General features: G+C 52.2%; 47 protein-coding genes (2 of these 47 running past the window's edge). 27 read left to right on the plus strand and 20 right to left on the minus strand.

Features of this window, described 5'->3' with window-relative positions; translation table 11 throughout:
* On the minus strand, positions 1-130 hold the start of the coding sequence (locus tag BLX24_RS02140; RefSeq protein WP_071501413.1) for an RES family NAD+ phosphorylase. 320 nt of this gene lie to the left of the window's left edge; only the first 130 of its 450 coding nucleotides appear in the window; its start codon is at positions 128-130; its stop codon lies off the left edge, out of view.
* The gene (locus tag BLX24_RS02145) at positions 130-513 is read right to left on the minus strand and encodes an Xre family toxin-antitoxin system antitoxin (protein ID WP_071501783.1); all 384 of its coding nucleotides are present in this window, start codon (positions 511-513) and stop codon (positions 130-132) included. Before BLX24_RS02145 ends, BLX24_RS02140 begins: the two co-directional genes overlap by 1 nt.
* A 228-nt stretch (positions 514-741) precedes the next feature.
* Between BLX24_RS02145 and BLX24_RS02150 the strand changes: the two genes are divergently transcribed.
* The 5 genes from BLX24_RS02150 (at position 742) to BLX24_RS02170 (ending at position 6,166) form a co-directional block, all read left to right on the plus strand.
* Positions 742-3,222 carry a PIG-L family deacetylase gene (locus BLX24_RS02150; protein WP_071501784.1) on the plus strand — a complete coding sequence of 827 codons (2,481 nt, stop codon included), beginning with the start codon at positions 742-744 and terminating at the stop codon, positions 3,220-3,222.
* A gap of 173 nt (positions 3,223-3,395) precedes the next feature.
* On the plus strand, positions 3,396-4,268 hold the full coding sequence (locus BLX24_RS02155; protein WP_071501414.1) for an ABC transporter ATP-binding protein: 873 nt from the start codon (positions 3,396-3,398) through the stop codon (positions 4,266-4,268).
* Complete coding sequence (locus tag BLX24_RS02160; protein WP_071501415.1) at positions 4,265-5,086, plus strand: hypothetical protein; 822 nt, start codon at positions 4,265-4,267, stop codon at positions 5,084-5,086. Before BLX24_RS02155 ends, BLX24_RS02160 begins: the two co-directional genes overlap by 4 nt.
* A gap of 2 nt (positions 5,087-5,088) precedes the next feature.
* Entirely contained in the window at positions 5,089-5,490 is a 402-nt protein-coding gene (locus tag BLX24_RS02165) for a GntR family transcriptional regulator (RefSeq protein ID WP_071501416.1), read from the plus strand.
* The gene (locus BLX24_RS02170) at positions 5,477-6,166 is read left to right on the plus strand and encodes a hypothetical protein (RefSeq protein ID WP_071501417.1); all 690 of its coding nucleotides are present in this window, start codon (positions 5,477-5,479) and stop codon (positions 6,164-6,166) included. The genes BLX24_RS02165 and BLX24_RS02170 overlap by 14 nt, the downstream gene beginning before the upstream one ends.
* 95 nt (positions 6,167-6,261) lie before the next feature.
* Here BLX24_RS02170 and proB read toward each other — a convergent pair whose 3' ends face one another.
* Together proB and BLX24_RS02180 are read right to left on the minus strand one after the other, a co-directional pair.
* Positions 6,262-7,296, minus strand: a complete 1,035-nt coding sequence (gene proB, locus BLX24_RS02175) for a glutamate 5-kinase (RefSeq protein ID WP_071501418.1) — start codon at positions 7,294-7,296, stop codon at positions 6,262-6,264.
* A 154-nt stretch (positions 7,297-7,450) separates the two neighbouring features.
* On the minus strand, positions 7,451-9,013 hold the full coding sequence (locus BLX24_RS02180) for an FMN-binding glutamate synthase family protein (RefSeq protein ID WP_071501419.1): 1,563 nt from the start codon (positions 9,011-9,013) through the stop codon (positions 7,451-7,453).
* A gap of 487 nt (positions 9,014-9,500) precedes the next feature.
* Between BLX24_RS02180 and BLX24_RS02185 the strand changes: the two genes are divergently transcribed.
* From BLX24_RS02185 to BLX24_RS02200, 4 genes are all read left to right on the plus strand, one after another.
* The gene (locus tag BLX24_RS02185; protein WP_071501420.1) at positions 9,501-11,093 is read left to right on the plus strand and encodes a peptide chain release factor 3; all 1,593 of its coding nucleotides are present in this window, start codon (positions 9,501-9,503) and stop codon (positions 11,091-11,093) included.
* A gap of 56 nt (positions 11,094-11,149) precedes the next feature.
* Positions 11,150-11,383, plus strand: coding sequence for a hypothetical protein (locus BLX24_RS02190; protein WP_071501421.1), 234 nt, complete (start codon positions 11,150-11,152; stop codon positions 11,381-11,383).
* A 178-nt stretch (positions 11,384-11,561) separates the two neighbouring features.
* Entirely contained in the window at positions 11,562-13,307 is a 1,746-nt protein-coding gene (locus BLX24_RS02195) for an alpha-amylase family glycosyl hydrolase (protein WP_071501422.1), read from the plus strand.
* A 59-nt stretch (positions 13,308-13,366) separates the two neighbouring features.
* A complete protein-coding gene (locus BLX24_RS02200) occupies positions 13,367-14,233 on the plus strand; it encodes an N-acetylmuramoyl-L-alanine amidase-like domain-containing protein (protein WP_071501423.1) in 867 nt (288 codons plus the stop codon).
* Between the two features lie 48 nt (positions 14,234-14,281).
* Here the strand turns inward: BLX24_RS02200 and BLX24_RS02205 are convergent, their stop codons facing one another.
* The 3 genes from BLX24_RS02205 to BLX24_RS02215 all read right to left on the minus strand — a co-directional run bounded on the left by BLX24_RS02205 (position 14,282) and on the right by BLX24_RS02215 (position 18,846).
* Positions 14,282-14,824: an RNA polymerase sigma factor gene (locus BLX24_RS02205; RefSeq protein WP_071501424.1), complete on the minus strand. Its 543-nt coding sequence runs from the start codon at positions 14,822-14,824 to the stop codon at positions 14,282-14,284.
* A 232-nt stretch (positions 14,825-15,056) separates the two neighbouring features.
* Positions 15,057-16,463, minus strand: coding sequence for a capsule assembly Wzi family protein (locus tag BLX24_RS02210; RefSeq protein WP_229201676.1), 1,407 nt, complete (start codon positions 16,461-16,463; stop codon positions 15,057-15,059).
* Positions 16,464-16,992: 529 nt separating this feature from the next.
* Positions 16,993-18,846: a M61 family metallopeptidase gene (locus tag BLX24_RS02215; protein WP_071501785.1), complete on the minus strand. Its 1,854-nt coding sequence runs from the start codon at positions 18,844-18,846 to the stop codon at positions 16,993-16,995.
* A gap of 197 nt (positions 18,847-19,043) precedes the next feature.
* Between BLX24_RS02215 and BLX24_RS02220 the strand changes: the two genes are divergently transcribed.
* The 6 genes from BLX24_RS02220 to trmB all read left to right on the plus strand — a co-directional run bounded on the left by BLX24_RS02220 (position 19,044) and on the right by trmB (position 28,263).
* Complete coding sequence (locus tag BLX24_RS02220) at positions 19,044-22,082, plus strand: tetratricopeptide repeat protein (RefSeq protein ID WP_071501426.1); 3,039 nt, start codon at positions 19,044-19,046, stop codon at positions 22,080-22,082.
* Between the two features lie 36 nt (positions 22,083-22,118).
* Positions 22,119-23,804, plus strand: a complete 1,686-nt coding sequence (locus BLX24_RS02225; RefSeq protein WP_229201677.1) for a TonB-dependent receptor — start codon at positions 22,119-22,121, stop codon at positions 23,802-23,804.
* Between the two features lie 22 nt (positions 23,805-23,826).
* Positions 23,827-25,056 carry an HU domain-containing protein gene (locus BLX24_RS02230; RefSeq protein ID WP_071501427.1) on the plus strand — a complete coding sequence of 410 codons (1,230 nt, stop codon included), beginning with the start codon at positions 23,827-23,829 and terminating at the stop codon, positions 25,054-25,056.
* A gap of 249 nt (positions 25,057-25,305) precedes the next feature.
* A complete protein-coding gene (locus BLX24_RS02235; RefSeq protein ID WP_071501428.1) occupies positions 25,306-26,238 on the plus strand; it encodes an energy transducer TonB in 933 nt (310 codons plus the stop codon).
* Between the two features lie 67 nt (positions 26,239-26,305).
* The gene (locus tag BLX24_RS02240; RefSeq protein WP_071501429.1) at positions 26,306-27,595 is read left to right on the plus strand and encodes a bifunctional folylpolyglutamate synthase/dihydrofolate synthase; all 1,290 of its coding nucleotides are present in this window, start codon (positions 26,306-26,308) and stop codon (positions 27,593-27,595) included.
* Between the two features lie 2 nt (positions 27,596-27,597).
* Entirely contained in the window at positions 27,598-28,263 is a 666-nt protein-coding gene (gene trmB / locus BLX24_RS02245) for a tRNA (guanosine(46)-N7)-methyltransferase TrmB (protein ID WP_071501430.1), read from the plus strand.
* Between the two features lie 41 nt (positions 28,264-28,304).
* On the opposite strand, the gene gap is transcribed toward trmB, so the two are convergent.
* Positions 28,305-29,300, minus strand: a complete 996-nt coding sequence (gap, locus tag BLX24_RS02250; RefSeq protein ID WP_071501431.1) for a type I glyceraldehyde-3-phosphate dehydrogenase — start codon at positions 29,298-29,300, stop codon at positions 28,305-28,307.
* Between the two features lie 902 nt (positions 29,301-30,202).
* Here gap and BLX24_RS02255 point away from each other — a divergent pair.
* Positions 30,203-31,018, plus strand: coding sequence for a 2,3,4,5-tetrahydropyridine-2,6-dicarboxylate N-succinyltransferase (locus BLX24_RS02255; protein WP_071501432.1), 816 nt, complete (start codon positions 30,203-30,205; stop codon positions 31,016-31,018).
* A 166-nt stretch (positions 31,019-31,184) separates the two neighbouring features.
* Positions 31,185-31,655, plus strand: a complete 471-nt coding sequence (locus tag BLX24_RS02260) for a helix-turn-helix transcriptional regulator (protein ID WP_071501433.1) — start codon at positions 31,185-31,187, stop codon at positions 31,653-31,655.
* A 729-nt stretch (positions 31,656-32,384) separates the two neighbouring features.
* Here the strand turns inward: BLX24_RS02260 and BLX24_RS02265 are convergent.
* Positions 32,385-33,815, minus strand: a complete 1,431-nt coding sequence (locus BLX24_RS02265) for a tetratricopeptide repeat protein (RefSeq protein WP_071501434.1) — start codon at positions 33,813-33,815, stop codon at positions 32,385-32,387.
* A 130-nt stretch (positions 33,816-33,945) separates the two neighbouring features.
* Positions 33,946-36,492, minus strand: a complete 2,547-nt coding sequence (gene gyrA, locus BLX24_RS02270; RefSeq protein ID WP_071501435.1) for a DNA gyrase subunit A — start codon at positions 36,490-36,492, stop codon at positions 33,946-33,948.
* Between the two features lie 475 nt (positions 36,493-36,967).
* Between gyrA and BLX24_RS02275 the strand changes: the two genes are divergently transcribed.
* A complete protein-coding gene (locus BLX24_RS02275; RefSeq protein ID WP_071501436.1) occupies positions 36,968-37,882 on the plus strand; it encodes a sugar phosphate isomerase/epimerase family protein in 915 nt (304 codons plus the stop codon).
* Between the two features lie 72 nt (positions 37,883-37,954).
* On the opposite strand, the gene BLX24_RS02280 is transcribed toward BLX24_RS02275, so the two are convergent.
* Positions 37,955-38,203, minus strand: a complete 249-nt coding sequence (locus BLX24_RS02280; RefSeq protein WP_071501437.1) for a hypothetical protein — start codon at positions 38,201-38,203, stop codon at positions 37,955-37,957.
* A gap of 124 nt (positions 38,204-38,327) precedes the next feature.
* Between BLX24_RS02280 and BLX24_RS02285 the strand changes: the two genes are divergently transcribed.
* Together BLX24_RS02285 and BLX24_RS02290 are read left to right on the plus strand one after the other, a co-directional pair.
* The gene (locus tag BLX24_RS02285) at positions 38,328-39,416 is read left to right on the plus strand and encodes a tetratricopeptide repeat protein (RefSeq protein WP_071501438.1); all 1,089 of its coding nucleotides are present in this window, start codon (positions 38,328-38,330) and stop codon (positions 39,414-39,416) included.
* Between the two features lie 101 nt (positions 39,417-39,517).
* A complete protein-coding gene (locus tag BLX24_RS02290) occupies positions 39,518-41,029 on the plus strand; it encodes a malate:quinone oxidoreductase (protein ID WP_071501439.1) in 1,512 nt (503 codons plus the stop codon).
* A 146-nt stretch (positions 41,030-41,175) separates the two neighbouring features.
* On the opposite strand, the gene menD is transcribed toward BLX24_RS02290, so the two are convergent.
* Positions 41,176-42,906 (minus strand): 2-succinyl-5-enolpyruvyl-6-hydroxy-3-cyclohexene-1-carboxylic-acid synthase, encoded by a 1,731-nt coding sequence (gene menD / locus BLX24_RS02295; RefSeq protein WP_071501440.1) that lies wholly within the window; start codon positions 42,904-42,906, stop codon positions 41,176-41,178.
* A 209-nt stretch (positions 42,907-43,115) separates the two neighbouring features.
* On the opposite strand from menD, the gene BLX24_RS02300 reads away from it, so the two are divergent.
* A complete protein-coding gene (locus BLX24_RS02300) occupies positions 43,116-43,778 on the plus strand; it encodes a TetR/AcrR family transcriptional regulator (RefSeq protein WP_071501441.1) in 663 nt (220 codons plus the stop codon).
* Positions 43,775-45,091, plus strand: a complete 1,317-nt coding sequence (locus tag BLX24_RS02305) for an ABC1 kinase family protein (RefSeq protein ID WP_071501442.1) — start codon at positions 43,775-43,777, stop codon at positions 45,089-45,091. The genes BLX24_RS02300 and BLX24_RS02305 overlap by 4 nt, the downstream gene beginning before the upstream one ends.
* Positions 45,092-45,163: 72 nt before the next feature.
* Here the strand turns inward: BLX24_RS02305 and BLX24_RS02310 are convergent, their stop codons facing one another.
* Positions 45,164-45,646, minus strand: coding sequence for a DUF4126 family protein (locus BLX24_RS02310; protein WP_071501443.1), 483 nt, complete (start codon positions 45,644-45,646; stop codon positions 45,164-45,166).
* Between the two features lie 179 nt (positions 45,647-45,825).
* On the opposite strand from BLX24_RS02310, the gene BLX24_RS02315 reads away from it, so the two are divergent.
* The 3 genes from BLX24_RS02315 (at position 45,826) to BLX24_RS02325 (ending at position 47,763) form a co-directional block, all read left to right on the plus strand.
* Entirely contained in the window at positions 45,826-46,410 is a 585-nt protein-coding gene (locus BLX24_RS02315) for a type 1 glutamine amidotransferase domain-containing protein (protein WP_177225755.1), read from the plus strand.
* 204 nt (positions 46,411-46,614) lie between these two features.
* Entirely contained in the window at positions 46,615-47,100 is a 486-nt protein-coding gene (locus BLX24_RS02320; protein WP_071501788.1) for a deoxycytidylate deaminase, read from the plus strand.
* A 66-nt stretch (positions 47,101-47,166) separates the two neighbouring features.
* Positions 47,167-47,763, plus strand: coding sequence for an acyl carrier protein phosphodiesterase (locus BLX24_RS02325; RefSeq protein WP_071501444.1), 597 nt, complete (start codon positions 47,167-47,169; stop codon positions 47,761-47,763).
* Here BLX24_RS02325 and BLX24_RS02330 read toward each other — a convergent pair.
* From BLX24_RS02330 to BLX24_RS02340, 3 genes are read right to left on the minus strand one after another with little or no spacing between them, the layout of a single operon-like run.
* Complete coding sequence (locus tag BLX24_RS02330; protein WP_071501445.1) at positions 47,736-49,100, minus strand: APC family permease; 1,365 nt, start codon at positions 49,098-49,100, stop codon at positions 47,736-47,738. The genes BLX24_RS02325 and BLX24_RS02330 overlap by 28 nt on opposite strands.
* A 12-nt stretch (positions 49,101-49,112) precedes the next feature.
* Complete coding sequence (locus BLX24_RS02335) at positions 49,113-50,186, minus strand: dipeptide epimerase (RefSeq protein ID WP_071501446.1); 1,074 nt, start codon at positions 50,184-50,186, stop codon at positions 49,113-49,115.
* The gene (locus BLX24_RS02340; RefSeq protein WP_071501447.1) at positions 50,173-51,249 is read right to left on the minus strand and encodes an N-acetyltransferase DgcN family protein; all 1,077 of its coding nucleotides are present in this window, start codon (positions 51,247-51,249) and stop codon (positions 50,173-50,175) included. The genes BLX24_RS02335 and BLX24_RS02340 overlap by 14 nt, the downstream gene beginning before the upstream one ends.
* A gap of 96 nt (positions 51,250-51,345) precedes the next feature.
* On the opposite strand from BLX24_RS02340, the gene BLX24_RS02345 reads away from it, so the two are divergent.
* Complete coding sequence (locus tag BLX24_RS02345) at positions 51,346-53,922, plus strand: serine hydrolase (RefSeq protein ID WP_083421783.1); 2,577 nt, start codon at positions 51,346-51,348, stop codon at positions 53,920-53,922.
* A 48-nt stretch (positions 53,923-53,970) separates the two neighbouring features.
* Positions 53,971-54,990 (plus strand): DNA polymerase III subunit delta, encoded by a 1,020-nt coding sequence (gene holA / locus BLX24_RS02350; protein WP_071501449.1) that lies wholly within the window; start codon positions 53,971-53,973, stop codon positions 54,988-54,990.
* Here the strand turns inward: holA and BLX24_RS02355 are convergent.
* From BLX24_RS02355 to BLX24_RS02370, 4 genes are all read right to left on the minus strand, one after another.
* A complete protein-coding gene (locus BLX24_RS02355; protein WP_071501450.1) occupies positions 54,987-55,847 on the minus strand; it encodes a DNA/RNA non-specific endonuclease in 861 nt (286 codons plus the stop codon). The two genes, holA and BLX24_RS02355, sit on opposite strands and share 4 nt — an antisense overlap.
* A gap of 486 nt (positions 55,848-56,333) precedes the next feature.
* Positions 56,334-56,645 carry an ArsR/SmtB family transcription factor gene (locus BLX24_RS02360; protein ID WP_071501451.1) on the minus strand — a complete coding sequence of 104 codons (312 nt, stop codon included), beginning with the start codon at positions 56,643-56,645 and terminating at the stop codon, positions 56,334-56,336.
* Positions 56,646-56,664: 19 nt separating this feature from the next.
* Positions 56,665-56,892 (minus strand): hypothetical protein, encoded by a 228-nt coding sequence (locus tag BLX24_RS02365; RefSeq protein WP_071501452.1) that lies wholly within the window; start codon positions 56,890-56,892, stop codon positions 56,665-56,667.
* A 320-nt stretch (positions 56,893-57,212) separates the two neighbouring features.
* Positions 57,213-57,671, minus strand: partial view of an ROK family protein gene (locus tag BLX24_RS02370; RefSeq protein ID WP_071501453.1) — the end only. The gene runs 462 nt beyond the window's last position; the window shows 459 of its 921 coding nt (coding positions 463-921); its start codon lies beyond the right edge, outside the window; the stop codon is at positions 57,213-57,215.

Genomic DNA, 57,671 nt, shown 5'->3' on the forward strand with positions numbered 1-57,671 from the left:
CGAGGCAGGCGAGCGCCCGTGTGGCGGCCGTGTAGATCACAAACCGGCCGCGCGCATTCCAGCGGGCAGCGCCACCCGACGCAACGAGCCGGTCGGCATATTGCGTTTTCGTAATACGGAAGATCTCCATTATGCCAGATCACCGTATTCGATCCGGATCAGCTCATCCATGATAAGGTCAATGCCGCCGGATGTGTGTAATAAGTCAAATGGTATCTGATTGCCAAGGCCATAGGCAGGTTTATCCATCCACCGCCGGAACGCATCGACCGAGCTGAATACCTGCCCGCCCTTCTGAAACAGTGCCGTTATCTTCAGGACTTTTTCGCTGTCCTGCGGATTCAGCTTTTTCTGTTCCCGCTCGTAGCGCTGAAACGTCTTCAGCGACGTATCGAAAATTTCGGCCAGTTGCTCACGACGATAGCCGGTCAGGTCGGCAATGTCGAAAAACGACCGGGCCGGTACCCCTTTGAGGGCCAATAACACAAGCGTTGTACGATCCTGAATTACCATGTCAGCAAAAATAGGAAATTTGTCCGGATAACAGAGAAAAATGTCTTTTTGTTCACGGCGAAGAACCACGTTTATTACCGGAAAGCGTGTTAAGATTGTTAACGTCCCGATTTTCGCCCTTTCACTCTCTCACTCTTTCGCTATTTTTGTTGAAAAGCATTAACCGCGTTGTCGGTCCAACCACTTCGTTACACTGTGAGAAAACCCGGATTGTACCTTGCCTGGGCCATGAGCGCCCTGTTGTATCAGCCGTTACAGGCACAAGTGCCCTATGGGACGGCCAAAAACCCGTCGTCAGGCGAAATTCTGCTTAACCTCAAAAAACTGAATGTATTGGGGTCTGTCCTGTATGTGGCGGCTCACCCCGACGATGAAAATACGCTCCTGCTGGCGTATATGGCTAAGGAGCGCCTCGCCCGTACGGCCTACATGGCCCTGACCCGCGGCGACGGCGGGCAAAACCTGATCGGTACCGAACAGGGCGAATACATCGGCGTAATCCGGACGCAGGAGCTGCTGGCCGCCCGCCGCGTCGACGGGCCGGAGCAGTATTTTAGCCGGGCCTATGATTTCGGCTTTTCGAAATCAACGGATGAAGCGGTAAAGACCTGGGGGCGTGATCAGGTACTGGCCGATGTGGTCTGGCGGATCCGTAAATTCCAGCCCGATGTGATCATCACCCGTTTCCCGCCCGACCCGCGTGCCGGCCACGGCCACCACAGCGCGTCGGGTTTTCTGGCCGAAGAAGCGTTTAAAATTGCCGCCGACCCAACGAAGTTTCCCGAGCAGCTCCGGTATGTGAAGCCGTGGCAGGCAAAGCGGATTATGTGGAATGTCTTTATTCCCAACGCCTTTGGCAGCAATGCCAAACCAAACGAAGCGGGTAACCTGATCGGGATTGAAACCGGTGTCTACAACCCGCTGATCGGCCGTTCCTATGGTGAAATTGCGGCCGAGAGCCGTAGTCAGCATAAAAGCCAGGGCTTCGGCGTGGCCGCCAGCCGGAATGTGCGGATGGACTACCTGCTGCTGAAAGCCGGTGAACCGGCCGAAAAAGATCCGTTCGACGGGGTAGACATGTCCTGGAAGCGGGTGGCAAAGAGCGAGCGGGTACAGGAACTGGTCAATCAGGCTATTGCCGGCTTTAAGGCCGGTCAGCCGGCGGCCTCAGTCCCGGCGCTGGTGCAGGTATACCGCGCCATGAGCCAGCTGGATACCACCAGCCTGCTGGTGAAAACAAAGCGTCAGGAAGTACAGAGCCTGATTCAGCAGTGTCTGGGCTTGTGGTTCGAAGCCAACCCCGTTGATTATGCCGCGACGGCCGGGGAAACCATCCGCCTGAATACCACGGTGGTTGCCCGAACCGAAACACCGGTCCGGTTGCTGAATGTCCGCTTTTCGACCGGTAAGGATACGACGCTGAATCTGACGCTGAAACCGTATGACCAGGTCACGCTGCCGATGATGATGCGGATTCCGGTCACGCAGAAAATCACTCAGCCGTACTGGCTCGAAAAACCGTTGCAGAAAGGCCTGTTCCAGGTCGACGACCAGCAGCTGATCGGCTTGCCGGAAAATCCGCCGGCCCTGACCGCCGCGTTTACGTTCGACATCGACGGGGAGCCGTTTACGTTTACCCGTCCGTGGATCTACAAAACAACCGATCCGGTGGAGGGCGAGATTTACCGTCCGTTTGTGATTCAGCCGGAGGTCATGGCCAACATTGCCGAAAAAGTATATGTCTACAGCGACAACGTCGCCAAACCGGTGGAGGTTGTCGTAAAAGTCGGCCGGGCCGGTGTGTCGGGTAAACTGGCGCTTTCGGTGCCGTCGGGCTGGAAAGTGCAGCCGGCTGATATTCCGTTTGATCTGAAAGAAAAAGGGCAGGAGCTGCGGGTGACCTTTACCGTAACGCCCGGCAGCGGGGCAGAGGACGGCAAGCTGAAAGCCGTTGCGACAACGGCAGCCGGGGCGTTTTCGACCGGCCTTCGCTTAGTAGAATACAAACACATTCCGACCCAGACCGTTTTTCCGGCGGCGGAGGCAAAGCTGGTAAAACTGGATGTAAAGGTGACGGCGAAGAATATCGGCTACATCATGGGGGCGGGCGATGAGGTAAACATTGCCCTGCGGCAGATGGGCTGCCAGGTTACGATGCTGACGCAGGCCGACCTGAACAAGGACCTGAGCCAGTTCGATGCCATCGTGGTTGGTGTCCGGGCGTATAATACCGAAGACTGGCTGAAATACGAGCAGGAAAAGCTGATGGATTACGTTAAAAACGGCGGGACGATGGTTGTGCAGTACGTAACGGCGGGTGGTCCGGGCAATACCCTGAAAGTAAAGCAGATGGGCCCGTATCCGTTTAACGTCGGCCGTGACCGCGTGACCGAAGAAGACGCAAAAATGACGTTCCTGAAACCACAGCATCCGTTGCTGAATACGCCGAATAAAATCACCGAACGCGATTTCGACGGCTGGATACAGGAACGGGGGATTTATTTCGCCGTGGATGTGGACAAAAACTATGAGCCCATTTTTGCGGCCAACGATACCGGCGAAGCCCCGAAAGACGGCAGTCTGATTTACGCAAAATACGGTAAAGGCCACTTCATGTATACCGGTCTGGTGTTCTTCCGTGAATTACCGGCCGGCGTTGAAGGCGCCTACCGGCTGTTTGCCAACATGATTTCCATCGGCAAACAGTAAGGGCGACCCCATGTGGTCGCCCAATCCGCGAAATCACATCAGTGGTGGCACGACTCTAACAGGTTCGCCTGCCGGTCGTGCCACCACTTTTTTTGCCCTAACCCCTTGCGAATACAAAAATATCCTGTACTATTGTAGTGTACTATTTAACTAATACACTAAAACGGTACAACATGATCCAGATCACCAATCTACACTTTGCGTACGGGAAGCGGCGGGTGCTGTACGACGGACTGACCCTGCGCTTATCGCCCGGTTCGATTTACGGGCTGTTAGGGCCGAACGGCGCCGGTAAATCCACTCTTTTCCGCCTGATGGCGGGGCTTTTGTTTCCCAAACAGGGAGCGATTCAGGTGGCGGGACACGACCCTGCCAAACGACGGCCGGCCTTTTTGCAGGATATCTTTCTGCTACCCGAAGAGGTCTACACCCCGGCCATGCGGATCCGGGAATACGTGACGCTGAATGCACCGTTCTACCCGCGGTTTGATTACCGGCAGTTTGCGGGTTATCTGGCGGAATTCGGGCTGACGGAAGACGAACGCCTGAACGAGATTTCGTACGGACAAAAGAAAAAGGTCCTGATCGGGTTTGGCCTGGCGACGAATACGGCGGTGCTGCTGATGGATGAACCCACCAACGGGCTGGATATTCCGTCGAAAGCGCAGTTTCGCCGGTTAGTAGCCGGAGCCGCAGATGAAAACCGGATTGTGGTGATTTCCACCCATCAGGTCCGCGACCTGGAGACACTGATTGATCCGGTGATTATCCTGACGGAAGGGCATCAGGTCATTCAGGCTCCGATGGAGGTGATCAGTGAACGGCTCTGGTTTGGCCTCGTGCCGCGGCTGGAAGACGTTCAGGGAACCATTTTTTACTCCGAGCGGGCCATCGGCGGCTATGCGGTTGTGGCCCGGCCGGATGCAGTGCGGCTGCGCCAAGCCATGAGCCGGGTCGATCTGGAGTGGTTATTCAATGCCGTACAAGCCCATCCTGACTATATGCACACCCTTTTTTCTGACACCAAAACCCTCACACACGCATGAACCAGTTCTTTTCATTGTCGCGCTTCCGGCTCCTGCTGATCAAGAATGTCAGGGAGCAAAAATCGGCCCTGATCGGGGCTGCTCTGGTAACTACGTTGATACAGGCGGGGTTTGGGCTTACCATTGTCTACAGCGGAATGCCCGGGAATATGGATTCAGTAAGGGCCAATCTATTCGCGGTCATGGGGCTGTTGCTGTGGGGTGTTTTTACCTGGCAGATTACCAGCGAACTCAATGAACGGGACAAAGGGATGATGACCTGGCTGATGCCTGCCTCTGTTTTTGAAAAGGTGCTGTCGCTCTGGGTGATTACAGGAATAGGCTTTGCCCTGTGGTATACCTTAAGCTTTATGCTGATTGACAGCCTGGGTACCTATTATGTAAATCATAAAACATGGTCGCCGGAAGACATGCGCCTTATGAAAGAATTCGGGGAAACGCTTCCTGTCAGAACGTTTGCCTTAGGGGATATTCATAAAGCCGCTTTAGTCGGGTTTTTAGCTATAATCAATCCATTGGCTATGTTCGCAACGCTTTTTTTCCGGCGATACAGTCTGGTATTCGGGGTTTTGCTGGTAGTCGGGGTGATGGTTGAAGTCGTTTGGCTGAATGGTCAGATCTTTCATTGGCTAACCGGATACCATGTTAATTCCCCTTTTGAATCAGTAATAAAAGTGTACAAAAGAGACGTAAGCGGAAGCCGTGATTTAGTCGTACCGGCAGGGTTGAGTAATACCATCCGGGGGATTATCGGCGTGCTTTCCGTAGGGTTGCTGTACGCGGCGGCCTATTTCAGGTTTAAAGAAAGGGAGGTATAAGTATGGAGTTCAGAGATAAGCAGGCGATCTATTTACAGATTGCCGAATACATCAGCGAGCAGATTCTGCTAAACCGGTGGCCGGCCGGTGAGCGTTTACCATCCGTCCGTGACCTGGCCGCCGAACTGGCCGTTAATCCCAATACCATCATGCGAACCATTGACTTCCTGAACCAGAAAGAAATCATTACCAATAAACGCGGCATCGGAAATTTCATCACCGACGACGCCGAAAGCCGGATTAAGGCCTTCCGCCGTGATCAGTTCATGGAGGCCGAACTGCCCCAGCTGTTCAGAAACATGTACCTGCTGGGTATTGATCTGCAGGAAATCGGGAAACGATATACTGCTTTTGTTGAATCGAACTTTAACCACGCCAACCACGAAAAAAATGAAAACCAGTAGTCTGCTGTTTCTGTCTGCCCTTGTCGTGATCGTGGCGGGCATGACGTCGTTTAACCTGTTGTTCAAACGGGAGGCCGAAAAAATTGATTGGTCGAACCCCTATCAGTTCTACAAACCGGTATCCGTACAAACCGTCCGGGCGGTTGTGGTCACCGGCTCGCCGTACATGGAGGTATTCATTCAGCACAGTAAACAAACGGAAGCGCTGGTATATCCGGAGGATACAGCACGGATTACTTGCCGCCAGGTCGCCGATACGTTGTTTATCAACATCGCTCCTGACCGGTATTCCGTTCGCCCAAAGGATATTACGGCCCGGTCGCTTCCGGTACGGGTTCTCGTCCGGACGCCGGAAATCAGGCTGGTTAAAGGCGACCGTGCACACATTTTTGTCCAGGATTTTACCCTTGATTCGCTGACGGTCGATGCGTCGTTTACGCGGATGAGCCTTGACCACACCGATGTGAAGCAGTTGCTGACCGTTGATTTGCGGAAGGAAAGCTTTATGCAGTTCGGGGGCGGGCAATACGGGACGCTGAAGCTCAGCGTGCATGACGCCAGCGGCTTTGATTTACAGCGTGCGGACATAACCCGTTTTGAGCCTGCCATTTCGGATAAAACTGAAGTCCGGCTACAGGGCAACACCCTGAAATGGCTTAACTGGAAACGCCTCTAAGGGCTATGCTGCCTCCTTGCTATGATGGCGTACGGGCGACCCCACGTGGTCGCCCTTTTTGCAGGATTATTGGCACGTGGTCGCCCTTTTTGCCCTTATAACAGGACAATATCACTGGCGTTTGCTACTTCGACATTCGGTTGCTGCAGCTGACCGCCCAGCTCCGCCGACGAAATACGGGCCTTGGCAACCGCCACCGACTGATCTGTCTCATCGACAATTTCGACTACCTCGCCGGCCTCAAAATCGCTTAATACCTCCCGGACACCCACCGCCAGCAGGCTGCTCCGCCGCAGCAGGGCCTTAACCGCGCCCGCATCCACGCGCAGCTGTCCGGCGGCTAAACTGCCGCTGCCCAGCCACCGGTTGCGGGCCGAGAGCGATACCGGCTGCGGATCAAACCGGGTGCCGGTTTCATCCTGCAAGGCGCGCAGAATCCCGTCCGGATGGTTGATGCCGAAGATAACCACTTTAATACCCATGCGGGTCGCCAGCTTGGCAAAGGTCAGTTTCGACGACATCCCGCCGAGTCCCTGTGCCGACTTATCTGTCCGGACCACCCCGAACACGTCTTCCGTCAGGCTGGGAACATGGCGGATAATCTGCCCTTCGTGGTCGAGCAGTCCGCCCACCGACGTACAGAGCAGCATGGCTTCGGCCCCAAACCCGACGGCCATCAGCGTGGCCAGTTCGTCGTTATCGGAAAACTTCAGCTCGCGGTTACTGACCACGTCGTTTTCGTTGGCAATCGGAATAATATCATTTTCCCAGAGCTCTTCGTAGGTCTGTTTGAGTTGCAGGAACTGATCGCGGTTGGCAAAGTGATGGCGCTCACACAGGCTTTGGGCAATAGATACCCCATAGACCGCAAAGAAGCGGCTGTAAATATTCAGGAGCAGCAGATTGCCGACCGCTGCGGCGGCCTTGCGCTGGATAATATCGCCCCGGAAGTCGCGGATAGAAGCCTTCCCGGCACCCACCGCCCCCGACGAAACCAGCACAATCCGGTACTGCCGGTGGAGGATGGCAATCTGACGGGCAATGTCAACAAGAACCGGCTCGTTGGGTTCACCATTCGGTTTGGTGATCGAAGCCGTACCAAATTTAAGTACTAAAACGGGCTTAGCCATGCGGCAAATATACCGGATGTTTTCCGATGAATACCTGCCAAAACCGGATTTTAGGGCTACTTAACAGTGTTAGATAATGTAATACCGGCCAAAAAAAGGCCGTTTGCCCGGCAACACCAGACAAACGGCCTTTGCGTATTAATCACATGCGGGCTTAGGCATTGGCCGGTTTCCGGTCCAGGTGAGGGCTTTTCAGCAGGGCTGCCAACCCATCAAAGGCGACGGGATCTTTGTCGTAGCCGTAGGTAACCGAGAGCGGTTTGGTATGGTTGTTATCGCCCATGGCCACGTCGACGTCGTCCATCGTAAACTGGCAGGGGTGTTCGTAGCCGAGGGCGTGGCAAATGTCGAGTACCTCCTTGGTGAGGGTCTTCATGTAATTTTGAAAACGCTCGCTTTTCAGCGTCGGATCAATACCGGCCTGCAGCCATTTATTCTGGGTCGCCACCCCCGACGGGCAGCGGTTGGTATGGCAGATCTGCGCCTGAATGCAGCCGATCGACAGCATGGCCTCGCGGGCGATATTGACCAGATCAGCCCCCATCGCAAACGCCATCACTGCCGAGTCGGGCAGCCCCAGTTTGCCGGATGCGATAAAGGTCAGGTGTTGGGTCAGGCCCCGTTGTTGAAAGATCTGGTAGACCTTGCTGAACCCATACACAAAGGGCAGTGACACGTGGTCGGCAAACGATGGCGGGGCGGCACCCGTGCCACCTTCACCGCCGTCGATGGCGATAAAGTCAGGGCCTTTGCCGGTGGCCTGCATGTAGTCGGCCAGTTCTTCCCACATCTCCAGTTTCCCGACGGCCGACTTAATGCCGACGGGCAGGCCGGTCTTATCGGCCATCGCCTCGATAAACGCCACCATCTCCGGAATGTTGGCGAATGCCGAATGGGCGGCGGGGGAGATGACGTCCCGGCCCATTGGAATATGCCGGATGTCCGCAATCTCCTGCGTAATCTTGGCGGCAGGCAGCACTCCGCCCTTGCCCGGCTTAGCCCCCTGCGACAGCTTCAGTTCCAGCATCCGGATAAAGGGATACTGTTCGGTCAGCCGGACGAGCTTATCCATCACAAAGTTGCCGTCGTCGTCGCGGATACCGAAGTAGGCCGTCCCGATGTTAAAGACCACGTCGGCGCCGTTTTTATGGTAGTTCGACAGGCCACCCTCGCCGGTGTTGTGGTAACAGCCAAAGGCTTTGGCGCCCATGTTCAGCGCCTGTACGGCGGAGGCCGACAGGGAGCCGAAGCTCATGCCGCTGATGTTGATGACCGAGCCGGGATGATAGGGTTTGCGCCGGTTATGGTATTGTCCGATGATTTTGGCCGACGGGCAGTGATAGGGATCCGCCACGGTCGGATGATCCTTTGGCAGCCGCAGGGGCAGCAGGGCTGGTTTGATAAAGACATAGCCGGCACTGTGGATGTCCTGATCGGTGCCAAAGCCCTGAAAGTTGTTTTCCTTTTTCGACGAAGCGTAGATCCAGGAACGCTGCCGGCGGTTAAACGGCAGTTCCTCGCGGTTATTCGCCACGATATACTGCCGCAGTTCGGGACCGATGGTTTCGATCATGTACCGGAAGTTGCCGATAACCGGAAAGTTATGCCGGATGGTGTGTTTACGTTGCAGTATGTCGCGGAGCGCAACGAGAAACAGGACAAGTACGGCCCATCCCCACCACGGGACTGCCGCAATACGGTCGGTGAATTGATCCATAAATTTAAGCGTATACCGGTCCGGACAGCGTGGGCCGCCGGTCCGGTGAATGGTTTACATGTTAACGTAAAACGTCCGGTAAAGTTGGTAAAATACCTGAAGCATCACCATGCCCGGTGTAAATTTTACCACGTAGGGGCGACCCCACGTGGTCGCCCGATAATATGCATCGTGGTCGCCCGATAATATGCATCGTGGTCGCCCGATAATATGCATCGTGGTCGCCCGATAATATGCATCGTGGTCGCCCGATAATATGCATCATGGTCGCCCAATAATGCGCATCGTGGTCGCCCGATAATGCGCATCGTGGTCGCCCGATAATATGCATCGTGGTCGCCCGATCATGCGGATCATGGTCGCCCTGCCAATGTTTTCATATCGTGGTTGCGCACAAAATAATGTATCTTTGTAGTTTAATTCTGAGAAAAGTACAAACCCCTGCCGGATAAACGTGTATCAGACACGCAGGCAGTATTTGTTTGACATGAATAAAGAACAGGAAATTGCCCGTCGGCGGACGTTCGCGATCATTAGCCACCCGGATGCCGGTAAAACCACGCTCACCGAAAAACTGCTGCTTTTCGGCGGTGCCATTCAGACCGCAGGCGCTGTAAAATCGAACAAGATCAAGAAGTCAGCTACCTCTGACTTTATGGAAATCGAGAAGCAGCGGGGCATCTCGGTGGCCACGTCGGTGATGACGTTTGAGTACAATAATTTAAAAATCAACATCCTGGATACGCCGGGACACAAAGACTTTGCCGAGGATACCTACCGGACGCTGACGGCGGTCGATAGTGTGATTCTGGTCATCGACTGCGTTAAGGGAGTCGAGGAACAAACCGAGCGGCTGATGGAAGTTTGCCGGATGCGCGATACGCCGGTAATTATTTTCATTAACAAGCTTGACCGCGAAGGCCGTAATCCGTTCGATCTGCTCGACGAACTGGAAGAAAAGCTCAGCATCCGCGTGCGCCCGCTGGCCTGGCCGGTCAATATGGGGTCCGACTTCAAAGGCGTATACAGCCTGTACGACAAAAAGCTGAACTTTTTCAAGGTCAACAAAACGCGGGTAGAAGACGACGTGCTGCCGATTGAGATCAACGATCCGGTGCTCGATGCCAAAGTGGGTCAGCGGGACGCCGGACAGCTGCGGGAAGACGTAGAACTGATTGAAGGGGTATACGACGACTTTGACCGGCAGGCCTACCTCGAAGGCAAGCTGGCACCGGTATTCTTTGGCTCGGCCGTGAATAACTTCGGGGTAAAAGAGTTGCTGGACGCCTTCTGCCAGATTTCACCGGAGCCCATCAGCCGGACAACGGATACACGGGTGGTGCAGCCGGACGAAGCAAAATTCAGCGGTTTCATCTTTAAAATCCACGCCAACCTCGACCCCCGCCACCGCGACCGGATTGCATTTCTGCGGGTATGCTCGGGCGTTTTTGAACGGGGTAAGTTCTACCGCCATACGCGGCTGGACAAAAACGTCCGGTTCAGCAGTCCGTTCAGCTTTATGGCCGACAGCAAGAGTGTTCTGGAAGAAGGGTTCCCAGGCGACGTTGTGGGGCTCTACGATACCGGTACGTTTAAAATCGGGGATACGCTGACCGAAGGCGAAGACATGAAGTTCCAGGGGATTCCGAGCTTTTCGCCGGAGATCTTCAAAGAGCTCATCAACCTCGACCCGATGAAAGCCAAGCAGCTCGACAAAGGTATTGAGCAGCTAACCGACGAGGGCGTTGCCCAGCTCTTTACCCTGGTATCGGGTAACCGGAAAATTGTGGGCACGGTGGGGGAACTGCAGTTTGATGTGATTCAGTACCGTCTCGAACACGAATACGGGGCGAAATGCCGCTGGGTACCGCTGAACTACTCCAAAGCCTGCTGGATTACCTCCGATAACGCCCAGAAGCTCGGCGAGTTTATCCGGCTGAAAGGCAATCAGATTGCCTATGACAAGGACCAGCATCCGGTTTTCCTGGCCGAATCTGACTGGATTCTGCGCATGAACCGCGACAATAATCCGGATATCCGGTTCCACCTGACGTCTGAATTCAACGCCGCTGAAGTATAAACCGAAACCATTTTTATCAGGCCGGGTTTGTAGGGTAAACTCATACACTCAACACAATGAAAAAAATCATGCTGGCTGTGGCTGCGGTACTGATGGTATCGGGTGCGGTGTTGGCGCAGGACGTCAACAAAAAGGAAGCAAAGCAAACGGCGAAAATGGCGAAGAAAGAAGCCAAAGCAATGAAAAAAGACGCCGATAAGATGGATAAGGCCGCGGCAAAAGACATGGCAAAGGAAACCAAAAAGGCGGCTAAAAAAGCAAAGAAAATCGCCGGGGATGCGGAGAACTGATAATGCATAAAGCGTGAAAGAGCCAAAGAGCGGAAGAGCGACGGGGATACGGGAGCGCTGCATGAGCCGGCACGCTTTATCGCTTTCATTCTTTCGCTCTTTGTTTTTCTCCCCTAAGCGGGTAGTTTTGTAGATTATAGACAAAACTGCCAAAGCCGTAACGCCTTTTTAACCGGAAATGAATACAACGTCGCCCGTAGCCACGATGGATAAACTCGTTATTTATCAGATATTTACCCGGTTATTCGGGAATAACAATACCACCAACAAAGCCTGGGGAAGCCGCGATGAGAACGGTGTCGGTAAATTTAACGACATTACGGATAAGGCGTTGCAGGAATTAAAACAGTTCGGCGTATCGCATGTCTGGTATACGGGTGTCATTGAGCACGCCATTCAAACTGATTACACCGCAAACGGCATTCCGCCGGACGATCCGGCCGTCGTGAAAGGGAAAGCCGGTTCGCCCTACGCCATTAAGGATTACTACGATATCAACCCGGACCTTGCCGTGGAGGTGCCGAACCGCATGGCGGAGTTTGAGGCGCTGGTCCGTCGGACTAAGGCCAACCGGCTGAAGGTGATTATTGACTTTATCCCCAACCACGTTGCCCGCCAATACCATTCGGATGTCAAGCCCGCCGGCGTCATTGATCTGGGGCAGCAGGATGATCAGACTGTTGGTTTTAAACGGGATAATAACTTTTATTACCTGGTCGGGCAGCAGCTACAGATTCCGGCCGGTGTCGTCACCAGCGACGGGACACCGGTTCATGCCCCCAAACTAAAGGAGTTTCCGGCGAAGGTAACCGGTAATGATGCCGTAACGGCCAGCCCGTCGATCAACGACTGGTACGAGACCGTTAAGCTGAATTACGGGGTGGATATCTTCGATCACGGAAAAACCTATTTTGACCCGGTACCGGCGACCTGGCAGCAAATGCTGGATATTCTGCTTTACTGGGCCGGTAAAGGCGTCGATGGCTTCCGGTGCGATATGGCCCAGATGGTGCCCGTTGAGTTCTGGGAATGGGCCATTCAGCGGGTCAAGGCGGCGCATCCGGGCATTATTTTCATCGCCGAAATCTACGAAGTGGACAAATACCGTCCGTATATTTTTAAAGGCGGGTTTGATTACCTCTACGATAAAGTAGGGTTGTATGACGCCCTCCGCCGGCTGATGGAAGGCCAGGGAACCTGCCGGGACATCACGAAGGTATGGCAGCAGGAGTCCGGCGATTACAGCGGACACATGCTTCGTTTCCTCGAAAACCACGACGAGCAGCGGATTGCCTCCCGTTTTTTTGCCAATGACCCATGGGTAGCCGTGCCGGCAATGACCTTATCGGCGACGCTGCATACGGGGCCGGTCATGCTGTATTTCGGGCAGGAAGTGGGTGTCCGGGCCGAAGGCAGCGAAGGCTTCAGCGGGGACGACGGCCGTACCACCATTTTTGATTATTGGGGTGTAAAGGAATGGCAGGGCTGGATCAACCGGAAAGGCAACGCAGCAGGCCGCTTTGACGGGGCCGGATTAACCGCTGACCAGAAGAAACTACGCGCGTTTTACCAGCAGTTGAATCACCTGGTCAATGGCAGCGACGCCATTCAGCATGGAAAATTCTATGACCTGCAATGGGCAAATGGCCGGACGGCCGGCTATAATCAGGACCGGCAGTATGCTTACCTGCGCCATACCGATAAACAGAAACTGCTGATTGTCTGCAATTTTGACAAAACGCAGCCGTGTCAGACCCGGCTTCACCTACCGGACCATGCGTGGCAAACCATTGGCCTTGAGGCAAAACGCCCCCACCAGTTTACGGATATTTTCCTGACCAACATCCGGCTGGAAACGCAGTCGGGAGAAGATATCGCTCTGGAACTACCACCGCTTGGGGTACTGGTTCTGGAAATACACTGACCGCAGCGTAATAACCAATCCCGTTACCCGATCATTAACCACCACCTGACCGACTATCGATGAAGAGAACCTTTACGACACTATTACTGCTTTTTTCCGGCTGGATCGGGTACGCACAGGAAGCACCGGTACCAGAAACCAGATTTCCTGACCTGCAGGGGGGCAAAACCATCAGTGAGTCCGTTTTGCTGTTCGGCAAGTCATTTATCGGTAAGCCCTATGTAGCCCATACCCTGGAGGGGAATGCGGCCGAGCAACTCGTCGTTAATTTTCAGAAATTTGATTGCACGACGTTTGTGGAATCCGTCATGGGGTTGTCATTTGCCTGGCACGACAGTCAGTTGAAGGCTACGAAAATGAGTCTGGAAGAGACCTATAAACGATACCTGACCAAAATCCGGTACCGGAACGGGCAGCTCGACGGATATGCCAGCCGGTTACACTATTTTTCGGAATGGCTGGCAGATAACGAACGTAAGGGATTGATCCGTGATATAAGCCGGCATTTTCCGGGAAGTATGCAGGTGTCGAAGCCGGTTTCGTACATGACCGCCGCTACCTGGAAATATCCGGCCCTGCAGGACCCGGCGGTCTATAAGCAGATTGTGCAGGCAGAGGCCGCCATCAGCCAGCAGGCCTTTTACTTTATTCCAAAGAAAAACCTGCGTCAGGCCGAGAATCAGCTGCGCGACGGCGATATCATCATGCTGACCGCCGCCCGTACCGGACTGGACATGAAACATTGTGGTTTTGCCGTGTGGCAGAACGGAAAAGTATACCTTTTACACGCCTCGTCGGATTTCGGGATGGTCATGCTGACACGGCAGCCGTTGATCCGGTACGTCATGGACAATAAACGTCTCTCAGGCATCCGCGTGGCCCGTATGAGCCCGAATGCACAGCTGACCGCGTTATTAAATGAATAATGTACAATGCATAATGCAGTCCGGTCATTATTCATTGTACATTAATGACTAGGCCAGATTATAATAGAGTCGTCTGATTTTGTCTCTGGACCGTTTAAGTCTCATTTTGATCGCACTGTCTTTTATATTCAGGGTATGGGCCAGCGCCTTAATATCCTGATCTTCTTCATACTTCAGCCGGAGCAGGGTACGCTCGTCGGCGGGCAGGTATTGTAAAACACGGGACAGGTGGCTGAGCTGGAATTCGATGGTATCGCTTTCCTCATCCGTAAGGGTCTGAATTAATTCTTCTCCGATGCCAACGGTGGTCTGTCGGTTCGCATGGCGGATCTGGTCCATGCAGTAATTGTAGGCAATGGCGTAGAGCCAGGTCGAAAAAGTGGAGCGCTCCTTAAAGTTGGGTAAATTGTGTAAGACCCTCAAAAAGATTTCCTGGGTAAAATCTTCGGCAAGAACAGGGTCTTTAATTAATGAAAAACAACGCCTGTACACTTTCTGGGCATACCGTCTGTAGAGCAATTCGGTATACGTACTCTGACTGGTGACCAAATACTGCGTCACCAGCTCTTCGTCTTTGAGTCGGTTTTTCATGGGTGTTAAGGTATAATTGTGCTTTAGGTATTTCTGCCGGCAGGTGGTGGTTTGGTATTACCTGCGCAGGTAATGATTAAACAATCAACTGTTTATATCATACAAGTATAATCAAAGTGGCAGATATCACCGAAAAAAAAACAGGATAATTCGTGTTTGTCTAGACTATTTCCCTGTGTAGTTACATACAGGTAAGAAAAAAGAGGGCTAAAATTAGCTTTGGCGTGTTTGGTCACTTTATCCTGCTTTCTTTTTTCAGACTGAAAAAGTAACCGGCGTTTCTGCTGAACAGGTTACCAAAGTCAGCGGCAACCGAAGCGGTGGCCGTAACCCCGCCAAACAAGTCAACCGGGGCACTGACGGTAAAGAATCCTGAGAATTGCGGAACAGTGGTAACGAACGGATTTTCGTACGTGCCTTTGTTGAGGCTATACGACAGTTTAGTTTTAAAATAAAAAAAGTCAAGAACCTGTCCGGCGAGGCCGATGTGCCATACGGCTACGCGGTTATTATTGGAGAATTGGTAGTTGGGCAGGTCCTTCCGCAGCTGCGTGGAAGGCGTAATAAAAGGCGTACCAATGGTTTGTCCGAGTCTTGACCAGCCGTCTCTGTATTGGGAGTGGTTAAAGTAATTGTCTTTTCCACGAAGCAGCGGATCATTATCAACAAAGGAACTTCCTCCCTGGCTGTAGGTATTCAGATACTCCAGGGTAACCTGCCGGATCTGAAACCCATCGGGGTTGAGCGGTGTATGAATCCGGATAGAAAGGCCGTTAAGCCCGTCTTTCAGATTGGTGAGGTAATATAGTGAACCGTCTTCGTAAATGCTTTGCCGGTAAATAAAAAGGGTACTGTAGCGGCCACGGTAGGTAAGTCCGGCATCAAGGCTACCGAGGTGGTTCCCGATCCGGTTTTCCCGGTCAAACGTACTGATGCGGGCGGTATCTACGGCTGACCGCGAGCCCAGGCTCGTACCGGTAACCACATCCAGATAATCCCTGAAGGTATTGGGCAGTTGCCCGTTGCGGATCAGCCCGGCCGGCAGCAGACTGCTGCTGCCGGCCCACTGGACCTGGTGATTAAACCCGCCGTAGAGCTGTACCCGCCAGGCCGGTTTGCCCAAACGCCCGTACAGCGCTTTCTGATGCAGGAGGGTATTTTTAACAAACCGGTTTTCTTCAAACCAGCCATGAGCAAACAGACCTTTTACGGCAATAACACCATTCCGCGGCCAATACTCCGGTATCGCCAGCTGGATCTTTAACATCGGCAGACTATTCCCCGACCAGATATAGGAACCTGTTCCCAGGGTAGAGTCGGCCAGACCGATGATTTCGCGGCGCCGGCCACTCCAGATTTCCCACGCGCCGAGTTTTACTTTTACATAGGCTTCCGGCAGCACAAATTGGTAATCATAGCCCGCATTGACAACCGCGTTGAGGCCATAACCCCAGTCGGCCCAACGGTATTTCGCCTTCAGGCTATCCAGTTTTGTTTTGGGCGGTTTATGGTAGTCCACGCTGATCCCCGCGCGGAGGGTCATCAGGGCGTGCTCGCGGGGCACAATGCCATACTGATTGGCCCGCAGCCAGAAGGGGATTTCGCCCGAGGTAGCAAAAAACGTTCCGGCTTCCCCCATGAGGTGAACCGGTTTCCGCATTTGGCAACAGGCCGCAGATGACCACAAAAAAAGGGGAATAGCAAGGTATAGTTTTCTCATAGGCAGGCAACCTGGTCAGATGCATTTCGTTAATGGCTGAAGAGCAAAAATGATGCAAAAGATAGACGGGAGCCGGCCGGAATGGTAACGGATAAAAAGGGGGTCTTCAGGATAATGGCTTATTGTTAAGTAGCTCTGTCGGTACAATAGGTATATTTGATCGGCAAAAATGGCGAGATTGTCTAATTTATTGTGCCTGATTCACCTGTTTTTTGTACTTTTGGAGAAAGTAACCGGTGTCGGAAGCCGGTTGTTTTTAAGATAAGATAAGATTAGAAAGGGACAGCCTCTCTTCATTGAAGGGAGGTTTTGTTTTTTTATGAGCCTAAAGTTAGCTGCCTGTGCGGTGATGGAAGATTAAAATAAGATTAAAATTCTGTTTTTTATAAAGAAAGCCCGATCGCACGACCGGGCTTTTCAATGGATGGCTTTGCGGCTGCGTGTATGATCAGTTAAGGAAGAGCCATTTGCGGAACAAGGTCCGTTGCCGGTCAGTCGGTGCAGAGACCGGGTCCAGCCGGTAGGCCACCAGCGGGTTTTTGCCTAAGGTAACCGGAAATTCCTGAATAAACCCGTTCCGGTTCACCAGTACCCGGATGGTTTGTCCGTTCGGCCGGCCGGCGAGTTGTTTATTAAAGTCATCAACGGTACCTGCGAGCCGGACACTGTCGATGGCCAGCAGTTCATCGCCGACGTTAAGCCCCTGCTGCCAGGCAGGCGAATCGCGGCGAACCCCGCCGACGGTCAGCCGGCCGCCGGCGGCCGAGGCCACAACCCCCAGAAACCCGTCCTGTACCGGCGACGCGTTATTGACCAGCCGCAGGCCTACCGGTTCGAAGAAAGCGTTGTAATCGATGGATTCGGTACCGTATACGTATTTAGTAAAGAAGTCATCCAGTTTACGGCCTCCGGTTTGTTCGAGTGCCTGTTTCAGTTCCTCGTCGGTAAAGCCGCGTTTTTGCTTTTTATAGTACTCGTTGTACATAAACCGCATGACATCATCCAGATTCCGTTCCCCGTTTGTACTGTTAAGGAGGCTCAGGTTCAGTAGGGAGGCCAGCACACTCCCTTTGTTATAGTAGGAAACGGTGCTGTTGGTTGAGTTTTCGTTGGGCCGGTAATACTTGATCCAGGCGTCGAAGCTTGATTCGGCCACCGATTGCTCGCGGTTACCCGGCAGGTTTTCGATGCCGTTAATGTCTGCCGCAATGACGTTGAGGTACTGTTCCGGGGTATGGAAGCCGGCACGCCGCAGGATATAGTCTTCGTAAAACGAGGTAAACCCTTCGGCTTCCCACAACGAGCGGGTATAGTTTTCGTTTTCGTAGTCGAACGGTCCTAAGGCAATGGGCCGCAGCCGTTTTACGTTCCAGAGGTGAAAGTACTCATGGGCCACCAGCGTCAGAAACCCTTTGTAGCTGGCTTCCGTGGCGTAAGCCACACGGTTGGTCTGCAGGGTGGTGGAGTTCTGGTGTTCGAGACCACCGCCCCCCAGGGGGGTATGATGCACAATAAAGGTATAGTCCTTACACGGGTGTTCCCCGAAAATACCGGTTGCGGTTTCGCAGATTTTCCGGTAGTCGGCCGCCAGCCGCCGTTCATCGTAGACGACCTCGCCATACTGGGCAACGGTGTGTGGTACGCCGGCAGCCGTAAAGGAAAAGGTGTCATGGTTGCCGGCTTCGATCGGCGAATCGACCAGCAGGTCAAAGTTGGCCACCTCGTAGGTAAAGGTTCCGTTGGCGGCGCTGACGGGCGGCAGGGCAACGGATACTTTTTTCCAGCCGGAAAAGGGTACGACCGTCAGCCGGGCGGGGAATGTTTTCAGGGCGTCGTGAAATAAAAACAGACTGGCCCCGTTCAGATACCCGTGTGTTTCGTCGACGAACGAGGTCCGTACGCTCAGTTCAAACGCATACACCCGGTAACGGATGGTTACCTGATCAGCGGTGGTGTAGATACGCCAGGCATTTTTCCGGATTTTTTCCGCGCGGACCGGTTGTCCGTTGCTTTGGGCGGAGAAGCCTTCCACATGGCGGGCATATTCGCGGATGAGGTAGGAGCCCGGGGTCCAGACCGGCATTTTCAGGTCGATATACCCGGTCTTCTGCAGGTTGGTAGCCGCCGCAAAACCGGAGAGCTGCATGTCGACTTCGACGTAATGGGTCTGCGGCTGCGGCATGGCAACCTGATACCGGATAACGGGAGAGGGTGCGGCCTCCGGATCAGCGGCCAGGGCGGGCCGGTAACTACTAAACACCAGAATGATCATTAAAAACAGATACTCTAACTTGTTTTTCATACGGAAAACGTAATACATTCGTTTTTTGTGCAATCAGACTGCCGCGTCTGCCCGCAACTGCGGACGGTTGTCAAGGCAGCCGGTTGCCGGTTCACCTGACCGGGGAGAAGAAAACCCGGTGCAGGGCGTCCAGGTTAAAAAATTGACATGTAGCGAATCTACAACGCTTTCCCAGGATTCACAACCCCAGCGCATCTATGCAGCGTTCCCTTTCCCGCATCTGCGGTTTTTCAGTGGTCGTTACCAGTACGATCGTCACCCCTTTCGGTGTGGTGGCTCAGCGTACGCTGAGTTATACCGAAGCGGACTATACTTACCGGAACGGCGTTGAGCTGTTCGAAAAGAATAACTATGCCGCGGCCCGTGCCGAATTCCGGCAGTACCTTGACCGGCGCCGGCAAACCGGGAATACATCGGGTACGCCGGCCGCCGATCCTAACGCCGTGGAAGCGGAATATTACATCACCCTGAGCAGTCTGTATATGGATGAGCCCGGGGCGGAAGTGCAGGTCGACCGGTTTGTAAAGAACCACAGCCAGCATCCGAAAGCCGGCCAGCTGTACGGGGATCTTGGTGCCTATTATTACGGGAAGGAGGATTACACCAAAGCCATCAGTTTTCTGGAAAAGGCTGTTAAGCAAAACGGTAGCTATGCGCAGCTGGCGGGGTATAAATACCAGCTGGCGATCTCGTATTTTAACACCCAGAATCTGGCCGGCGCCTTGCCGCTGCTGAATCAGATCAAAACGGATACCGGTCTGCAGGATGCCCCGGCGGCGTCTTATTATGCCGGGGTGATTAACTACCGCAACAACAGTTATAACGAAGCGATCGCCGACTTTAAACGGGTTGAACAGCATCCGCTCTACCAGCAGGATATACCCAACTGGATCGCCCAGTCGTATTACCGCCAGCAGCGGTTTGAGGATCTGTTGCGGTATACCGAGCCGTTACTGCGCCGCAATACGGGCGGGCAATACAGCGATGTGGCCCTGGTTACGGCTGAGGTGTATTACCAGCAGGGGCAGTACGGCAAAGCGATTCCGTATTACAAACAATACCTGTCGGCCAAAGGGGCTAAGGTGCCCGGACCGGTAAAGTTCCGGTACGGCCAGTCCCTGTTCCGTACCGCTGCCTACACCGATGCCGTGACGCAGCTTAAACCATTGGCGGCCGGTAAGGATACGGTGGCCCAGTATGCGGCTTATACGCTCGGCATCAGTTACCTGCAGACGCAGAATCCGGCCTTTGCCCTGACGGCCTTTGATCAGGCAAGCCGGCTTCCCTACAGCGCTCCGATTCAGGAAGAAGCGGTCTTCAACCATGCGAAGGTGCAGCTGGATATGAATAACGGAGCCGATGCGGTAAAGGAACTGAACGAATACCTGCGTAAATACCCGAACGGCTCTTTTGAGAACGAAGCAAGTGAGCTGCTGACGGAAGCCTATTTCGCGTCGAACAACTATCCGGTGGCGATTGCCTATATAGAAGGCTTAAAGCGCCGGACGCCGAAGATTAACGCGACCTACCAGCGGCTGACGTTCAACCAGGCCGTCAATGATTATAACGCCGAGCGGTATGATGCCGCCCTCCGGAATTTTGACAAATCCCTGACCGTCAATGCTGATGCCGGATTGCAGCAGTCTGCCCGTTTCTGGAAAGCCGAATCCTTCTCCGCTCAGAAGCAGTACGACAGTGCCATACCGCTCTATACCCAGCTGAGCAAGGCCGGTGGGGAAACCGGGGCGAAAAGCCTCTATGGGCTGGGCTATGCCTACTATAATAAAAAGGACTATAGCCGGGCCCTGACCTATTTCCGCGATTTTCTGAGCAAGAGTGCCCAGGCCGGCGATATGGCTGCCACTGATGATGCCCTGGTGCGGGTAGCGGATTCGTATCTGGCCGGAAAGCAGTACAACGAAGCCATGCGGTATTACGACATGGTCATTTCGCAGGGGCGCGGGGACCGTGATTATGCCACCTATCAGAAAGGGGTAATCCTGACGTATGTGGGGCGTGATCAGGAAGCCAAGGCGCAGTTTGATCAGCTGAAACGCCAGTTCCCCGGCTCCCGGTTTGCCGATGATGCCGAGTTTCAGGCAGCCAACGTGGATTTTGAAAAGGGAGCCTATCAGGTGGCCATCGGCGGATTCTCGCGGCTGATCCAGCAGAAGCCAAAGAGCTATCTGATTCCGGCCGCGTTGCTGAAACGGGCGATTGCCTACAGCAACCTCGAACAATATGATCAGGCGGTGGCGGATTACCGGCGGATTCTGAACGATTTCGGGGGGACCACCCAGGCACAGAGTGCGCTGATCGGGTTGCAGAATACCCTGAATGATGCCGGCCGGCCGGAAGAGTTTTCGCAGGTCCTGGGTGATTATAAGCAGGCGAACCCCAACAGTACGGAAGTGGAACGGGTGCAGTTTGACAATGCCAAGAACATCTTCTTTAATGAGAAGTATGACCAGGCCATTAAATCATTCCTCTCCTTCATGCAGGAGTATCCGGGCAGCCGCAGTACCAACGAAGCCCGCTATTACCTGGCCGAAGCCTATCGCCAGACCAGGGACGCGCAGAATGCGCTCCGGTATTATAGTCTGGTGACGAGTGCGCCGAAATCCGATTTCAGTGTCCGGGCCGGGGTACGCGCCGCCGAACTGGAGACCCAGATGAAAAACTACCCGCGGGCCGTTAAGAACTATTACTATGTCCTTGGACTGGCCGACGGCAAGAATGAGCAGGTGACGGCGATGCTGGGGTTAATGGATACCTATTACCAGTTTCCGAAGCTGGATTCAGCCGCCTATTTTTCAGCCGAAATCCTCCGCATCGGGAATGTCGTGCCGGGTGCCCAGAACCGTGCGCAGTTGATGGCGGGAAAAGTGGCGATGGCAAAAAATGATGTCAAGACCGCCCAGGCCGATTTTGAAAAGACGATTGCTCTGGCAAAGGATGTGTACGGAGCGGAAGCGAATTTTCTGATCGGGGATATCCTTTTCCGGCAGAAGAAGTATAAGGAATCGATTGCCACGCTGCTCAAATTCAATGAACAGTTTAATGAATCGGAATACTGGAAAGGAAAAGCCTTCATCCTGATCGCCGACAACAATGCGGCCATGAACGAAATGGCGCAAGCCAGAGCCGTTCTGAATTCGGTCATTGAGAATTCGCCCGAACCGGCCATTGTTGCCGAAGCCAAACAAAAACTTGCTTCACTGGAGTCTAAAAACTAATCCCGCCCGGTTCAGAACGTACTGCCGGAAACACATATGCTGGTATTAAAAAAACATCCGATATATATAACGGCCCTTGCCCTTTCGATGGCGACGGGTCCGCTGCTGGCCCAGAACCAGCAACCCCGCCCGCCGAAGAAAGAAGGCGAAATCGAAAATCAGGAAATCACCGTGGAGAAAAGCCGCAAGATTGACCTGCCGCCGGCGATCCGTCTGTTCAACAAGATACCCTCCCTGAAGCAGTCGGAGGAGCAGCGGAAGATTACCTACGAGTTTCAGGACCGTCCGCTGACGGTTGCGGATCAGAAGACAACGCCGAACGTACTGCCGCCGTCGGTGACCCAACCGGATCAGCAGGTACCGTTCAACAACTATGTTAAAGTCGGGGCGGGGAACTACAGTTCATTCCTCGGCGAAGCCTTCGTTGCCTCGCCGAACACCGCTAATCTGGGTTGGGAGGGTTCTTTCCGGCATCTGTCGTCGAATCTGGGGCCGAAAGACGGGCGCAATTCCGGACAGAGTGAAAACCGGTTCCGGCTGGCCGGAAACTATGCCCTGAATGCGCTGAAGTTTTCGGCTGAACTGGGCTATAACCGCGATGTATACGGATTTTACGGGTATCGTCCGCGTACCGAAGCCCCTCCCCGCGACAGCATCCGCCAGCGGCTGAATACGCTTCATTTTAAGCTGGGATTTGAAAACACGGATAATGAAACGGCCGTCGATTATTCGCTGAAAACCGGGGTTACCGTATTACGGGATCTGTACAGTGCGTCGGAGGTAGACTGGGGAACCAATTTCAACGCCTCCATGTCGATCAGTGATCAGGTATATGCCCTGTTAACCGCCGATGCCTATGTGACGCAGCGGACAGACCAGCTGGTCGATAACCGGAATCTGTTCCGGGTGACGCCCACCTTTAAATATGCCTCGCCGCTCTTTACGGCAACCGTCGGCGTCAATGCGGTCAATGAGACGGACAAGCGGCTGGGGATCAACCGGACGCAGGCGTTTCCGGTTGTCAGCCTGGATGCGGTGCCAACGGGGAATATCCATTTCTTTGCCGGGATAGACGGGGATATCATGCGGAATACACTGCGGTCCCTGTTAACCGAAAACCGCTGGCTGTCGCCGAACGTGTTGCTGGCGAATACCATTAAATCCGCTGATTTTTATGGCGGGTCCAAAGGGGAGATCGGCGGTGGCTTCAGCTATGAAGGCAAAGTGTCGTATGCGACCTACCGGAATTACCATACCTTTACTAACAGCTGGCCCGACACCACCAGGTTCTTTGTCCTCTATGACGGTGGTACCGCGCGGGTGTTAACCATCAGCGGCCAGCTCGCCTATTCTTTGAAGGACAAGTTCCGGTCAACCCTGAAAGGGGAGTTCTTCCGCTACGGGCTCGACCGGCTGGAAATCGCCTATCACCGGCCTCGGACGACGGCCACCTGGACCAACTCGTTTATCCTCAACAAGAAACTGTTCATTACCGCCGACCTGTATATGTACGAAGGGATTCAGGCGAAGAACTTTGTGACCAATACCCGCTACAAATTACCGGTGATCTGGGATGCTAACCTGAAAATTGATTATTTTCTGGGTAAACAGTTTGCGGCTTTTGTCTCGTTGAATAACATCGTCGGCCAAAATTACCAGCGTTATTTGTATTATCCGGTTCAGGGACTTAACTTTCTGGGAGGAATCAGTTATTCTTTCTGAAGTAACTAAAAATAACGAAGTTATGACTACGCTTGGCGCCTATCTGAGAAAGCTTCTGTATCAATACGATTGTGTGATTGTACCGGAGTTGGGCGGGTTTCTGACAAACTATCAGCCGGCGACCTTTGTGGCCGGTACGGGTCAGTTTCTGCCGCCACGGAAACGGGTAGGCTTTAATGAGGCGTTGCGGCTGGACGACGGGCTGTTACTCAATTACGTAATGCTGCACGAGCAGCTGCCCCGTGAAGAGGCCCAGCGGAAGATCAGCCAGTTCGTTACCGGTCTTCGTTTGCAGGTCCAGCAGTCGGGCCGTTTTGTGCTCGAAGGGATTGGCCTGTTTACCCTGAATGACGAAGGCAGCCTGCAGTTCGAACCGGAACTGCGTCATAACTTTTACGGCGAAGCCTTTGGGATGGCAGCCATTCCGGCGGTCCGGCTGACGGAAGAATCCCTTGCCGAAACCGCTGCCGTGGTTTCCTTAGGGCCGGTTCTGGCCGGAGAGGTGATTGAGCAGACGCCGTTTATGGTGGTACACCGTCCGCAACGGTTCTACATTCGCTGGGTAGCGGCTGCCGTTGTCGTGGGTACGCTGGGTGTGCTCAGTTATTTCTCGGTTATTCAGCCGGGTCAGCCCTTACAAAGCAGTTTTAATCCGGCGTCTATTTTTCAGGTACCGGCGGCACTGACCGAGACCTGGAACCGGCTGACAGAGGTAAAACCGGTACGTACGCCAGCCGGGCAACCGGAAGGGCCGGTGTTGACCGAGCCTCAGCGGTTGCCGGTAATGACGGTTCCGCAAGCGCCGGCAGCGGAGCCTGTTTCTGCTCCGGTACCGGCAACAACACCGGAGCCGGTTGTATCCGTGCCGGCTGCCGCCCCTGCCGGTAACGAAGCGAAGGGGGAGGTTGCTGCTGCAAAACGGGAATCGGTTAAAAAGCCTTTGCGTGCTGTTGAAAAAAACGAAACGGCTGTTGCTGTTAACCCCGAAGAAACAGGCACGCCGGACGCCAGCGAAGCACGCCCGGCTTTTATTGTAGTGGCCGGTAGTTTTGCCAGCCGTCCGAACGCCGTCCGTTTTCGTAAATCGTTATTGAAGGCAGGCTACGCCGATGCCTATATCATACTACCGGATCAATCAACCCGGTTATACAAAGTGGCCGCTGTCGGGTTCCCGCAGAAAGCCGATGCAGTGGCCAGTGTAGATAGTCTCAGCAAGCTAACCGGGATTCCGGCGTGGGTAATGCGAAATTGATTCACTTGAAAACACAAGGCAGGAAAGGCAACCCGGTTGGGTTGCCTTTTTTTGTTGGGTTGAGTGTCTGGTTAGCGACCCTGCCGGTACATAGTCTATTTGATCTGTAAATCCGGTTTGACAGATCATGTTTATTGATTTTAGTAAGTGGGGAGGGGAAAGTTAGGGATTAGTAGCGGTTTTTTAGTAAACATAAACCAAATTGCACCTTTTCATCGTTAGTACGCAAAACATCAACCTTACGCGCGCATGATTCGCACGGCATTTGAAAATGAAAAAGAAGTCCGGGTGGTGGCATTTGCCGGTGCCTTTGCCATCAACCTGCTGTTAATTTTTCTTCTGGTCTATATCCGGCTGACTCAGTCGATTCCGCAACCGCCTCCTATTCAGTTTGTTGAGGTTAATTTCGGGACAGACGCGGTTGGGAGCGGAAAGATACAGACGTATAACAAGGCCAACGATTCGAAGAATGATGTCGATGTCAAGAAGGCAGAAGACCGTCCGAATCCGAAAGTGACGACAACACCACGGGTGGAGAAAACCCCGGTTACCCCTGTGCCAAAGGTAGAAGAGGTTAAAACCGGCAAAACGGTTACGGAAAAGCCGGTTATTGCCAGTAAAAACGAAAGTCCGGTTTCGGTTCCGGAAAAGGCAGAGCCGAAGAAAACCGAAGCCCCCAGACCAACACCCGCCCCGCCGCGTACGGAACCCGCCAAAAAGGTAGAAACCGTTGACCCTAATGCCTTATATAAGCGGTCGTCGGGTGGTGCCGGCTCAAATGGTACCGTAGGGCGCGGCAGCGGTGTCGGCGGCAATAACAACGGGGATGATGCCAGCGGAGTGGGGGATAAAGGCCATCCGGACGGCAAGATTGACCGCGGGCAGTTTTACGGACAGCCTGGCGGGACCGGCAGCGGCGTTTCATTCGACGTATCCGGGTGGTCGCTCGCCAGCCGTCCGAATGTGAATGATGACTCCGATGAAACCGGTAAAATTGTGTTTCAGCTCAAAGTAGACAGCAGCGGGGATATTATCTCGGTACGTCAGGTACAGAGTACGGTAAGTCCATCGGTTGTCGAAGTATACCGGAAAGCCGTACAGCGACTGCGGTTAGTGCCTAAATCCTCGTCTGCGCCGCCGGTTTCTACAGGAACGATTACCTTTATTATTAAATCAAAATAAGTGGTCAGCGCAAGGTTATGGGCCCTTTCTGAGGGTTTCATGGCTACGCGCCGGCCATTTTTCATGTATGGAGTATCAGGAAGCGATAGACTATCTGTACAGCCGGTTACCGGTCTTTCACCGGATCGGGCCGAAAGCGTTTAAACCCGGTCTGCAGAATACCGAACGCCTGTGTGAAGCCCTGGGCAACCCGCATCTGAAGTTTAAGAGCATTCATGTTGCCGGGACCAACGGAAAGGGGAGTACCTCCCATATGCTGGCCTCAATTTATCAGGCTGCCGGTTTCCGGGTAGGGTTATATACCTCCCCGCATCTGAAGTCCTTTACGGAGCGGATCCGGATAAACGGGCAGCCGATTCCGGAGCAGGAAGTAGCCGGTTTTGTGGACACCCATAAGGGATTAATTGACGCCATATCCCCGTCCTTTTTTGAAGTGACGGTGGCCATGGCGTTCGGTTATTTTGCGGCTCAGCGTGTCGATCTGGCGATCATTGAAGTGGGGTTAGGCGGCCGTTTAGATTCAACGAATATTATCAGTCCCCAACTGTCGTTAATCACCAATATCGGGTTTGATCATACCGATATTCTCGGGGAGACACTGGACAAAATTGCTTTCGAAAAAGCAGGTATTATTAAGGAAACGATTCCGGTAATTGCCGGTGAATTGTTGCCGGAAACGGAACCTGTATTTGAGCGGATGGCAGCCGAAAAAAACGCGCCGTTGTATCGGGCTGTGGACTATTATAAAGCACGTGTGGACGGTCACCGGAACGGGTTATTAGACGTGACTGTACAGGCGTCCGTGAGCGGGAAAGAATATGGGTTTGCCCTTGATCTCGCGGGCGATTATCAGGCGTTGAATCTGCCGGCGGTATTGCTGGCAACGGACTTGCTGCAGGAGCAGTTTCCGGTAGGAGAAGGGGTAATCCGTGACGCGTTACGGAGCGTTGTTTCCGGAACCGGATTAAAGGGCCGCTTTCAGATAATACAGGAGTCACCGAAAATCATTGTCGATACAGCGCATAATAAACCCGGTCTCCGGGCCTTTTTTAAGGCGCTTGAATCGGTTCCGAAGCAGCAGTTGCATATTGTCTTCGGCATGGTTGCTGATAAGGATCCGGGTTTACTGTTGTCTGAATTACCGGTTGCGGCGCGCTATTATTTTTGTGAAGCAGAGAGCCCCCGTTCACTAAAATCAATCGATTTACAAAAGGAAGCCAGTCGATTTGGCTTGTTAGGAGTGCCGTTTACTGATGTCAATAGTGCGCTTGACGAAGCCAAGAAGAACACAAATGTAAACGATGTAATTATCACAGTAGGAAGCAATTACATTGTGTCAGAGTTAAACTGTTTATAATTGTGACCAGAAGAAAGTTAGAGCGATTCAGGCAAAATGCCGAAAGTACAAATGTAATAGAAGCCGGAAAGGAAGTTTACAAAACTATCAAGGGAAGATGGCGGGAAGATTACTTTAGAAATGTAAATCCGATTATTCTTGAGCTTGCCTGCGGCAAGGGAGAGTATACGGTCGGACTTGGTCAGGCATTTCCCGACCAAAATTTTATCGGGGTTGATATTAAAGGAGACCGGATAGCGAGAGGATCACAGGCCGCTCAGCAGTTAGCCCTTGGCAATATTGCTTTCCTGCGGACGGATATCCGTTACCTGACCGAATTTTTCGGTGAGCAGGAAGTCGATGCGATCTGGATTACGTTTCCGGACCCGCAGCCGAGAGATAAACAGGAAAAGCACCGGTTAACCCATCCGCGTTTTCTGGAGCTGTATAAGCAGATTCTGAAGCCAGGCGGAACCCTGCATTTAAAGACCGATAATCTGCCGTTTTTTGATTATTCGCTGGAGACGCTGCCGCAGTGTGGATTTACGGATCTGGTGTGGACAAAAGACTTGTATACATCGCCGATGAATCAGATTCATTTAGGTATAAAAACCAAATACGAAGGCATCTTCACGGCGAAGGGTTTTTTAATTAATTATTTACAATGTAAAAAGGGTGTAAGCCTGTAAGCTTACACCCTTTAAAGGCATGCCGTAAATTGAGCGTTTGATTACTTAATTAAGCGCTCAATTAAGTCTGCTACGCGGCTTGAATAACCGAATTCGTTGTCATACCAGCCCACTACTTTGGCCAGATTTCCGTTAACTGTTGTCAACTTAGAATCGAAAATACACGAATGAGGATTGCCTACGATATCGGCCGAAACGATTTCGTCTGTGCAAAATTCAAGGATGCCATTCAGGTATGTTTCTGAAGCCTGTTTCAGGGCATCATTAATTTCGTGAGCCGTTGCCTCTTTTTTCAGTATGACCGTCAGGTCAGTGATTGATCCGTCCGGAGTTGGTACGCGCATTGCATTTCCATCCAGCTTCCCTTTCAATTGCGGAAGAACCAGACCTACTGCCTTGGCTGCACCGGTTGAGGTAGGGACAATCGATAAGGCAGCTGCCCGGGCACGGCGTAAATCGGAGTGCGGTGCATCCTGAAGATTCTGGTCAGCTGTGTATGCGTGAATGGTTGTCATGTATCCTTTTTCAATACCGAACACATCATCCAGCACTTTCGCCATTGGTGCCAGGCAGTTGGTGGTACACGAGGCATTCGAGACGATTGTTTCTTCGCCGGTCAGGGTGTCTTCGTTCACACCTAATACTACTGTCGGGATATTACCTTTAGCAGGGGCAGAGATTACTACTTTTTTAGCACCGGCTGTCAGGTGCTGACCTGCGCCTGCTTCGTCAACAAAACGGCCTGTCGATTCCAGAACGACATCTACGTTCAGTTCTTTCCAAGGAAGTTGCTTCGGATCACGCTCGGCATACGCATTGATACGAACACCATTTACGGTGAGGCTTTCGCTGTCAGATGCTACCGTTCCGTTGAATTTGCCGTGTACTGAATCGTATTTCAGCAAATGAGCAAGTGTTGCATTGTCTGTCAAATCGTTGATGGCAACGATTTCTACATTCTCTTTTTCTAACAGTCTGCGGAAGGATAACCGTCCAATTCGACCAAAACCATTGATGGCTACGCGAATTTTTCCCATTGAATTAACTAATTGTTTGATTTCGGCTCAAATATATGTCTTTTCGAATAAATGAAGGCTTTTCTTGTCATTTTGATGATGGATGAGTTACGTTGTTGAAACGCTTTAATGGAATAGCTGGAGAGTTTCTGGCCTGATAAAGAATTTAGTATCAGGAACAGAGACACCGTATTTATTTAGCTAAAATTAGTTTTATTGGTAGTAAATGCTAAATAAATTAGGACAGAGTTAGTATTTTACTATATGATTACTAATAATGACTAAATGTGCTGCTGTGTTTTTTACTAATGATTTAGTAGTCTGTTCTAAAATGGTCTGTTTTTTTTTAACTGCTTCCAACAATACCATGAATAATAGTAGAGTAGGAGCCTATATCTCATAAATACTCTTCAAAGCATTAGAAATAGCAGATCTCAAATGGTACTGTCGACTACAGAAAACAAACCTTTACAGGTTGTTGCCCGCAATGCCGTAACTGGCCCGCAGTTTCAGGTCGTTGATTACCGGCACCAACTTCATAAACGACTCATCCGACACCCGATACGCAAATGAGTACGTTCTCCTATGTGCCCAGCTGTGTCTCCTGACAGTTCAGCCTAACTTACTTCATCCAGTTGGGATAAGTAACTCTACACACACAGGCAGATGTGATCATGCTTAAGCGACTAATAAACGTCCACCAGCATTTTCCTGAACAAAGATCTTTTTTCATTGCGTTTCTTTTTTTAGGTGATAATAATTATTATTTAACAACAAAAACCTACATTTGTAGTACTTACGCTGAATTTATTCATCGGCATATAGTTCTTTTTATTACCCAAAATATAATTTGGTGTAAACCCGTAACTAGATATTTATCAGACAGTTACGGGTTTTTGTTTAAATTACAACTTTAATCTACAATGTCTCTTCAGGAATCTATTGAACAAATCTGGAGTAATCGTGATCTTCTTCAGGACCAATCAGCTAAAGACCGTATTCTGAGCGTAATCGACCAGCTAGACCAAGGAACTCTCAGAGTAGCTCAGCCATCTCAGGAAAAGGAGTGGACCGTTAACGAGTGGGTAAAAAAAGCAATCCTGTTATACTTTGTCAGTCAGAAAATGAATGTACAGGAAGTAGGTATATTTACGTTCCATGACAAAATTCCGCTAAAATCTAATTTTGCCGCAGCCGGTGTACGGGCTGTCCCGCCAGCAGTAGCACGCTACGGTTCCTTCCAGGCTCCCGGTGTCATTCTGATGCCTTCCTATGTCAATATAGGTGCCTATGTTGACGAACGGACAATGGTCGACACCTGGGCAACTGTTGGCAGTTGTGCACAGATTGGAAAGGATGTACACCTGAGTGGGGGAGTAGGTATCGGCGGGGTACTGGAGCCACCTCAGGCTGCCCCGGTTATAATAGAAGACGGCGCATTTATCGGCTCACGATGCATTGTTGTTGAAGGAGCTCGTATTAGCAAACGGGCTGTACTGGGAGCTGGCGTTACAATCACCGGCTCATCCAGAATTATTGATGTTACAGGGGATGAGCCGGTCGAATACAAAGGGTTTGTGCCTGAAGATGCAGTGGTTATTCCCGGAAGTTATCCCAAACAGTTCCCCGCAGGCACATTTGATGTCCCATGTGCCTTAATTATCGGGAAACGCAAAGCATCAACGGATCTAAAGACATCGCTAAACGATGCACTCCGCGAAAACAGCGTATCTGTCTGATCATTAATAATAAACAAAAGTAAATTAACATACCTAAACCACACAATTGTATAATTTACATTTTGTGTGGTTTATTTTTTTGAATCAATGCATTACATATAACAATTAATAATATTTATTGTAAATAGATATTTGTGTTTATATTTGTGTAAAATCACAGTTGACAATGAACATTAACGATAAGATTAAACAGATATTGATTGAGAAAAACCTGTCTCCCTCGCATTTTGCTGATGAGATTGGTGTCCAGCGCTCAAGTATTTCTCATATACTTTCCGGCCGTAACAGGCCTAGTTTTGATATCATTCAAAAAATAATCCGGCGGTTTCCTGACCTGGGTTTTGACTGGATCTTAGAAGAAGAATCCGTTCCGGCTACGCCGACGTTCCGGAATCCAAACCGGTTTACTGAACAACAGCGGGCCGTTACTATGTCGGGTCAGGGGGGAGGAAACTACCCTGGATCAGGTTACAATACCGCCGGCATACGCTCTCAACGCGCCGAAATACCACCCATGCAGTCCGCTTATCCTGCGGATGAACTTCTGCCCGAACCCGATAAATCCGTCAATAAAACGGTAGAACGCATCCTTATTTTTTACTCTGACGGCACATTCAAAGAGTATTCGCCGATGTAACGGATAACAACGTTATCGCGACGGTACGTCGCTCTTTCCTATTACAGACTACTATATTGATTATATAAATAGAACTAATAGACTTTACACAAAAAAGGCCCGAAACATCGCGTTTCGGGCCTTTTTTGTAACATACTGTAAAGCAATACTTTAACGTTTCACGTGAATTGAGTGTTACGATAAGCAAGCTCAGGACGCTGATTTACAGTAAACCCGCTTTACTTAAATGGCCGTTATCTGGCTAACACGACTAACCGGCTTTACACATGTTTACCGACTGATTTATGAGATGCATACCACCATACAGTTGATTTATCTGTCTGTAGCGGCTATTTAAATCCATTTCTGAGCGTAATCGACTATAGATTCAGTGATCCATTACAGAGCAACACGCGGTCCGTCTCAGACGTGATCAAAGATGATGTCTGAGTTTTTATAATCGGTGGTGCAAGCAAGGGTTCCTATCGACCGAATCGACGGGCTATGTCCAAAAACGCTCTGTTTATTACCAGGCTCGGGAGTAAAGTATGCTCATTGCATCGCAACGCCGTTATTTTCCGGTGTTACGTGAATCAGCCATTTACAATAATAAACCCGCACCCATTTTTTGAAATGAACTGTGATCACCGTCCTTGATCAGGAGACATTCCTTTTGTTATATAATTTATATTATGTTAACTAACTTATTCCAATAAAAGGGCGACCATTTAGAATCGCCCCTTTTTGTACCTATTCTACGCAAACCACTTTCTTCTCTTCCATCTGCTTAAGATTATTTTGTAGCGAGGTCAGTACTTCCTGTACCTCTGTTTCATCTTTCACCGATTTTGCTTTCTCGAAGTATGGTAATGCTTTTTTGAATTTACCGCAAACACGACCTTCCACTTCTTTTCCTTTTGCCTGGTATTCTTTCACATCCATGTTGCTCAGCTGACGGTTCAGCTCTGCGGCTTCGTTAAAGAAGGCAACACCCATGTTAAAGTTCGCATCGTAATTGTTCGGATCGATCGACAAGGCTTTTGTGTAGTATTCCTTCGCCGAATTGCGCTGCTCTTCCAGTTGCTTACGCAGCTCCGCAATTTTCTGCTCATTGGCTGCCGCATTCACGCCTTTGGCTTCTTCGGCCTTCAGCGCTTCTTCCGCCTGTTTAACACTGGCTGCTGCTTCCGGCTGACGTTTCTGTACATCCGCTAACTGACGCTTTAAATCCGCTGCCTTAGGGTTTTTCTTGATCGCCGCACTCAGACGGGCAATCTCCCCGTTGATCGCGTCCAAAGCGTCTTTTTCGGCCGTTACCTTCTTCTTCAGATCAGCGCCACGCTTCGATTCTTCCGTCAGCTTCTTAATCTCATCGCTCAGCTTATCAGCTCCCTGGGTATAAACAATGCCGAGGTTCAGTGCATTGATCGCATTGGTCGGATCTTTCTCAATCAATTGCTTCATGCCGGCAATGGCTTCATTCATCCGGCCGGATGACAACATAATATTGACTTTCTCGGCGGCCAGATCCTTATTCGCCGGAAGCACCTGCAACCCTTTATCAATCGTAGCCAGTGCTTTGTCGACTTCCTTATCATTCCGGTAGAGCATGGCCAGCGAGTAAATCACACTGGCATCCTTGCCTCCGTTGGCCATGTATTTCTCAAACTGGGTCTTCGCCAGAGAGGCATCCTGTGCCTGCTGGGCTGAAATACCGGTATACAGCGGAGAAAGCGTATCTTTCGGCATCACCTCTCCTGCCAGAGACATCATCTTAATGGCATCCTTGAAGTTTTTGTTCTGATACTTGGCGGCCCCTTGCCCCATTAAGGCCTGATACAGCTTCTGACCAGCTAAGGCTTCGGTAATCTCCTTATTCATTTTTCCGCCGTTGGGCTCTACTTCCAGCGCTTTTTTGTACGCTTCGTAAGCCGCTAAGGCCGCACTCGAGTCAAGCTTTGAATAGACACCGGTCTGGTCGATAGCAATCGCTTCGTAAATCTGACCTTTGGTGTACCAGGTTTTTGCTTTCGTCGACAGCTTGGCATCGGTCACGGCCTTGTCGATTTCAGTTTTGGCTTTGTCCAGCGTTCCATTCTGAAAGTTAAGAATAGCGCTGGTCTGGGCTGCGGCCACCAGCGAGGTCAGGCTGAGCGCCGTTGCAACTACGACTTTTTTCATTGTACTGGGTTGTAATTGGTTGATAGGTATTGCTAAATTAAGACGTTTCGGCACAAAGATGCAAAAAGTTATCTTTATGCTTTAGATTGTACAAGGGGGATGAGGTTTAATCCCCCATCCCCCCGATGTTTTATTCCTCAGTAGCGGGCTGAGATTCATGCGGTTCTGCCCCGGCAGTCTCTTCCCCTTCTTCCTGTTTAATCTTTGTTACCGATGAAATCTCATCCCCTTCATTTAAACGGATCAGCTTCACGCCCTGTGTATTGCGGCCGGCCACGCGGATTTCGCTCACCGCCATCCGGATCGCAATCCCCGAACGGTTGATGATCATCAGGTCGTCGTTATCGGTTACGTCCAGAATGGCCACCAGACGCCCCACTTTCTCGGTCACCTTAAGGGTACCCACCCCCTTAGCACCACGGTTGGTCACGCGGTACTCATCGACTTCCGACCGTTTTCCGTATCCTTTCTCGGAAACCACCAGCAGTTGCACATCGGTCGAAACAATACAAACCATCCCGATGACACGGTCATCCGGATTCTCTTCGTCCAGGGTAATCGCTTTCACCCCGGCAGCCGTACGACCCATCGGCCGTACACGGCTTTCGTGGAAACGGGCGGCTTTCCCCGAACTCGACGCCACCACAATGTCGTTATCGCCGTTGGTCAGACAAACACTCAGCAGCTGATCCCCTTCTTCAATGGTAATGGCAATGATACCACTCTGCCGCGGACGGGAGAAGGCTTCGAGCATGGTCTTTTTGATCGTCCCCTGCTCGGTACACATCACCAGATAGTTATTGTTTATATAATCCGGATCATCAAGGTTCTTGACGTTAATAACGGTACGGACCTTGTCATCGCCTTCAATGTTAATCAGATTCTGTACCGGACGCCCTTTTGAAATCCGGCTGCCCTCCGGCAGTTCATGCACCCGCTTCCAGTATAAGCGCCCGCGTTCGGTAAAGATCAGCAGGTAGTTGTGCATCGTAGCCGTAAACAAATGCTCCGTAAAGTCATCGTCCTTGGTGGCTGCTGCCCGGGAACCAACCCCTCCCCGACCCTGGGTCTTGTATTCGGTCAGCGGAGTCCGCTTCACATAACCTTCGTGTGAGATGGTAATCACCATTTCCTCATCGGCAATCAGCGAGAGATCACTGATATTACCATCGCCCAGGGCATTGATGGCGGTCCGGCGTTCATCCCCGTAACGGGCTTTTACCTCCAGCAGCTCATCTTTGATAATCTGCCGTTTCCGCACGTCATTGGCCAGAATATCCTTCAGGTCAGTAATGAGCGACATCAGCTCATCATATTCCAGCTGGATTTTATCCCGCTCCAGACCCGTCAACCGCTGCAGACGCATATCCAGAATCGCCTTAGCCTGCACATCACTGAGACCAAACCGCTCTATCAGACCGGCCCTGGCCTGCTCCGGATCCTTAGCCCCGCGAATCAGGGCAATTACCTCTTCAATATGATCAAGGGCAATCAGGAGGCCCTGCAGGATATGCGCCCGTTTTTCGGCTTCCCGCAATTCATACTGCGTCCGGCGGGTAATCACCTCAAAGCGATGATCCACATAGTAACGGATCATATCCCGCAGGTTCAGCAGCATCGGCCGGCCTTTGACCAGCGCTACGTTGTTGATCCCGAAGGAAGACTGCAGCGAGGTATGCTTATAGAGGTTATTCAGAACCACGTTCGGAATAACCTCCCGCCGGAGATCATAAACGACCCGAAGCCCGTCACGGTCCGATTCATCCCGGAAGGCGGTGATGCCTTCTATTTTCTTTTCATTGATCAGATCAGCCGTTTTCTCCAGCATAACGGCCTTATTGACCATATACGGAATGTCGGTAACGATGATCTGTGTTTTTCCTTTGTTTTCCTCAATGGTCGCATTAGCCCGTAATACCACCCGGCCACGCCCCGTACGGAAGGCTGATTTCACCCCTTCCATCCCGTAAATAGTCGCTCCCGTCGGGAAATCAGGGGCAATGACATGCTCCATCAATCCCTCTACGGTAATCTCCGGATCATCCAGAAAGGCAATAATCCCGTTCACGACTTCGGTCAGGTTATGCGGGGCCATATTCGTGGCCATACCCACCGCAATACCCGAAGAGCCGTTGAGCAACAGATTCGGGAGTTTGGCCGGCATCACTGACGGCTCTTCCAGGGAATCATCAAAGTTCGGCTGAAAATCAACCGTCTCTTTGTAAATGTCCCCCAGTATTTCGTCAGCAATACGACGCAGGCGGGCTTCGGTATACCGCATCGCCGCCGGTGAATCACCGTCAATCGAACCGAAGTTTCCCTGGCCATCGACCAGCGGGTACCGTAATGACCAGTCCTGCGCCATCCGTACCATGGTGTCATAGACCGACGAGTCACCGTGCGGGTGATACTTACCCAGCACCTCCCCGACAATACGGGCCGATTTCTTGTGAGGCTTATTATAGTTGACCCCCAATTCAGCCATTCCGAACAGTACCCGCCGGTGCACCGGCTTGAGTCCGTCCCGGACATCGGGAAGCGCACGCGAAATGATAACCGACATTGAATAATCAATGTAGGCCCCCCTCATTTCGTCTTCGATGTTGATTGGAATAATGTTGCCGGGTCCGGTTGCCTCCTGACCCATCGAATCAATACCTGTGGTTTCTTCTGCCATATAACAGCAACTATCTCCGGATACCGTTGATTCTCAAAAAAGCATCCGGACGGGAAGTTCTCAAAATTTTACAATTATATACGCCAAACCAATACAGCCTGCCGCTCTATACAAATATACTCATTTTTCGCCAAAACAGGAAATTATCGCGTAAATAGCCCTTTAACAGCGATTTATAGGCCCGTGGCGGACTGATCTTTTCCCTGCCGCCCCCCCGTCGACCCGGTCTGTTACGATCAAAAAAGCCGTTTGTCACCTTATTTCACAAATTCGACTCATAGGAATAATACAATACTCATCGTTTAATCCGGTATGGCGTGTTTGTCAGATTTTTCTGACAAATGGCATAGTATCGATAGACTATAGCGTTTTTCTGCCCGCTTCCGTAATACGTAGCTGCGTTGTACTTTTGTCTCCCGCATGCTTATTCAATACGATTACCCGAAATCTCTTCTGACTATAATCTCTTCTGACTATGTTGACACTTGGCTTTGTCAGTGCTATTCTGGCCGACTTTGATCTGGATTACGTCCTTAATTTTGCCGCAACCCATCGCTTTTCCTGCGTGGAGGTCATGTGCTGGCCGGCCTCCAACGCTGACACCCGCCGGTATGCCGGCGTTTCCCACATGGATGTAGACAATGTAAATGTCCCCCTTATCAGACAGGCGCTTGCGCAACACAAGGTATCCATTTCCGGGTTAGGGTACTACCCTAACCCGCTTGACCCCGATCCGGAAAAAGCAGCCTTCTATCGGGAACACATAAAAAAAATTATCCGGACGGCTGCCGCACTGGATATTCCGGTAGTGAATACCTTCATCGGACGGAACCCGGGCTTATCCGTAGCCGAAAACCTGCGGCTGTTTGCGGAACACTGGCCGGCTATCGTCCGTGAAGCGGAAGTATACAATGTAAAGATTGGAATCGAAAACTGTCCGATGTGGTTTACCGACGATGAATGGCCGGGGGGCAAAAACCTGGCGACGACACCGGCGATCTGGGACCGACTGTTTGAGATCATCCCCTCCCCGATCTTCGGGCTCAATTATGATCCCTCTCACATGATCTGGCAGATGATGGACGAAATTAAACCCATTTATGCCTACAAAGACCGGCTGCACCACATTCACCTGAAGGATGTAAAACTGTACCGCGACAAGCTCGACCGGGTCGGCATCATGGCCAATCCGCTGGAATACCACTCGCCCAAACTTCCGGGCCTCGGCGATGTTCGCTGGCGGGATTTCTTTGCGGCCCTCACCGATGTCCGGTATCGCGGACCGGTGTGTATTGAAGTAGAAGACAAAGCCTATGAAGCCAGTCCGGAAGATGTGCAGACCGCCATCCTGACCGCCCGCAACTACCTGGCTCAGTTCTTAGTCCTGTAAAAACCGTCACCGGATACCCGGTACATGAGATCCCGGCTGATCTGTATGTCCGGTATCCGGTGCCTCCGGTTGCTAAAAAATTCCCTGCCGTTCGGCCGCCGATACCCAGGCCGACTGCATGGCCTCAAACTGAGCCGCTACCTGATTCAGGAACAACGTATCCAGCATCGCCGGCACATCCTCCGGTTCCGTAAGATCCATTTCGGAGATCTTATAGGTTTGTTCAAACTGGCCGGCTTCAATCTTTACAATGTATTTATTGTTCCAGGCATACAAGCCCACCTTGAACCGCGGATCGGGAATGTCTTTGATATATCTCATCGTTTAAACAAAATTCGTAGTGCATCTTTGCAGTATCATGTTCATTGATCACAGATCCCATCCCCCCCTGTTTATGGGCCTGTGTCGTCAGGGACAGATTTAAATCCGTAATCCGATACGCTTCATGAACCAGTTACCCCTGCAAAAGTCGGTCATAGCGCGCAAAATCCCTAACCGGATCATCCGCCGGCTTGCCATATACACCCTCTGCCTCCCGGCGCTCACCGGTTCTTTCTCCTGTGGTAACAGCGCCAACGAAGAGGCCGCTCAGTTTTTCCTGCGCGGGAATGTCCAGCTACAGAAACGGGAATACCGGGAAGCCATCCGCTATTATACGGAGGCCATTGATAAAAAGGCCGATTTTGCGGATGCCTGGCATAACCGGGGCCTCGCCAAATACCGCAACGGAGACCGCGAAGGGGCCCTGGCCGACTACAATAAGGCCATTGATACCGATCCCGGTTTTGCCGCTGCTTATCTGAACCGTGCCGATATCTGGCTTGAGTCGGGCCACGCGTTGCGTGGACTTTCCGACCTCCGGCGCATCGAAACCGTATATACCGATTCCAGCTTTTACCAGACACGGCTCGGGGATACGTATGTACAGCTGAAAAATCCGGGACAGGCACAGGCCGCCTACGACAAAGCCATTCAGCTGGACAGCAAAAACGTGGAGGCCCTGACCAACCGCGGCGCTCTTTTCTTCCAGCAGAAAGCCTACGAACAAGCGCGTCAGGACCTCGACAGAGCCCTTACCCTCAACCCTGAGCAACCGGAAGCCCTTAATAACAAAGCCTTGCTGCTGGCCAATGACGGACAGTACGACAAGGCCCTCCTGCTGGTGGACAAGGCACTGGCGATCCGGACCGGCCAGCCCTTTTACCTCAATAATAAAGGGTATTACCTGCTGATGCTCAACCGTGCGCAGGAAGCGCTGCCGGTCTTACAGGAAGCCTTACGGAAAGACCCGCAGAATGCCTGGGCGCACCGCAATCTGGGGATTTACTACCTGCAGCAACAACAGGCAGACCCGGCTATTTCGTCGTTTACAGCCGCTGAAAAAATCGATCCCTCCGTTGACCATTTATATGGTTATTCCGGGAAAGCATGGCTACTCAAAAACGACCGGATAAGGGCCTGCACGCAATGGAAACGCGGGGTAACAGCCGGTGATTCAATGGCGGCAGAACTCGCAAAAATACAATGCCGGTAGCGCCTCAGATCAGGAGAGACGCCTAAAGACTAAACTAATTCCTAAACTATGCGGTTGTCTTTATTGTGTACCTTTTGGGAGTAAGTCTCTCCTGATAAATTATGCCAAAACACGAAAAAACCGGACAAAAAGGTCCTGACGTCATCCTGATCGGCGCCGGGATCATGAGCGCCACCCTCGGCGTCCTGTTAAAAGAGCTACAACCTGATATTACCATTGACATTTTTGAGCGGCTTGATCAGGCAGCCGCCGAAAGTTCGGACGCCTGGAACAATGCCGGCACCGGACATGCCGCTTTCTGCGAACTCAACTATACCCCGGAACAACCCGACGGCTCCATTGACATTTCCAAAGCCATCAAAATCGCCGAGTCGTTTGAAATCTCCCGGCAGTTCTGGGCCTCGCTTGTTCAGCAACATTTCCTCGAAGATGCGCCTCAGTTTATCCGGCCCATCCCGCACATGAGTTTCGTGTGGGGCGAAGAAAATGTCAACTATCTCCGGAAACGCTACCAGGCCATGAAGGCGTCTCCGCTCTTCGCCGACATGCAGTATTCCGAAGACCCGGACGTAATCAGCGAATGGATTCCGCTCGTGATGGAGGGCCGGGACCGGTCACAGCCAGTAGCGGCCAACCGGATGGACATGGGTACGGATGTAAATTTCGGAGCCCTCACGCGCTTCATGTTTGACAAGCTTGCAGCCATGGATGGTGTCAACATACACTTCGGTTATGAGGTACGCGATTTATGGCGGTCGAAATCCCTCGGCGGCTGGAAGATCCGGCTCGAAAACCTCAATGGCGGGAATACCCGGGACATACAGGCAGATTTCGTATTTATTGGCGCGGGTGGGGGATCCCTCCGCCTGCTGGAAAAATCCGATATTCCGGAAAGCCGTGGCTATGGCGGATTCCCCGTCAGCGGTCAATGGCTGAAATGTACCAACCGTGAGGTCATCGAACAGCACCAGGCGAAGGTATACGGAAAAGCATCCGTCGGTGCGCCGCCTATGTCCGTCCCCCACCTCGACACCCGCATGATCGACGGACAGAAAGAACTTCTTTTTGGCCCCTATGCCGGTTTCTCAACCAAATTTCTGAAAAACGGCTCGTATCTGGATCTGCCCAAGTCGGTGCAGATGAGTAATATCGCACCCATGCTGATGGCGGGTCTGCACAACATTCCGCTGACCAGATACCTCATCCAGCAGGTAATGCAGTCGCCGGAAGACCGTTTATCCGCCCTGCGGGAATACTTCCCGAATGCCCGGATGGAAGACTGGGAACTGGAAGTGGCCGGGCAACGGGTGCAGGTGATCAAAAAAGACGAAGAAGAAGGCGGCGTACTCGAATTCGGAACCGAAATTGTCAGCGCCGCCGACGGAAGTATTGCGGCCCTGTTGGGGGCATCGCCGGGCGCATCGACCGCCGTTTCCATCATGCTTACCCTGCTCGAACGCTGCTTCCCCGAACAACTCAACACGGAGGCCTGGCAGCAGAAGCTGAAAGAACTCATCCCGACCTACGGTAAATCCATTAAGAACGATCCGGTGATGGTACAGCAAATCCGCAGCTGGACGGGCAGTGTCCTCGGGCTGGACGGGCACGTTTAATATCCGTTTCTTTTATTGCTTTTCCCATATCCCGTATCCCGTATCCCGTACGGGCGACCCCACGTGGTCGCCCTTTTTCATTGATTCACGCGGGGTAAGGTATCGGGCAACCACGTGCAGTATCGGGCGACCACGTGGGGTCGCCCCTACATGGATCGGACGGCGGCTTTGTAGGCGGCAAATTCTTCCTGATTCAGGTATTTGTCGGTTTTAATTTCAAGCAACTGCACCGTCGCAGACGGGTCAAAAAAATCGGGCAGGGCAGCCTTTACCTCTGCCAGCGTGGTACATACCCGATACCCGATACCGGCATCTGCCGCCGTCCGTTCGGCGGTAAGCGGCTGAGCCACCTCAAAAAACGCTTCCAGCTCGGGTTGCTGCCCCGGCCCGTCTATCATCCGGAAAATATGTCCGCCGTGATTATTAAACAGCACCATCCGCAGATTGGCGGGCAGATAGTTGTTCCAAAGCCCGTTGCGGTCGTAGAAAAAGGCGACGTCGCCAATGAAAAGCGTGACCAGCCGGTCTGTCCCCAGCGCCGCTCCGACAGCCGTACTCAGACAACCGTCAATGCCGCTTACCCCCCGGTTTGCCCGGACCGCAACCGCCTGCCGCTCGTCCAGACCGCAAAGGGTAGCATACCGTACCGGCATGCTGTTGGACAAATGCAATTCTGAACCGGCCGGCAAGGCATCCAGCACCATGGCCGTCGCCCGGAAATCGGTCAGGGTGTCGCCCGCCAGCGATTTCCGGATCACACGCCCCGCCTTCCGGTCGGCCTGTTGCCAGCGTTCCAGAAAACCATCTGTATCGTCCTCCTCATCCCCCTGCAGAAACCGCTGATAATCCAGATCACTGAACAGCTTGCTGAAAAACGCGGCAGGTTCCATGGGTATCTGCGTGGTTAGTGTCCGGAACGGATCGGTTACCCGATCGGCCACCGGGGCAATATGCCAGTGCTGACTGGCGGGAAACTGCCGTAAAAACGTCTTCAGGTTCCGGGTCAGAAACGAAAGGCCCAGGGTAATCAGCAAGTCCGGTTGCAGGCTGCGTTTGAAGGCCTCATCCGGCACCGCCAGAAACGTATCGGCAAAGGTGATAAACTGTCCGTTACGGGCCAGATTGCTGACAATCTCCCCCACTACCGGCACCTGAAACTCGTCACTCAGCTTACGCAGCCACCCGATCAGCACCGGATCATCCGGCATCTGCCCCACGGCAATCAGCTTCTTGCCGGTACCTTCCCAGACCGCCTGGATGCGGTGCCAGTCTTCCGTTTTCAGGGACGGTTCCGTTGGCAGCGTGTCGATAATCCGGACGGGTTCATACCGGAACCGTTCATCCGGTTTCGGATAGAAAGGCTCCCGCAACGGAATGTTGATATGCACCGGCCCCCGGGCACCCGACACGGTCAGGTTATAGGCTTCATTGAGCGAACGCTCAATAAACCAGCGTGAATCCGGATGGTCGTAGTCGGCCGGCAGTTCATAACTGCGTTTGACGTGTTGTCCGAAAATACCCGCCTGAAACATCGTTTGCCCGTCCTGCTGGTGTACCCATTCGCGGGGACGGTCGGCCGTCAGCAGCAGCAACGGTATTTCCTGAAAATAAGCCTCCGCGACGGCCGGGGCCAGGTTATAGACCGCGCTGCCGGACGTACAGATCACCCCGACGGGTCGTTGTTGCTGCTGAGCGAGGCCGAGCGCGATAAATCCCGCCGACCGCTCATCCGGTACCACCCGGACCTGCAGGCCGGGATGCCGTACCACGGCCAGCGTCAGCGGTGCCGACCGCGATCCGGGTGAGACGATCACGTCCGTCATGCCCTTCCGGGAAAGCAGTTCGGCTATATTTACTATGGGTTGAAGGATAGGCATACGATTGGATTCTTCTCAATGATTCTGCAAAAATCTGCAAACTTTTCCACTTAACAGACCGTTGACCTCTATAGGAGTGAATGTATAATCAATAATGGATAACAGACCGGCACGCATGGCGGTCAACCGTCCTGCCCGGTCCCGGTGTTCACCCCCGTTATCCGTTGTCTAGTATACATTAACATTGACCGCCTGGCTTAACTTGATTGATGGAAACAAACGAAAAAATACGGAAGGCATACACGGAGTATGTCCTCGAACACGGAAAACAGCCCGCCTCTGTGTTTCAGTTCGCCAAAAAGCTGAAACTGCCGGAAGCCGAATTTTACACACACTACGCCTCCTTCGATGCCATCGAAGCCGATGTATGGCTTTCTGTGTTTGATCAGGCCCGGCAGACCGTAGAGGCCGACCCAACGTATCAAACCTATTCGGTACGCGAAAAGTTACTGGCTTTCTTTTATACCTGGATCGAAGTGCTGAAATCGCAGCGCAGTTTTGTGGTGTATAGTGTTGCCCGGATCCGGTCAGCGCAGCCGGCCATGGCAGGTGCCGGCCGGCTGCACTCGCTCCGCTCCATGACCCTGCAGCCGTTTCGGGAAGCCTTTGACGATTATGCCCGCGATCTGATGGCCGAAGGCCGCGAAAGCCGCGAAGTAGAACCGCGACCGTTCCTGACCGACCGGTACCCGAAAGCCCTGTGGGCCGAAACGCTCCTGATTCTGGATTTCTGGGTGCGCGACGTCAGCAAAAATTTTGAAAAAACCGATACCGTCATCGAAAAAGCGGTCAATACCACCTTCGACCTGATTGGCCGTTCGCCGCTGGACTCGCTTTTCGATCTGGCTAAGTTTATGTACCAAAACCGATGAAAACACAAACCTCCATCCCCACCTCGAAAGTCGCCCGTGCCGGCCAGTTCGTCAAAGCCGGTGTGAAGGTCGGTGGAAATTACCTGAAACATTACAGCAAAAAACTGGTCAATCCGGAGCTTTCGAAGGAAGACCTGCATAAAGACAACGCCGCTGATATTTACGATGCGCTGAGCGAACTCAAAGGGTCGGCGTTGAAAATGGCCCAGATGCTGAGTATGGACCGCGGGCTTCTGCCAACGGCCTATTCTCAGAAATTTGCCATGTCGCAGTATTCGGCGCCGCCGCTTTCGGGCCCGCTCGTGGTTAAAACCTTCCGGACCTATTTCGGCAAATCGCCGGGTGAGCTCTTTGACCGCTTTGACATCAAAGCCAGCAATGCGGCCAGTATCGGGCAGGTGCATGAAGCCTGGAAAGACGGCAAACGCCTGGCAGTAAAAGTCCAGTACCCCGGCGTGGCCGATTCGGTTAGTTCAGACCTCCGGATTGCCAAGCCGCTTGCCGTGCGTCTGCTCAACCTGAACGAAAAGGATATTGACCGGTATATGGGCGAGGTGGAGTCAAAACTCCTGGAAGAGACCGACTATTCCCTGGAACTGAAACGGTCGATGGAAATTTCGGCCGCCTGTGCACACATTCCGGATCTGGTCTTTGCCGGTTACTATCCCGAACTGTCTGCCAAACGGATCCTGACGATGGATTGGGTGGAAGGACTTCACCTCAAGGATTTCTTACTGACGAATCCGTCACAGGACGTGCGGGACCGGATCGGGCAGGCACTCTGGGACTTTTACGATTTCCAGATCCATACGCTGCGGCAGGTTCACGCCGACCCGCATCCGGGCAATTTCCTGATGCGGCAGGATGGCACCATGGGGATTATTGATTTTGGGTGTGTCAAGGTTATTCCGGAATCCTATTATGACAACTATTTCCGGTTGATTAATCCGGACACCCTGAAGAATAACGCGCTGACCGAACAGATTTTTGACAAACTGGAATACCTGCTCCCATCGGATACCCCGAAAGAACGGGCCTTTTTCTCGGACGTATTCCGGCAGATGATTGTTATGCTGGGTGAGCCGTTTGCGGTCGACGTATTCGATTTCGGCAACGACGCTTATTTTGAGAAGGTATACGCCTTTGCGGACAATCTCTCCAAAATGGACGAATTACGCAGCGCTAACGGGGCGCGGGGCTCTCAGGACGGCCTGTATATCAACCGGACCTATTATGGCCTCTACGCCATTTTAAATGAGCTTAAAGCAAACGTCCGCACCACCCGTCCCGACTGGCTGCGGCCGGAAGCCTGATCTTCCCCCACCGACAAAAGCCATCCCCTCAGCAGAAGGGATGGCTTTTGTTAGTATAGCTATTATCGCTCCCTAAACAACCCTGGTTGACTGAACGGCCTGCCACCCAAGACCCAGGGCGAGACCATCTTCGACCAAAGCAACCACTGTATCCGGCATTCCTTTTTCTTCCGTCAGCCACCGGCGCAGATGAAAAAAGGCGAACGAACCCACCAGAGCACCAAGCCCGCCGGCAATCGCTCCGGCCGCAACCGGCTCCCCTGAGCTGGCATTCAGCGCCGCGCCGCTCGTTGCACCGGCGGCCAGACGGGCAAACAGCTGCGGGGTGACGATGCGGTCTGGTGCCGACGGTGCTTTATCTCCGATCAGTTCCCCGCCGGCCAATACCTTCAGGATATTGGCCGCAACCGGCGAGGTCAGAAAGTGGAGCTTCGACCCGGGCATCGGGTTCAATAAAGTATGCGACAATTTATGGCTGACCAACGCCGGTGCCGACATGGCCCGCATACCGGCCACCAGGCCTATCTGAAACGCATTTACATTCGATCTGAACATCGTTTTCTCTTGTTTACCGTGGACACGTTATCTACATTGTTTATACCAGCGTGCACCCGCTTTGTTTTCAATTCGTTATCCACTGAACCGGTTCCGGCCCGTAACGGATGACCGCAACCCGCGAAAACAAAAGCCATTTTCTACGGTTATAGTAGAGTAGTCAATTTCTCAACGTAAGTATGGAAAATCAACAAAATCTGAACAACAACCGGCTTGACGGCAAAAAAGTAGCCATCCTGTTAACAGACGGCTTTGAGCAAATCGAAATGACAGAACCACGCGATGCCCTCAAACAGGCAGGTGCTACAACACACCTGATTGCCCCCAAAGGCGGAGAAGTAAAGGGATGGGACATGACGGACTGGGGAGACTCCTTTTCCGTTGATCTGCCTCTTGATGGCGCCGATCCGGCACAATACGATGCCCTGCTGTTACCCGGCGGCGTGATGAATCCGGATAAACTGCGCGTCGATCCAAAGGCGGTCCGGTTTGTGAGGCATTTTTTCGAGGCTAAAAAACCGGTAGCGGCTATTTGTCATGCTCCCGCCATGCTGATTGAAGCGGGTGTCGTAAACGGCAGAAAGGTAACCTCATGGCCCTCCCTGCAGACTGACCTCAAAAATGCCGGTGCCAACTGGGTCGACGAAGAGGTCGTTACTGATCAAGGCCTGGTCACCAGCCGGAAACCGGATGATATACCGGCATTCAACCGGAAAATGATTAAAGAAATCCGGGAAGGCAAGCACGAGCGCCAACACGCGTAACCCCTTGTTCCCGTTACGGAAGGCCGGTTCACGACGAACCGGCCTTTTTGTTTTATACCTTTTCGTGCTCCCGGACCGGCATTTTTCAGGGTAAGGGGTTATCTTTGCCGCATGATGGATTCCAATTTCCCGGTAACACCGCATTCGGCGGTCTCATCACTTACCACTGATCACAACACCCGCCCGCGTTTCGACGACATTTTTATGGAGCTGGCGGTTAATCTTGCCAAGCGATCGCACTGCATCAAAGCCCGGGTGGGTGCTGTTTTGACCAAAGACACACGGATCATTTCCATTGGCTACAACGGACCGCCCGCCGGCACCCATAACTGTGATGTCGAGTTTCCCGGTACGGGCTGCCCGCGCGACTCCAAAGGGAGTTGTTCACTGGCTTTACACGCGGAAGAAAATGCCATTCTGTATGCCGCCAAGAACGGTTCAGACATTGCCGGGTCAACACTCTACGTGACGTTGTCTCCCTGTATTGCCTGCGCCCGGACGATCTACAGCATGAAGATTGCCAAGGTTATTTTCCTCCATTCGTATGCCGCCTACAAGGGAATCGGAACCGACGAAGGGGTTGATTTTCTCCGGCGTTTCGGCGTAACCGTCGAGGCGTATGTACCCGGAGACGGCGTCGTACTGGTCGCTGAACCGCCCCTCAGCAAAGGAAATAAAGACCACAAATAACAGTAAAAAATCTATTTAACACGGTTAGATTTTCAATTTACCAGTATTTTTTCCTGTAGCTTCGTTATGAACATTCTGGCACACGCCTATCTGTCAAACCGGGAAGAAGGGCTTCTGATCGGCAATTTTATTGCTGATTTTATCAAGGGAGACCCGGCAAATCCACGGCACGGGCTATCTGCCGGGGTGGTTCATGGCATCCGGCTACACCGGTCAATCGATGCCTTTACCGATACCCACCCCGCCGTTGAACGGGTGCGCCGGTTATTACGGCCACGCTGCCATAAGTATGCCGGTGTGGCCGTAGATGTTTTCTTTGATCATTTTCTGGCGAAGCATTTTGAGGCCCTTACCGGTGAATCGCTCACGGCCTATGTCGCGTGGTTTTATCAGACCTTATTACGGGTTGACGACCGTTTACCGGCGGGTGCCAGCCGGATGGCTACCTACATGATCCGGCAGAACTGGCTGTCGAATTACCAGCACCTGAGTGGCATAGAACGGTCGCTGAAAGGCCTTGCCGGCCGGACCACATTCGCCTCCGGACTCGATACCGCCGTGGAGGATCTGGTCCGGTTTTATGAGCCGATCTCCGCGGAATTCCACCTTTTCTGGCCCGATCTCACGGGTCATGTTCAACGGTCAGCGGCCTTTTCCGGGTGAGTCTGCCGGCCGAAATACAGGTAAAAAGGGATTCCGGTAGCCAGTAATCCGGCTCCGGTCAGGGCATCTGCCGGCTGACTCAGCACGGTCATCCCGACCAGAACTGCACAGAAAAAGGTAAAAAAAGCGGGTATTACCGGGTAGCCCGGGACACGGTATGGCCGGTAGAGAGCCGGTTGTTTATACCGGAGAATGATCACCCCAAGGGATGTAGCCCCGTAAAAAAGAAAGGAAACAAAAATGAGCAAATCCGTCAGCTGATCGAAACTTCCTGACCAGACCAATAGTATAGACCACCCGCCCTGCAGCAGTAACGCCATGGACGGGGTCCGGTATACCGGATGAATATGCGCGGCATCCGGAAAGAATAGCCTGTCCCGGGCCATCGCAAAAAAAATCCGGGCAGACATCAGTATCGATGCATTCGTCGCATTAAAGGTCGTCACCAGAATCAGACACGACACAAACAAAGCCCCGCCCCGGCCGGCCGCCTCTCTGATGACTTCAACCGCTGCAATTTTATCCGGCCGGCTATTGAGCTGAATCAGCGCATCAACCGGTAAAACGTAGATATATACCGCGTTTAGCAGCGTGTAGAGCAGGATGACCAGCCCCGTACCAACGCCAAGGGCAAGGGGTAATGTCCGTTGCGGATTCTTCACTTCCTCACCCAGATAGCCGATGTGATTCCAGCCCTCATACCCCCAGAATGCCCCGAGTGATGCCGCGGTTAATGCACTGAGCAGCCCGAATCCATGCAGGGTATCTGCCTTTCCGGAAGAACTTACCTGCGTCATATGGGAAACAGACCCGGAGGCGGACTGGAGTCCCAGGACGATGATTACCCCTACCGACAGAAACATCAGGTAAGTCAGTAACCGGCTAAGGCCTTCGGCAAAAGGGACGCCCCGATAATTCACCCACGTCAGCAGCAAAATCAGGACCGTTGCCAGCACCTGCACCCCTATACCTGTTCCGACGCCCGGCAAGGAGACAACCGATTGGCCGAAGATATGGGCCAGCGCCGCAATGGCCGCCGTTTTCATAACCATAAAATTGCCCCAGCCATACATAAAGGCAAAAAAACGGCCGTAGATTTTCTGATAATAGATGTACTCTCCCCCCGAGTCCGAAAACACCCCCGCCATTTCGGAGTTACTCAATGCCCCTGCCAGACTTATCAGCCCGGCACCCGTCCAGCAGGCCAGAATCAGTAAGGGCGACTGAAGTTCAGCGGCCATCGGCGCGACTTTCTTAAACACGCCCGATCCGACGATCACACTGACTACAAGAAGAATGGCCGGGCGCAGGCCGATTGAACGCTCAAGATTTGCCATAGACGATACGGATCATTCATGAATCGGTTGCAAGCCCAGCCCCGGACGCATCACCGGATACATGAGCCCGTTCTCCATAACAAACCCGCCCGTAACCAGATCTTCCGCGAGATCCAGGCTACCGTCCAGATCAAGGTACGTTGTGTTGGGGCAGGCAAAGGCCGCATGAAGCGCCGCCGTAATACTCACCCGGCTTTCGTCATTACAGCCCCAGAAAAGCCGCAGCCCCGCATGCCTAGCCAGCTGTCCTAATGCTAGCCCGGCCCTGATTCCACCGCATTTCATTAGTTTTATGTTGAATATACCAAATAAAGCGGGCTCCTGCGCCAGCCGGATAGCGGTCTTTCCGTCGGTGAGTGATTCATCGGCAGCGATCCGAAGGCGGATATCCGGGTCAAAATTCAGCAGTTCATTTTCCTGGCCAACCGGAAATGGCTGTTCGATAAGCTCAATATCCACGTGCCGGGTAGTATGCAGGAACTGCCGCAACTGACGGGCATTGTACCCTTGATTGGCGTCTACCCGGATAGTAACGTTATGACCAACTGTTTCATGCAACCGGATAACCCGCTCACTGTCGAGGTCAACATCCCGTCCGGTTTTCACTTTCAGCACCCGGAAGCCCTGCTGCTGATACGCCCTGGCCTCTTCAAGGGTTGCCGCAACATCCATGATCCCGATCGTAACGGAGGTTGGTAAGGCCTTGATATGCTGACCATAGAACCGGACAACCGGCATCTCCAGATACTGACAAAAGGCATCATGCAGGGCAATGTCAAGCGCGGCCAACGTGCCGGGACAATGGACAAACGTTTGTTCGATCCGGTTTAACAGGGTATTGAACATTCGGATATCAGCACCGGCAAACCCCTGTACCACCTCACCTGACAGGTTTTGTACGACATCCGCCAGCGTCTCGCTCACCACATCCGGATCAGGATTGGCAGCCCCCCGGCCGGTTATGCCGTTCTCCAGCTCCACCTCCACGAAAACATTGTCAACCGTAGTGATGTGCTGATAGGCAATGGTGTAGGGCTTTGCCAGAGCAAGGTTGCGGGTATAGACACGGATATCACGGATGCGCATGTCGCTGTTTTTTTTGGTCCACGAACGCTTTCAGTACCGGTATTAAATCAGCCACTCCCTGTTCAAGCGGTAGCAGTACCGGCAACTGCAACGTTTTCCGGTATTGATCCTGAAAAGTCAGGGCCTCATCCAGCGTACATGCCTCTGTATTCAGTGCCAGGGCAATCACCTCCGCGCCATAGGCCCGGATGAGGGCAATTTCGGATTCAACGGACGGGATTTCGCCCCACGCCGGCACATGATCGTAATACGTCCGTTTGGGGGCATGTACCAGAACAACCGCTCTGGCATTTCCTGAAACCAGAAACTCGGCGCCGCACGGACCGCCAGGGTTCCGTAACGACGCCTGCCCTTCGACAAACAGCAGATCGGCACCCGTTTCGTTCCAGCAGCTTACGATAGCATGCTCCAGCTCGCCCGACACAAAATCATTAACGGTCGTATCGAAAATAAAGCCATACCGCCCACCCTGCAACCAGCCTGTTTGCCCGGTATAAATCATTTCGGCCGACATGCCGGCGTCTTGGCATGCCTGCGTTAACAGCCGCGCCGTTGTCCGTTTACCTAATGCACAGTCAGTTCCCATGACGGCAACAACCGGTGCCTGAACCGTATAAATTGCACCGGTCCAGAAATGCAGTTCGTTACGGGGCTTTGGCTTCCGTATATCAATCAGCTCTCCGCCATGGGCCTCAGCCAGCCGTACCAATTCCGGTTTATCACTCAGAAATTCATGTAGCCCGTTTACCACCGAAAGGCCACGACTCAGGCATGTACGGATGCTGGCCATCATATGGGCGGGCAGCACACCCCCTGATGTCGCCACCGCAATGATGGCATGGGTAACTTCGGGCACGTTCGTCAACGCCTCTTCGACCGTAGCCCAAACGGGCATGTCCCGGTTTGTACCATCCAGTACCTCGCCGGCATCCTGCCCCGCTGTTGGCGGATCAATCACACCCCGCACCCGATACCGTTCTGTTCCCCGAATCAGGCCATGGGCTGTTTTGGCATCACTGGTTGTTAATAAACCATCCGTTAATAATAGGGCTTGAGGTTGCATCTACAGGGTAATTCGTTGCAAGAAAAACAAAAAACCGACATCATCTTTACAATGGCAAGCAAGCGTTTTATCTTCAATTTTCCATTCTTCCTGCCGATGAAACCTCGTTTTTTTTTACTGCTCAGTCTTGTCTTTTACGGTTGGCCGGCCTTCAGTCAGCAGACACAACAATCCCGTCATACAGTTACCAGGCAAACCAGGACTCCTCTTCCGGATGATCGCATCCGTCGTCTGGATAGCAGTTTGCGGTATCTGCATAGTCGCGGCTTGTTCAACGGAGTTGTTCTCCTGGCCCGCCAGGGCAGGATCCGTTACCAACAGGCATTGGGTCAGACCGGCATGGCGGATCAAAAACCACTAACGATCCACTCCTCCTTTAACCTTGCCGCTGTCTCCAGGCAGTTTATGGCTATGCTGGTGATGCAGCTGAACGAGCAGGGCCACATTCGTTATGATCAGCCCGTCAACGACATACTTCCTGACTTTCCGTATACCGGCATTACGATTCGCCATTTACTGACTCATACAAGCGGCTTACCGGAATACGCTGAACTGGCCGGGCGATATAGCGGGCCGCTCGATACGCTGACTAATCAATCCCTGCTGGAACTGCTCTCGGTCCATAAACCGGCCCTGCAGTTTACACCCGGTCAGCAGTGGCGCGATTCAAACACCGGTTATGTCCTGCTGGGTTCTGTCATTTCAGCCGTAACCGGCAAGCCCGTTGAGGACGTGTTCGAGCATCAGATTGTCAGACCGCTGCGTCTTAATGATACCTATATTGTTCATTATCAACCACAACAGATCAATCGCCGAACCGATCGTGTTATGGGGTTTACCCGGTATAACGGGGTATTGCAACCCAACGATCTTACCAGGTTTGATGGTGCTGTCGGGGATGGAAACGTGTATTCATCCGCTGCGGATTTATTCCTCTGGGAACAGGCGCTGACCGCCAATACACTTGTTTCCGCAGCGACCATGCAGGAAGCACTCACGCCTGTCCGGCTAACGGATGGCACCACCTATCCTTATGGCTTTGGCTGGGAGCTCGAAAACGGACAGCAATCCGTTTTTTCCCATACCGGAACGCGGGGCGGCTTTTACAACGAAATTGTCCGATACGTCAACGATAAACAAACACTTATCGTTCTTTCGAACGGGACGAACCAGGTGGCAAGACCACTAATCCGTCAACTCGTCGAAGGGAAGTCCGTCCGACTGCCAAAGACGCAGTTAATCACCAATGTCCGGCTCATCGATGGTACCGGGATTCCGGCCAGACCGGCGGCGGTCCGGATACAGGATCAAACTATTCGGGAAGTCGGGCAACTCTCCCCCTTTCCGGATGAAGCCGTTACGGATGGGAAGGGTCTGGTGTTAGCGCCCGGATTCATCGACAGCCATAGTCATCACTATGCCTCACTCGACAAAACACCCGAAGCCATTGCAATGGTTAGCCAGGGGATTACCACCATTGTCATCGGGCAGGATGGCAGCAGTTACCCCATCGACACGCTGATGAAGCGGATGAGCAGTAGTCCGGTTGCCGTGAACGTCGCCACCTATACCGGTCACTCTACATTGCGTACCCATGTTATGGGTAGCAGAGGATTATACCGGACGGCCAGACCACAGGAGATTGACCGGATGAAGGCCCTTCTCAGGAACGATATGCAGCTCGGGTCACTTGGGCTGGCAACGGGACTGGAATATGAATCCGCTTTCTTTTCCAGCCGCGATGAGGTTTTGCAGCTGGCGCAGGTCGCGGCAGACGCCGGCGGCCGGTATATGAGTCACATCCGGAGCGAAGACATTTCCTTTGCCGATGCGATGGACGAGATCATTGCCATTGGCCGGCAAACCCGTATGCCGGTACAGATTTCCCATATCAAACTGGCCCAGCGCAGCCAATGGGGACAGGCCGCCGACTGGCTGGCCCAACTGGAAAAAGCCAGGGCGGAGGGCATTAACATAACCGCCGATTGTTATCCATACGATTTCTGGCTGTCTACCCTGCGGGTACTGTTTCCGAAACGGGATTATACAAATCCGGAGAGCGCCCGTTTTGCGGTGGAGCAGTTATTCGATCCGGAAAAATCCATTCTGGCCCGCTTCAATGCGAACCCCGCCTATGCCGGTAGAACGCTGGGTGAAATTGCCCGGACCCGACAGGAAACAACGGCACAAACGCTGATGGGACTGGTTGCCGAAGCAGCGGCCCATGCGGAAAAACACCCGGACGAGGCCGGTGAAAGTATTATGGGAAAATCAATGGATGAACCTGACCTGATCCGGTTCCTGCAATGGCCCCATACAAATATCTGTTCGGACGGATCGGTGGGCGGACATCCACGTGCCTTCGGTGCGTTCACCCGCGTACTGGGCCGTTACGTCCGGGAGCAGCCAATCATGCCTCTGGAAATAGCGGTCTACAAAATGACGGGACTGACGGCACAGCATCTGGGACTGACCGACCGGGGGATCGTTGCTCCGGGCTATGCCGCCGATCTGGTTCTGTTTAACCCCGATACGGTTATCGATAAAGCCACGCCTGGCAATAGCCGGTTACCGGGCGCGGGGATTGAGGCGGTATGGGTTTCCGGACAACCGGTTTTTATCCATCAACAGCCGACAGGCAACTTTCCGGGGGTATTTATCCGCAGAAAGTAACGGCAAGTTGCTATTTTTGCACCCTGATTTCATTTAACAGCTACTACATTGATTCCAGCCGTCGACACCCTGCTGAAAGACATTCGGGCCAAGCGTTTTGCCCCGGTTTACCTGATTCACGGCGATGAGCCGTATTACCTGGATCAGCTTGCCGATCAGTTGGAGAAGGTCGCCATCCCCGTAGCCGAAAAAAGTTTTAACCAGTTTGTTCTGTTTGGGAAAGACACCGATGTTGGTTCGGTTATCAACTATGCCCGCCGCTACCCGTTCATGGCCGACCGGCAGCTGGTCATCGTGAAGGAAGCCCAGGACATGGGTGGGCTGAAGGAAAAAAACAGCCTGACCCTGCTGGAAGACTATGCCCTCAATCCGCTCAGCAGCACGATTCTCATGATCTGCCACACCGGCAATCTGGACGAACGTAAGTCGTGGGTAAAAGCATTCGGCAACAAAGGGGTCTTACTGGCGGCCAAAAAACTATACGAAAATAAACTGGTAGACTGGGTACAGGACTACTGCCATAAACAGGGCGTAAAAGTAAGTCCCAAAGCCTGCCAGCTTCTGGTCGACCATATCGGCAACGATCTGAAACGGATGGCCGGCGAGATTGACAAGATGATGCTGAACCTGCGGGTCGATGAAGAGATCAGTGCATCGACGGTGGAACGCCTGGTCGGCATCAGCAAAGAGTATAATGTTTTTGAACTGCAGAAAGCCCTGCTACAGCGCGATGTGGTGAAGGCGAACCGCATCGTCGATTACTTTTCCCGGAATCCGAAAGATAATCCGCTGATTCTGATTCTGACCCAGCTGTTTAGCTATTTCAGCAAGGTGATTCTTGTTCAGTCATCGAGGGATCAGTCTGAAAAAGGGGTTGGAGCCCTGCTTGGGGTGAACCCTTTTTTTGTAAAGGACTATCTGCAGGCAGCCCGCACGTTTCCGCTGCTCAAAGTGGCCGACATTATCCACAGCATCCGGCGGGCAGACGCTCAGGTAAAGGGAATTGATACCCCGACAATGACCGAAGGGGAAATTCTGCGTGAACTGGTGTTTTCAATCCTGCACTAAAATAACCGTACCGGCAGCGGGTCAGTATACTGCCTTTCGATGACCTGCTGCTCCGTCTTACTTTCCAGCGTTTTCTGTACATCAACCGGCAAGGCATTAAAAAGGTCCGTCCCGGTCTTCTTTTCAATCTCATCCACACTCACCCGGTAGCTACTCCATTTCTGCTGCCCGGCCGTATTCGTGTTTGGCATCCAGACGGCAAACATTCTGGTTTTGGCGGTTACCCGACGCACGTCTTCCGAACCGACCGGCAAAACGAGCACGGCTTTCCAGAGCGCGGCCGGTACGGTTAATTTGCCGTTGGCAAGCGCATCCGCCGCACCCTTATCTCCTTCTCCCCCTTTGCCCCAGGTACCGGCTACAATATAGAGCTCATTATGAGTTGCCAGCAGACTACGGCAATATTCTTCCAGCAAACGCCATGCCTGCCGGTTATGCTGCGGGGCCTGCGGGACGATATTCGACAGGATAAATGTAGACCGGTTATCGTCCGCCGAACCATCCCGGTCATCCGACGGACAGAGGTGGCCGCGGTCAAAACCAGTATTCGTGTAGTCATCGTGTCTGGCGACATAATACCCTGCCGGCAGTTGCATATCGGCGATAAAGCTTCCGGTATATCGTTCTGTATTACCCTTCCAGGCGTCTGACAAATGCCATGCCGACCAGTTGGCAATCCCCGTTGTCTTATTCAGCGAAACCGCGTAGGTATTTCGTTCGATCAGAAACCGGTTCGCGGGCAGGGGACTTCCCCGATCCGGATCACCCATGGTTAATGCGGCATCCCGGCCAGGCTGCCCTCCTTCAATTGGCTGCGCCTGATGATCAGGTTTACAGCTAACCGTCTGGATCAGCATCCCACCGAATAAAACAAATCCGATTAGTTTACTCCGAAAATGATTCACTTATTTGATGTATACTTTTTCTGATTTTATAAACATCAAATGTACAATCATTTTACATTCAGGGGTATTATAGGCTCTAATTTTTACTTTATATCCCAAAATGCCCCTTGTTATTTTACGTTTCTCTCATAATTAATCCTAAATACAACTTACTTTTCAGCCGGTCTTAACGCAATCAATTTAACATTTCCAATATACCATTATACTTTTCCTGACAGGCATTACCAGACTTCTTTCTTTCTGTCAGGCCTGTATACCTCCACGCCTGGTTTTTCAGCTGTTTCAGAACATTAATTCACTTTCTCACAAATACATTTAGGCCCAAACATGGTCCTCTCTTGCTGTTTGCCCTGTACGGTTTAGTTCGTCGCAATGCCAAACGCCGTCCGGGAGGCTGTAACCGGACGGCGTTTGGGTGTGATTAACCATATGACGTCTTTATTCCAAGACCAATTCAGCAGCCATTTGTTCTTCAAACAATAGGGCAACACATCGGGCAAATCTAGGTTCCTGCAATCGGTAATAACGGTTATTACCTTGTTGGCGGAAACCAAGTATTCCTTTTGCCCGCATGTTAATTAAATGATGCGAGATAAGTGACTGACTGATTGAAAAATACTCCTGTATCGTCGTCACACTTAACTCTTTTTCCTCTCTGCTCAGCAGCATAACGATCTGTAACCGTAAAGGGTGCGCGAGTGCCTTCAGCATATAGGCTGTTTTATCTAATTGAGGTAAGGTGTTGAGCATATGTTTGAGATATAGTTTATCACTGTGGCCGGTAACGGTCGAAAGATACCGGTTCAACCGTTGACGTGTCTGAATCCAGAAACACCCTTTTGGCATATCCGGCAGATACTGGTTGTTTATGGCTCCGTACAGGGTTTTCTGATTCTGACATCTCATTTACCCCACTACCCTGATTCCAGATATAGATCGCACTGCCCACACAAAGGCTTGTCCCGATAAACCAGTATTTGCGAATAAATAGCTTCATCGTAATGCTTTTTTCATTCAGTAAGGTAAGGTAGCCATCTGATGTTCACCGATTTGTCATGCAAGTAACAATATTAATAAAGAATCTCTTTTTGTTTTTTGGACAAGTCTTTTCGTTTTTCGGCCAAAGACCTCTTAATATGATCAAAAACACGCTTATCTTCTTGTAACTATTTTTAAATTTTAGTTCTTGTTTTATCACATTAACGTGGCAACTTCAATAAATCCGGACTTAATACAATCTCAATTTCATCAGAACAACAAAAAGGGTGTACTTATAATAAGCACACCCTTTTTGAGAGTTAAACGATTTAGTCGATCTTACAACATGGCAGCCCCAAAAACACCGGCACTATCACCAAGTTTAGGTTTCACTATACGGGTATGCAGGATTCCGTTATTGAAAATATACTTCTTAATGCGTTCTACACCCTCCGTATATAATAAATCAACGTTTCCAACACCACCTCCTAATACAATAGCGTCCGGGTCGAGTACATTGATCAGTGTTGAGATGGCACGGCCGAAATACTCCAGCAATCGTTCTATAGTCTGAGTCGCATAGGGATCGGTTCCTGCCAGATGCCGCTCAACAATGTCTTTCATTTTCAGTTCCTGGCCACTAATATCCTTATAATATCGCTGCAAGGCGGGGCCCGAAAATACCTGTTCGACGCAACCGTTTTTACCGCAATAACACGGGTATCCGTTTTCCTCCAGGATATTATGTCCCCATTCGCCACCGATACCGTGTAAGCCATTGAGGACAAGGGCGTTTCC

It is taken from the genome of Arsenicibacter rosenii (assembly GCF_001870735.1).
Classification (GTDB): Bacteria; Bacteroidota; Bacteroidia; order Cytophagales; family Spirosomataceae; genus Arsenicibacter; species Arsenicibacter rosenii.

What these genes read in the sequence shown, in the direction of transcription:
- BLX24_RS02330 (WP_071501445.1), bottom strand. Translation starts at nt 49,100, where the DNA reads ATGGCAAATCTTGAGCGTTCAATCGGCCTGCGCCCGGCCATTCTTCTT.
- BLX24_RS02360 (WP_071501451.1), bottom strand. Translation starts at nt 56,645, where the DNA reads ATGCTCAACACCTTACCTCAATTAGATAAAACAGCCTATATGCTGAAG.
- gyrA (WP_071501435.1), bottom strand. Translation starts at nt 36,492, where the DNA reads ATGGCAGAAGAAACCACAGGTATTGATTCGATGGGTCAGGAGGCAACC.
- proB (WP_071501418.1), bottom strand. Translation starts at nt 7,296, where the DNA reads ATGGCTAAGCCCGTTTTAGTACTTAAATTTGGTACGGCTTCGATCACC.
- BLX24_RS02320 (WP_071501788.1), top strand. Translation starts at nt 46,615, where the DNA reads ATGGAGCTGGCGGTTAATCTTGCCAAGCGATCGCACTGCATCAAAGCC.
- BLX24_RS02210 (WP_229201676.1), bottom strand. Translation starts at nt 16,463, where the DNA reads ATGGGGGAAGCCGGAACGTTTTTTGCTACCTCGGGCGAAATCCCCTTC.
- BLX24_RS02185 (WP_071501420.1), top strand. Translation starts at nt 9,501, where the DNA reads ATGAATAAAGAACAGGAAATTGCCCGTCGGCGGACGTTCGCGATCATT.
- BLX24_RS02265 (WP_071501434.1), bottom strand. Translation starts at nt 33,815, where the DNA reads ATGAAAAAAGTCGTAGTTGCAACGGCGCTCAGCCTGACCTCGCTGGTG.
- BLX24_RS02290 (WP_071501439.1), top strand. Translation starts at nt 39,518, where the DNA reads ATGCCAAAACACGAAAAAACCGGACAAAAAGGTCCTGACGTCATCCTG.
- BLX24_RS02275 (WP_071501436.1), top strand. Translation starts at nt 36,968, where the DNA reads ATGTTGACACTTGGCTTTGTCAGTGCTATTCTGGCCGACTTTGATCTG.
- BLX24_RS02205 (WP_071501424.1), bottom strand. Translation starts at nt 14,824, where the DNA reads ATGAAAAACCGACTCAAAGACGAAGAGCTGGTGACGCAGTATTTGGTC.
- BLX24_RS02190 (WP_071501421.1), top strand. Translation starts at nt 11,150, where the DNA reads ATGAAAAAAATCATGCTGGCTGTGGCTGCGGTACTGATGGTATCGGGT.
- BLX24_RS02305 (WP_071501442.1), top strand. Translation starts at nt 43,775, where the DNA reads ATGAAAACACAAACCTCCATCCCCACCTCGAAAGTCGCCCGTGCCGGC.
- BLX24_RS02180 (WP_071501419.1), bottom strand. Translation starts at nt 9,013, where the DNA reads ATGGATCAATTCACCGACCGTATTGCGGCAGTCCCGTGGTGGGGATGG.
- BLX24_RS02255 (WP_071501432.1), top strand. Translation starts at nt 30,203, where the DNA reads ATGTCTCTTCAGGAATCTATTGAACAAATCTGGAGTAATCGTGATCTT.
- BLX24_RS02335 (WP_071501446.1), bottom strand. Translation starts at nt 50,186, where the DNA reads ATGCGCATCCGTGATATCCGTGTCTATACCCGCAACCTTGCTCTGGCA.
- BLX24_RS02300 (WP_071501441.1), top strand. Translation starts at nt 43,116, where the DNA reads ATGGAAACAAACGAAAAAATACGGAAGGCATACACGGAGTATGTCCTC.
- BLX24_RS02345 (WP_083421783.1), top strand. Translation starts at nt 51,346, where the DNA reads ATGAAACCTCGTTTTTTTTTACTGCTCAGTCTTGTCTTTTACGGTTGG.
- BLX24_RS02235 (WP_071501428.1), top strand. Translation starts at nt 25,306, where the DNA reads ATGATTCGCACGGCATTTGAAAATGAAAAAGAAGTCCGGGTGGTGGCA.
- BLX24_RS02145 (WP_071501783.1), bottom strand. Translation starts at nt 513, where the DNA reads ATGGTAATTCAGGATCGTACAACGCTTGTGTTATTGGCCCTCAAAGGG.
- BLX24_RS02280 (WP_071501437.1), bottom strand. Translation starts at nt 38,203, where the DNA reads ATGAGATATATCAAAGACATTCCCGATCCGCGGTTCAAGGTGGGCTTG.
- BLX24_RS02215 (WP_071501785.1), bottom strand. Translation starts at nt 18,846, where the DNA reads ATGAAAAACAAGTTAGAGTATCTGTTTTTAATGATCATTCTGGTGTTT.
- BLX24_RS02325 (WP_071501444.1), top strand. Translation starts at nt 47,167, where the DNA reads ATGAACATTCTGGCACACGCCTATCTGTCAAACCGGGAAGAAGGGCTT.
- BLX24_RS02310 (WP_071501443.1), bottom strand. Translation starts at nt 45,646, where the DNA reads ATGTTCAGATCGAATGTAAATGCGTTTCAGATAGGCCTGGTGGCCGGT.
- BLX24_RS02315 (WP_177225755.1), top strand. Translation starts at nt 45,826, where the DNA reads ATGGAAAATCAACAAAATCTGAACAACAACCGGCTTGACGGCAAAAAA.
- BLX24_RS02195 (WP_071501422.1), top strand. Translation starts at nt 11,562, where the DNA reads ATGAATACAACGTCGCCCGTAGCCACGATGGATAAACTCGTTATTTAT.
- BLX24_RS02230 (WP_071501427.1), top strand. Translation starts at nt 23,827, where the DNA reads ATGACTACGCTTGGCGCCTATCTGAGAAAGCTTCTGTATCAATACGAT.
- BLX24_RS02225 (WP_229201677.1), top strand. Translation starts at nt 22,119, where the DNA reads ATGCTGGTATTAAAAAAACATCCGATATATATAACGGCCCTTGCCCTT.
- BLX24_RS02150 (WP_071501784.1), top strand. Translation starts at nt 742, where the DNA reads ATGAGCGCCCTGTTGTATCAGCCGTTACAGGCACAAGTGCCCTATGGG.
- BLX24_RS02155 (WP_071501414.1), top strand. Translation starts at nt 3,396, where the DNA reads ATGATCCAGATCACCAATCTACACTTTGCGTACGGGAAGCGGCGGGTG.
- BLX24_RS02260 (WP_071501433.1), top strand. Translation starts at nt 31,185, where the DNA reads ATGAACATTAACGATAAGATTAAACAGATATTGATTGAGAAAAACCTG.
- BLX24_RS02220 (WP_071501426.1), top strand. Translation starts at nt 19,044, where the DNA reads ATGCAGCGTTCCCTTTCCCGCATCTGCGGTTTTTCAGTGGTCGTTACC.
- BLX24_RS02240 (WP_071501429.1), top strand. Translation starts at nt 26,306, where the DNA reads ATGGAGTATCAGGAAGCGATAGACTATCTGTACAGCCGGTTACCGGTC.
- BLX24_RS02365 (WP_071501452.1), bottom strand. Translation starts at nt 56,892, where the DNA reads ATGAAGCTATTTATTCGCAAATACTGGTTTATCGGGACAAGCCTTTGT.
- BLX24_RS02355 (WP_071501450.1), bottom strand. Translation starts at nt 55,847, where the DNA reads ATGCTGATCCAGACGGTTAGCTGTAAACCTGATCATCAGGCGCAGCCA.
- gap (WP_071501431.1), bottom strand. Translation starts at nt 29,300, where the DNA reads ATGGGAAAAATTCGCGTAGCCATCAATGGTTTTGGTCGAATTGGACGG.
- BLX24_RS02165 (WP_071501416.1), top strand. Translation starts at nt 5,089, where the DNA reads ATGGAGTTCAGAGATAAGCAGGCGATCTATTTACAGATTGCCGAATAC.
- BLX24_RS02160 (WP_071501415.1), top strand. Translation starts at nt 4,265, where the DNA reads ATGAACCAGTTCTTTTCATTGTCGCGCTTCCGGCTCCTGCTGATCAAG.
- BLX24_RS02285 (WP_071501438.1), top strand. Translation starts at nt 38,328, where the DNA reads ATGAACCAGTTACCCCTGCAAAAGTCGGTCATAGCGCGCAAAATCCCT.
- menD (WP_071501440.1), bottom strand. Translation starts at nt 42,906, where the DNA reads ATGCCTATCCTTCAACCCATAGTAAATATAGCCGAACTGCTTTCCCGG.
- BLX24_RS02170 (WP_071501417.1), top strand. Translation starts at nt 5,477, where the DNA reads ATGAAAACCAGTAGTCTGCTGTTTCTGTCTGCCCTTGTCGTGATCGTG.
- BLX24_RS02340 (WP_071501447.1), bottom strand. Translation starts at nt 51,249, where the DNA reads ATGCAACCTCAAGCCCTATTATTAACGGATGGTTTATTAACAACCAGT.
- BLX24_RS02200 (WP_071501423.1), top strand. Translation starts at nt 13,367, where the DNA reads ATGAAGAGAACCTTTACGACACTATTACTGCTTTTTTCCGGCTGGATC.